General features: G+C 70.9%; 47 protein-coding genes. 22 read left to right on the top strand and 25 right to left on the bottom strand.

The genetic code is table 11. The features are described from left to right. Positions 1-136: 136 nt before the first annotated feature. Positions 137-1,903, bottom strand: a complete 1,767-nt coding sequence (locus tag AC1DSA_RS25125; protein ID WP_477893808.1) for an ABC transporter transmembrane domain-containing protein — start codon at positions 1,901-1,903, stop codon at positions 137-139. 162 nt (positions 1,904-2,065) lie between these two features. On the opposite strand from AC1DSA_RS25125, the gene AC1DSA_RS25120 reads away from it, so the two are divergent. The 6 genes from AC1DSA_RS25120 to AC1DSA_RS25095 are packed head-to-tail and all read left to right on the top strand — an operon-like array spanning position 2,066 to position 7,867. Next, positions 2,066-2,641 (top strand): hypothetical protein, encoded by a 576-nt coding sequence (locus AC1DSA_RS25120; RefSeq protein ID WP_477893806.1) that lies wholly within the window; start codon positions 2,066-2,068, stop codon positions 2,639-2,641. A gap of 59 nt (positions 2,642-2,700) precedes the next feature. Further along, positions 2,701-3,648, top strand: coding sequence for a LysR family transcriptional regulator (locus AC1DSA_RS25115; protein ID WP_477893804.1), 948 nt, complete (start codon positions 2,701-2,703; stop codon positions 3,646-3,648). A gap of 34 nt (positions 3,649-3,682) precedes the next feature. Further along, positions 3,683-4,897, top strand: a complete 1,215-nt coding sequence (locus AC1DSA_RS25110; RefSeq protein ID WP_477893802.1) for a CaiB/BaiF CoA transferase family protein — start codon at positions 3,683-3,685, stop codon at positions 4,895-4,897. Next, positions 4,894-5,835, top strand: a complete 942-nt coding sequence (locus AC1DSA_RS25105; RefSeq protein ID WP_477893800.1) for a hydroxymethylglutaryl-CoA lyase — start codon at positions 4,894-4,896, stop codon at positions 5,833-5,835. The genes AC1DSA_RS25110 and AC1DSA_RS25105 overlap by 4 nt, the downstream gene beginning before the upstream one ends. Before the next feature lie 53 nt (positions 5,836-5,888). After that, positions 5,889-6,863 carry a Bug family tripartite tricarboxylate transporter substrate binding protein gene (locus tag AC1DSA_RS25100; protein ID WP_477893798.1) on the top strand — a complete coding sequence of 325 codons (975 nt, stop codon included), beginning with the start codon at positions 5,889-5,891 and terminating at the stop codon, positions 6,861-6,863. Positions 6,864-6,889: 26 nt separating this feature from the next. Continuing rightward, on the top strand, positions 6,890-7,867 hold the full coding sequence (locus AC1DSA_RS25095; RefSeq protein ID WP_477893796.1) for a Bug family tripartite tricarboxylate transporter substrate binding protein: 978 nt from the start codon (positions 6,890-6,892) through the stop codon (positions 7,865-7,867). Here AC1DSA_RS25095 and AC1DSA_RS25090 read toward each other — a convergent pair. Then, positions 7,854-8,309, bottom strand: coding sequence for a hypothetical protein (locus AC1DSA_RS25090; RefSeq protein ID WP_477893794.1), 456 nt, complete (start codon positions 8,307-8,309; stop codon positions 7,854-7,856). The two genes, AC1DSA_RS25095 and AC1DSA_RS25090, sit on opposite strands and share 14 nt — an antisense overlap. A 168-nt stretch (positions 8,310-8,477) precedes the next feature. Here AC1DSA_RS25090 and ltnD point away from each other — a divergent pair, with 168 nt between their 5' ends. After that, on the top strand, positions 8,478-9,377 hold the full coding sequence (gene ltnD / locus AC1DSA_RS25085) for an L-threonate dehydrogenase (protein WP_477893792.1): 900 nt from the start codon (positions 8,478-8,480) through the stop codon (positions 9,375-9,377). A 32-nt stretch (positions 9,378-9,409) separates the two neighbouring features. Continuing rightward, the gene (locus AC1DSA_RS25080) at positions 9,410-9,616 is read left to right on the top strand and encodes a DUF6494 family protein (RefSeq protein ID WP_477893790.1); all 207 of its coding nucleotides are present in this window, start codon (positions 9,410-9,412) and stop codon (positions 9,614-9,616) included. Positions 9,617-9,792: 176 nt separating this feature from the next. Here AC1DSA_RS25080 and AC1DSA_RS25075 read toward each other — a convergent pair whose 3' ends face one another. After that, on the bottom strand, positions 9,793-10,908 hold the full coding sequence (locus AC1DSA_RS25075) for an NADH:flavin oxidoreductase/NADH oxidase (protein WP_477893810.1): 1,116 nt from the start codon (positions 10,906-10,908) through the stop codon (positions 9,793-9,795). 174 nt (positions 10,909-11,082) lie between these two features. Between AC1DSA_RS25075 and AC1DSA_RS25070 the strand changes: the two genes are divergently transcribed. Continuing rightward, positions 11,083-12,042, top strand: coding sequence for a tripartite tricarboxylate transporter substrate binding protein (locus tag AC1DSA_RS25070; RefSeq protein WP_477893788.1), 960 nt, complete (start codon positions 11,083-11,085; stop codon positions 12,040-12,042). Positions 12,043-12,082: 40 nt separating this feature from the next. On the opposite strand, the gene AC1DSA_RS25065 is transcribed toward AC1DSA_RS25070, so the two are convergent. The 4 genes from AC1DSA_RS25065 to AC1DSA_RS25050 all read right to left on the bottom strand — a co-directional run bounded on the left by AC1DSA_RS25065 (position 12,083) and on the right by AC1DSA_RS25050 (position 13,855). After that, entirely contained in the window at positions 12,083-12,583 is a 501-nt protein-coding gene (locus AC1DSA_RS25065) for a hypothetical protein (protein ID WP_477893786.1), read from the bottom strand. Positions 12,584-12,596: 13 nt separating this feature from the next. Then, positions 12,597-12,947, bottom strand: a complete 351-nt coding sequence (locus tag AC1DSA_RS25060; protein ID WP_477893784.1) for a DUF2845 domain-containing protein — start codon at positions 12,945-12,947, stop codon at positions 12,597-12,599. Between the two features lie 66 nt (positions 12,948-13,013). Further along, positions 13,014-13,418 (bottom strand): methylglyoxal synthase, encoded by a 405-nt coding sequence (locus tag AC1DSA_RS25055; RefSeq protein ID WP_477893782.1) that lies wholly within the window; start codon positions 13,416-13,418, stop codon positions 13,014-13,016. Positions 13,419-13,531: 113 nt separating this feature from the next. Beyond that, entirely contained in the window at positions 13,532-13,855 is a 324-nt protein-coding gene (locus AC1DSA_RS25050; RefSeq protein ID WP_477893780.1) for a hypothetical protein, read from the bottom strand. A gap of 1 nt (position 13,856) precedes the next feature. Between AC1DSA_RS25050 and AC1DSA_RS25045 the strand changes: the two genes are divergently transcribed. Beyond that, on the top strand, positions 13,857-13,979 hold the full coding sequence (locus AC1DSA_RS25045) for a hypothetical protein (RefSeq protein ID WP_477893778.1): 123 nt from the start codon (positions 13,857-13,859) through the stop codon (positions 13,977-13,979). Positions 13,980-14,117: 138 nt separating this feature from the next. Here AC1DSA_RS25045 and AC1DSA_RS25040 read toward each other — a convergent pair whose 3' ends face one another. Together AC1DSA_RS25040 and AC1DSA_RS25035 are read right to left on the bottom strand one after the other, a co-directional pair. Beyond that, positions 14,118-14,582, bottom strand: a complete 465-nt coding sequence (locus AC1DSA_RS25040) for a cupin domain-containing protein (protein ID WP_477893776.1) — start codon at positions 14,580-14,582, stop codon at positions 14,118-14,120. Positions 14,583-14,662: 80 nt separating this feature from the next. Continuing rightward, complete coding sequence (locus tag AC1DSA_RS25035; protein ID WP_477893774.1) at positions 14,663-15,883, bottom strand: MFS transporter; 1,221 nt, start codon at positions 15,881-15,883, stop codon at positions 14,663-14,665. 163 nt (positions 15,884-16,046) lie between these two features. On the opposite strand from AC1DSA_RS25035, the gene AC1DSA_RS25030 reads away from it, so the two are divergent. The 3 genes from AC1DSA_RS25030 (at position 16,047) to AC1DSA_RS25020 (ending at position 18,394) form a co-directional block, all read left to right on the top strand. Next, positions 16,047-16,406: a DUF4148 domain-containing protein gene (locus tag AC1DSA_RS25030; RefSeq protein WP_477893772.1), complete on the top strand. Its 360-nt coding sequence runs from the start codon at positions 16,047-16,049 to the stop codon at positions 16,404-16,406. A gap of 265 nt (positions 16,407-16,671) precedes the next feature. After that, complete coding sequence (locus AC1DSA_RS25025; protein WP_477893770.1) at positions 16,672-16,881, top strand: hypothetical protein; 210 nt, start codon at positions 16,672-16,674, stop codon at positions 16,879-16,881. A gap of 73 nt (positions 16,882-16,954) precedes the next feature. Further along, positions 16,955-18,394 carry an NAD-dependent succinate-semialdehyde dehydrogenase gene (locus AC1DSA_RS25020; protein WP_477893768.1) on the top strand — a complete coding sequence of 480 codons (1,440 nt, stop codon included), beginning with the start codon at positions 16,955-16,957 and terminating at the stop codon, positions 18,392-18,394. A gap of 610 nt (positions 18,395-19,004) precedes the next feature. Here the strand turns inward: AC1DSA_RS25020 and AC1DSA_RS25015 are convergent. Continuing rightward, on the bottom strand, positions 19,005-19,313 hold the full coding sequence (locus AC1DSA_RS25015) for a GNAT family N-acetyltransferase (protein WP_477893766.1): 309 nt from the start codon (positions 19,311-19,313) through the stop codon (positions 19,005-19,007). Beyond that, positions 19,310-19,750: a DUF1810 domain-containing protein gene (locus AC1DSA_RS25010; RefSeq protein ID WP_477893764.1), complete on the bottom strand. Its 441-nt coding sequence runs from the start codon at positions 19,748-19,750 to the stop codon at positions 19,310-19,312. Before AC1DSA_RS25010 ends, AC1DSA_RS25015 begins: the two co-directional genes overlap by 4 nt. 197 nt (positions 19,751-19,947) lie before the next feature. Between AC1DSA_RS25010 and AC1DSA_RS25005 the strand changes: the two genes are divergently transcribed. From AC1DSA_RS25005 to AC1DSA_RS24995, 3 genes are all read left to right on the top strand, one after another. Next, positions 19,948-21,399, top strand: a complete 1,452-nt coding sequence (locus AC1DSA_RS25005; RefSeq protein ID WP_477893762.1) for an RNB domain-containing ribonuclease — start codon at positions 19,948-19,950, stop codon at positions 21,397-21,399. A gap of 95 nt (positions 21,400-21,494) precedes the next feature. Next, positions 21,495-23,411, top strand: coding sequence for a hypothetical protein (locus AC1DSA_RS25000; protein ID WP_477893760.1), 1,917 nt, complete (start codon positions 21,495-21,497; stop codon positions 23,409-23,411). Beyond that, a complete protein-coding gene (locus tag AC1DSA_RS24995; protein WP_477893758.1) occupies positions 23,408-24,133 on the top strand; it encodes a hypothetical protein in 726 nt (241 codons plus the stop codon). Before AC1DSA_RS25000 ends, AC1DSA_RS24995 begins: the two co-directional genes overlap by 4 nt. Before the next feature lie 55 nt (positions 24,134-24,188). Here the strand turns inward: AC1DSA_RS24995 and AC1DSA_RS24990 are convergent, their stop codons facing one another. Genes AC1DSA_RS24990 through AC1DSA_RS24980 form a run of 3 tightly spaced genes read right to left on the bottom strand, consistent with a single transcriptional unit; the run spans position 24,189 to position 26,943 of the window. Beyond that, positions 24,189-25,154 (bottom strand): tripartite tricarboxylate transporter substrate binding protein, encoded by a 966-nt coding sequence (locus AC1DSA_RS24990; protein ID WP_477893756.1) that lies wholly within the window; start codon positions 25,152-25,154, stop codon positions 24,189-24,191. A gap of 23 nt (positions 25,155-25,177) precedes the next feature. Beyond that, positions 25,178-25,660: an aromatic-ring-hydroxylating dioxygenase subunit beta gene (locus tag AC1DSA_RS24985; protein ID WP_477893754.1), complete on the bottom strand. Its 483-nt coding sequence runs from the start codon at positions 25,658-25,660 to the stop codon at positions 25,178-25,180. Positions 25,661-25,662: 2 nt separating this feature from the next. Beyond that, positions 25,663-26,943, bottom strand: coding sequence for an aromatic ring-hydroxylating oxygenase subunit alpha (locus AC1DSA_RS24980; RefSeq protein ID WP_477893753.1), 1,281 nt, complete (start codon positions 26,941-26,943; stop codon positions 25,663-25,665). Between the two features lie 68 nt (positions 26,944-27,011). Between AC1DSA_RS24980 and AC1DSA_RS24975 the strand changes: the two genes are divergently transcribed. Then, the gene (locus AC1DSA_RS24975; RefSeq protein ID WP_477893752.1) at positions 27,012-27,794 is read left to right on the top strand and encodes an IclR family transcriptional regulator domain-containing protein; all 783 of its coding nucleotides are present in this window, start codon (positions 27,012-27,014) and stop codon (positions 27,792-27,794) included. 76 nt (positions 27,795-27,870) lie between these two features. Here AC1DSA_RS24975 and AC1DSA_RS24970 read toward each other — a convergent pair whose 3' ends face one another. Continuing rightward, positions 27,871-28,842 carry a Bug family tripartite tricarboxylate transporter substrate binding protein gene (locus AC1DSA_RS24970; protein ID WP_477893750.1) on the bottom strand — a complete coding sequence of 324 codons (972 nt, stop codon included), beginning with the start codon at positions 28,840-28,842 and terminating at the stop codon, positions 27,871-27,873. A 261-nt stretch (positions 28,843-29,103) separates the two neighbouring features. Between AC1DSA_RS24970 and AC1DSA_RS24965 the strand changes: the two genes are divergently transcribed. Then, entirely contained in the window at positions 29,104-31,350 is a 2,247-nt protein-coding gene (locus tag AC1DSA_RS24965) for a DUF6351 family protein (protein WP_477893749.1), read from the top strand. A 45-nt stretch (positions 31,351-31,395) separates the two neighbouring features. Here the strand turns inward: AC1DSA_RS24965 and AC1DSA_RS24960 are convergent, their stop codons facing one another. From AC1DSA_RS24960 to AC1DSA_RS24925, 8 genes are all read right to left on the bottom strand, one after another. Next, a complete protein-coding gene (locus AC1DSA_RS24960) occupies positions 31,396-31,776 on the bottom strand; it encodes a cupin domain-containing protein (RefSeq protein WP_477893747.1) in 381 nt (126 codons plus the stop codon). A gap of 76 nt (positions 31,777-31,852) precedes the next feature. After that, positions 31,853-32,839, bottom strand: a complete 987-nt coding sequence (locus AC1DSA_RS24955) for a Bug family tripartite tricarboxylate transporter substrate binding protein (RefSeq protein WP_477893745.1) — start codon at positions 32,837-32,839, stop codon at positions 31,853-31,855. 23 nt (positions 32,840-32,862) lie between these two features. Next, positions 32,863-34,593 (bottom strand): thiamine pyrophosphate-requiring protein, encoded by a 1,731-nt coding sequence (locus AC1DSA_RS24950; protein ID WP_477893743.1) that lies wholly within the window; start codon positions 34,591-34,593, stop codon positions 32,863-32,865. Between the two features lie 68 nt (positions 34,594-34,661). Then, on the bottom strand, positions 34,662-35,369 hold the full coding sequence (locus AC1DSA_RS24945) for a DUF899 family protein (RefSeq protein ID WP_477893741.1): 708 nt from the start codon (positions 35,367-35,369) through the stop codon (positions 34,662-34,664). A 45-nt stretch (positions 35,370-35,414) separates the two neighbouring features. Continuing rightward, a complete protein-coding gene (locus AC1DSA_RS24940; protein WP_477893739.1) occupies positions 35,415-35,654 on the bottom strand; it encodes a DUF1653 domain-containing protein in 240 nt (79 codons plus the stop codon). After that, entirely contained in the window at positions 35,651-36,151 is a 501-nt protein-coding gene (locus tag AC1DSA_RS24935; RefSeq protein WP_477893737.1) for a hypothetical protein, read from the bottom strand. The genes AC1DSA_RS24940 and AC1DSA_RS24935 overlap by 4 nt, the downstream gene beginning before the upstream one ends. A gap of 122 nt (positions 36,152-36,273) precedes the next feature. After that, positions 36,274-36,696, bottom strand: coding sequence for a VOC family protein (locus AC1DSA_RS24930; protein ID WP_477893735.1), 423 nt, complete (start codon positions 36,694-36,696; stop codon positions 36,274-36,276). 139 nt (positions 36,697-36,835) lie between these two features. Further along, positions 36,836-36,985: a hypothetical protein gene (locus tag AC1DSA_RS24925; RefSeq protein ID WP_477893733.1), complete on the bottom strand. Its 150-nt coding sequence runs from the start codon at positions 36,983-36,985 to the stop codon at positions 36,836-36,838. A gap of 106 nt (positions 36,986-37,091) precedes the next feature. On the opposite strand from AC1DSA_RS24925, the gene AC1DSA_RS24920 reads away from it, so the two are divergent. Continuing rightward, positions 37,092-38,774, top strand: a complete 1,683-nt coding sequence (locus tag AC1DSA_RS24920) for an acyl-CoA dehydrogenase family protein (protein ID WP_477893731.1) — start codon at positions 37,092-37,094, stop codon at positions 38,772-38,774. Further along, on the top strand, positions 38,771-39,982 hold the full coding sequence (locus AC1DSA_RS24915) for a CoA transferase (RefSeq protein ID WP_477893729.1): 1,212 nt from the start codon (positions 38,771-38,773) through the stop codon (positions 39,980-39,982). Before AC1DSA_RS24920 ends, AC1DSA_RS24915 begins: the two co-directional genes overlap by 4 nt. Positions 39,983-40,018: 36 nt before the next feature. Here AC1DSA_RS24915 and AC1DSA_RS24910 read toward each other — a convergent pair whose 3' ends face one another. Next, entirely contained in the window at positions 40,019-41,101 is a 1,083-nt protein-coding gene (locus tag AC1DSA_RS24910; protein ID WP_477893727.1) for a lipocalin-like domain-containing protein, read from the bottom strand. A gap of 126 nt (positions 41,102-41,227) precedes the next feature. Between AC1DSA_RS24910 and AC1DSA_RS24905 the strand changes: the two genes are divergently transcribed. Together AC1DSA_RS24905 and AC1DSA_RS24900 are read left to right on the top strand one after the other, a co-directional pair. Next, positions 41,228-41,635 carry a hypothetical protein gene (locus AC1DSA_RS24905; RefSeq protein ID WP_477893725.1) on the top strand — a complete coding sequence of 136 codons (408 nt, stop codon included), beginning with the start codon at positions 41,228-41,230 and terminating at the stop codon, positions 41,633-41,635. A 222-nt stretch (positions 41,636-41,857) separates the two neighbouring features. Next, complete coding sequence (locus AC1DSA_RS24900) at positions 41,858-42,256, top strand: hypothetical protein (protein WP_477893723.1); 399 nt, start codon at positions 41,858-41,860, stop codon at positions 42,254-42,256. An 86-nt stretch (positions 42,257-42,342) separates the two neighbouring features. Here the strand turns inward: AC1DSA_RS24900 and AC1DSA_RS24895 are convergent. Beyond that, the coding region (locus AC1DSA_RS24895; RefSeq protein WP_477893721.1) for an ABC transporter permease at positions 42,343-43,799 on the bottom strand (1,457 nt) is incomplete at its 5' end.

The raw sequence follows: 43,799 nt of genomic DNA, 5'->3' as shown, positions 1-43,799 counted from the left end.
CGCCCTGCCAGCGCGCCCCGGCCCGCCCGCGCGGGGCTTGGCAGCGGGGCGCAGCGCTCGCGCACCGCACGACCGCCGCGCTCGCACGCCGTTCGACACGCCCTGTCACTCATAGCGACGCGCAGCGGGAAGAACGTCAATCCATGAACTGCAACGCCGCCAGCCGCGCATACACGCCGCCATGCGCCATCAGCTCGTCGTGCCGTCCCACCTCCACGATCCGTCCGTGGTCCAGCACCACGATGCGGTCCGCCTGCTGCACGGTGGCCAGCCGGTGCGCGATCACCAGCGTCGTGCGGTCGCGCATCGCCGATTCCAGTGCGGCCTGCACCATGCGTTCGCTCTCCGCATCGAGCGCACTGGTGGCTTCGTCCAGCAACAGCAGCGGCGGATTCTTCAGCATCGCCCGCGCGATCGCGATGCGCTGCCGCTGGCCACCGGACAGCCGCACGCCACGCTCGCCCAGGAAGGTGTCGTAACCCTCGGGCAGGGCGAGGATGAAGTCGTGCGCGAACGCGCCGCGCGCGGCCGCATGCACTTCCTCCTCGCTGGCACCGGGCCGGCTGTAGCGGATGTTCTCCAGCGCCGACGCGGAGAAGATCACCGGCTCCTGCGGCACCAGGCCGATGCGCGCGCGCAGGTCCTGCAGGCGCAGTGCGTCCACCGGCGCGCCGTCGACGGCGATGCGTCCCTGCTGCGGATCGTAAAAGCGCAGCAGCAGCTGGAACACGGTGGTCTTGCCCGCGCCGCTGGGACCCACCAGCGCCACGGTTTCGCCGGGGGCGACCTCCAGCGTGAAATCGACCAAAGCCGGCGTCGCCGGCCGCGAGGGATAGTGGAACCGCACCGCTTCGAAGTGCACGCGGCTGCCGGCCGCGGGCGCGGGTGCCGACAGCGGCTCGCGGGGCGATTCGACCGGGGAGCGGCTCGCCAGCAGTTCCATCAGCCGCTCGGTGGCGCCGGCCGCGCGCAGCAGGTCGCCGTAGACCTCGCCCAGCACCGCGACCGCGCCGGCGAAGATCGCCACGTACAGCGCGGCCTGGCCCAGCTGGCCGGCGCTGATCTCGCCGCGCAGCACCGCCTGCGTGCCCTCGTACAGGCCCCACAGCATCAGGCCGGCGTTGGCGATGATCACGAAGGCGACCAGCGCGGCCCGGGCGCGCGTGCGCCGCACGCCGGTGCGGAAGGCGTTCTCGGTCGCGACGTCGAAGCGCTTCGCCTCGCGCGACTCCGCCGCATAGCTCTGCACCACGGGGATGGCATTGAGCACCTCGGCCGCGATCGCGCTGGAGTCGGCCACGCGGTCCTGGCTGGCGCGCGACAGCCGCCGCACGCGCCGGCCGAACCACATGGCCGGCAGCACGACCAGCAGCACCACGAGCAGCACCTGCGTCATCACGTAGGGATGCGTCACCACCAGCATGCTGATCGCACCGAGGCCCATCACCAGGTTGCGCATGCCCATCGAGAACGACGAACCCACCACCGTCTGCACCAGCGTCGTGTCGGTGGTCAGGCGCGACAGCACTTCGCCGGTCTGCGTGCTCTCGAAGAAGGCGGGGCTTTGCTCCAGAACGTGGGCGTACACGGCATTGCGCAGGTCGGCGGTGACGCGTTCGCCCAGCCAGCTCACCATGTAGAAGCGGAAGGCGGAGAACAGGCCCAACGCGATCGCGACGGCGAACAGCAGCAGGAACTGGCCGCGCAGCGCCATCGCGCGGGTGCCCGGCTCGGCAGCGATGCCCTGGTCGATCATCGTGCGCAGTGCGATCGGGAACACCAGCGTCGCCGCCGCCGCCAGCAGCAGGAACAGGCCCGCCAGCGCGATGCGCCCCCGGTAGGGCCGCAGGAAGGGCAGCAGCCCCGACAAAGACCTGGGGCTGCGCAGCTCAGGAGCGGCCATGGGCATCTTTTTTCATTGTTCGCCGATCGTACGGCGGGAATGTGAGCTGGCTCTTAATGCGGTGGACTGCTTTGCTGCGTCCCGCGATGTCGGCGTGCGGCTTAAGCTGGCTGACGCGATTCGGGGCCGCGCGCGGCGCCAGGCAGAAAATCGCCCGTAGCCATGGCCCTTCCACAGAGCAAGACACCCCGCCGCCGCAGCGGCGACCTCGACCGGCCCTGGGAGCCGGGCGATTCCATTCCCGCGCCGGAAGCGGAGCACCGCGACGACGAGGCGGCCTGGGCCCTGTTCAAGGACCTCGCGCACCAGCAGGATCGCCGCTTCGCCGACACCTTGCCGATGACGCGCCCCTCCGGTCTCTCCACCCAGGAGGCCGCGTGGGCGCCCACCCGGCCGCTGACCACCGTCGCCAGGGGTCTGCCGGCGGCGCCGCAGCAGCCCCTGTTCACACTGGAGGCCGCCATGCTGGTGGCCCGCCGCAACAACCGCGTCTGCCCACGTCCCGAGCGCTGGACCGCGTTCATGGCCTTGCTGCCGCCCCGCAAGACGCTGCGCGGCACGATGCACCCTTCCGTGCCGCCGCTCGGCGCGGCGTGGTCCGTGACTCCGCCGCTCACCAAGCGGCTGTACTTCCGCGAGCACATCGAGTGGGCCCAGCGCGCCGGCATGCTGGAGGACGTCATGGCCTTCATGCAGGGCCTGCCCGAGTCCGACTGGCTGCACATCGGCGAGGACTGAGTCCGGGCAGGGGCGCGTGCCGGCCCCCGGATAATCGGGCGCAGCAGCGCTAGCTCCCGATGAAACCCGCCGGCACCTCCTACAACCTCGCCCGCTTCGACCTGGTGTCGATCCGGCTGGTGGTGGACTGCGTGCAGCACGGCAGCCTGAGCGCCGCAGCGCGCGAGTCGCACCTGGCGCTGGCCGCCGCCAGCCGCCGCATCCGCGAGCTGGAAGATGCCGTGGGCGAGCCGCTGTTCGAGCGGCACGGCCGCGGCGTGCGGCCCACGGCGGCGGGCCGGGTGTTCGCGCGCCACGCGCTGGGCCTGCTGCAGTCGCTGGAGCAGATGGGCAGCGAGCTGGCCGACCTGCGCCAGGGCATCGCCAGGCACGTGCGCCTGTGCGCCAGCACCGCCGCGATCAACCAGTTCCTGCCGCCGTTGCTGGCCCGCTATGCCCGGCAGCAGGAGCAGGTGCGGGTGGACCTGGAGGAACAGGTGTCCACCGCCGTGGTGGCGACGCTGCGCGAGGGCCGTGCCGACATCGGCGTGTTCGTCGAGGGCGCCGAGACCGAGGGGCTGGACTGCCGCCTGTTCCGCCGCGACGAGCTGGTGCTGGTGCTGCCCGCGCGGCACCGGCTGGTGGGCCGCGGCGCGGTGGCCTTCGGCGAGGCGCTGGAGGAGGATTGGATCAGCCTGGCCGACGGCGCCGCGCTGCTGCAGAAGCAGCACGAGGCGGCACATGCCGCCGGCCGGCCGCTGCGCCTGCGCATGCAGGTGCGCAGCTTCGACGCGGTGTGCCACCTGGTCGCGTCGGGACTGGGCATCGCCATCCTGCCGAAGAACGCGGCGCTGCCCATCATCGGCGCGATGAAGCTGCGCTGGCGCGCGCTGTCCGATCCATGGGCGCAGCGCCGGCTGTTGCTGGCCACGCTCTCGGGTCCCCAGGATCCGGCCGTCGAAGAGCTGGCCCGCTTCCTGGTCGAGCCTTCGCAAAAGGCGAAAGCTCCGTCCCGCAACGAGCAATAGACGCCGCCGGGGCCCGGGCGCAGACTCGCGCCCCATGGAGACAAGACAAGCCCCCGGCCCGCTGGCCGGCCTGAAAGTCATCGAGATGGGCCAGCTCATCGCCGGCCCCTTCGCCGCGAAGACGCTGGCCGACTTCGGCGCCGACGTCGTCAAGATCGAGCCGCCCGGCGCCGGCGACCCGCTGCGCAACTGGCGGCTGCTCAAGAACGGCACCTCGGTGTGGTGGCAGGTGCAGTCGCGCAACAAGCGTTCGGTCGCGCTGGACCTGAAGAAACCCGAGGGCCAGGAGATCGTGCGCAAGCTCGCGGCCGAGGCCGACGTGCTGATCGAGAATTTCCGTCCCGGTGCGCTGGAAGGCTGGGGGCTGGACCCGCAGCAGCTGGTCGACGCGAACCCGAAGCTGGTCGTGCTGCGCATCAGCGGCTACGGCCAGACCGGTCCCTACCGCGACCGTCCCGGCTTCGGCGTGGTCGGTGAGGCGATGGGCGGGCTGCGCCACCTCACGGCCGAGCCAGGCCGCATCCCGGTGCGCGTGGGCGTGAGCATCGGCGACACGCTGGCGGCGTTGCACGGCGTGATCGGCATCCTGCTGGCGCTGCAGGAGCGGCAGCGCTCCGGCCAGGGCCAGGTGATCGACGTCGCGCTGTATGAGGCCGTCTTCAACTGCATGGAAAGCCTGCTGCCCGAGTTCAGCGCCTTCGGTGCGGTGCGCGGCCCCGGCGGCAGCGCCTTGCCCGGCATCGCGCCCAGCAACGCCTACCTGTGCAGCGACGGCGGCTACGCGCTGATCGCCGGCAACGGCGACAGCATCTACCGGCGGCTGATGGCCTCCATCGGCCGCGACGACCTCGGCAACGACCCGGCGCTGGCGGACAACGCCGGCCGCGTGCAGCGGGTCGCGGAGATCGACGCGGCGATCGGCGCCTGGACGCGGACGCGCACCGTCGACGAGGTGCTGGCCGTGCTGGAAGGTGCTTCCGTCCCGGCCGGCCGCATCTACACCGTGGCCGACATCGCGGCCGATCCGCACTACGCCGCGCGCGGCATGCTGCAGCAGGTCGAGCTGCCTGACGGCGACACGCTCACCGTGCCCGGCATCGTCCCCAAGCTGTCGCGCACGCCCGGCGCGCACGTGCGCAATGCGCCGGACATCGGCCAGGACACCGACGCCGTGATGCGCGAGATCGGACTCACCCCGGAACAGATCGCGGCGCTCAAGGGCCGCGGCGTCATCAAGGCCCCCCAATGAAGCCACGCATCTTCTTCAACGAGGTCGTCACCCGCGACGGCTTCCAGATCGAACCCGAATTCGTCGCCACCGACACCAAGGTGCAGCTGGTGGACGCGCTCAGCGCGTGCGGCTACGCCAAGATCGAGGTGACCTCGTTCACCTCGCCCAAGGCCATCCCCATGCTGCGCGACGCCGAGGAGGTGATGGGCCGCATCCGCCGCGCACCGGGCGTGGAGTACACGGTGCTGGTGCCCAACCTGCGCGGCGCCGAGCGCGCCATGGAGTCGCGCGCCGACGAGCTCAACCTCGTCATGTCCACCTCCGAGACGCACAACCTGGCCAACCTGCGCATGCCGCGCGAGAAGAGCTTCGCCGCGCTGGCGGACGTCGTCCGCTTCGTGGACGGCCGCACGCCGATCAACGTGTCGCTGTCCACCGCCTTCGGCTGCCCCATGGAGGGCGAGGTGCCGCAGGAGGTGGTGCTGGGCTGGGCGCAGCACTTCGCCGACCTGGGCGTGCGCGGCCTCACGATCTGCGACACCACCGGCATGGCCAACCCCGCGCAGGTGGCGCGCATGTGCGAGGCGGCGCAGCAGCGCTTTGCCGCACTGCAGCTCACGCTGCACTTCCACAACACGCGCGGCATGGGCCTGGCCAACGTGCTGGCCGCCGCACAGCAGGGCATCACGCGCTTCGACGGCTCGCTGGGCGGCCTGGGCGGCTGCCCCTATGCGCCGGGCGCCAGCGGCAACATCAGCAGCGAGGACGCGATCCACATGCTGGACGAGATGGGCTACGACACCGGCATGGACCTCGACCGCCTGCTGCAGGTCGCGCGCGCCTTGCCCGCCATCGTCGGCCACGAGGTGCCGGGCCAGGTCGCCAAGGCCGGCCCCAGCCGCCAGCTCCATCCCGTGCCCGCCGCCGTGACCGAACTGCGCGCCAACCTGTCCTGATCCCCGTTTCACCGCCAACAAGCGCCCCGCGAGGGCGCAAGAGGAGACTTTGCATGTCCGATTTCAACCGCAGGACCTTCCTGGGCGCCACCGGCGCGCTGGCTGCTTCGTTGGCGCTGCCTTCCTTCGCGCAGCTCGCCGGCAAGACGATCACGCTGATCGTGCCCTCCGCGCCCGGCGGCACCACCGACCTGTCGGCGCGCATGCTGGCCGAGCCGCTCGCCCGGGTGCTGCAAGCCAACGTGGTGGTCGACAACCGCAGCGGCGGCAACGGCAACATCGCCGGCCAGATGGTGGCCCGCGCGGCCGGCGACGGCAGCACGCTGCTGGTGCAGTACTCCGGCTACCAGTGCATCACGCCGCTGATCCAGCCGGTGTCCGGCTTCGACCCCGGCCGCGACCTGAAGCCGATCGGCCACCTGCTCGATGCCCCGCAGGTGATGGTGGTGCGGCAGAACTTTCCCGCCAACACCTTCCAGGAATTCCTGGCCTACGTGAAGGCCAACCCCGGCAAGGTGAACTACGCCTCCAGCGGCAACGGCGCGCTGCAGCACGTGACCACCGAGCTGCTGAAGGACCTGACCAGGACGTACATGACGCACATCCCGTACCGCGGCACCGGCCCCGCGCTCACGGACCTGCTGGCCGGCACGGTGGACCTGACCATCACCACGCCGCCGCCGCTGCTGCCGCACATCAAGGCCGGGCGCCTGAAGGCACTGATGGTGACGGGCAAGACGCGCCTGCCGGCCCTGCCCAACGTTCCGACGGCGACCGAGACCGGGGTTGCGCTGGTTGCGTCTTCGTGGTTCGCGGTGTACGGTCCCGCGAGCCTGTCGCCGGACCTGCAGAATCGGCTGTCGGCCGCGGTGCGGCAGGTGGTGGAGACGCCGGACTTCCACCGCCGCGCCGAAGAGCAGGGCGCCAAGGCCATCGCCATGAACCCCGCCGAGCTGCAGGCCCTGGGCAGCAACGAACGCGCCACCTGGGACCGCATCGTCAAGGTGGCCCACATCAAGGCCGACTGAACACCACGAACCACAGGAGACCCGCCATGCACCGTCGCCCCTTCCTGCGCCACGCGGCCTTCGCCGCCGCGGCGCTGATCGCCCCGGCCCTCGCCCTCGCGCAGGGCGGCTACCCGAGCAAGCCGATCACGCTGGTCGTGCCCAACCCGCCCGGCGGGCTGGTGGACACCTCCGCGCGCATCGTCTCGGATTCGCTCGGCAAGGTGCTGAACCAGACGGTGATCGTGGACAACCGCGGCGGCGGCAGCGGCAACGTGGCCTACGGCATGGTCGCGCGCGCGCCCGCCGACGGCTACACGCTGCTTACCTCGTACTCGGCCTACCACGTGGGCAACCCCTCGCTCACGCCCAAGCTGCCCTGGGCGCAGAAGGACTTCGCGCCGGTGGCGTTGGTGACGGTGGCCACCAACGTGATCGCCGCGCACCCTTCCGTGCCGGCCAACACGCTGCAGGAATTCATCGCCTACCTGAAGAAGAACCCGGGCAAGGTGAGCTACGCGTCGCAGGGCAACGGTTCGGTCTCGCACATCGGCACCGAAATGTTCAAGGCCCAGACCGGCACCAGCATGGTCCACATCCCCTACCGCGGCTCCGGCCCGGCGATCCAGGACGTGCTGTCGGGCCAGGTGCAGGTGTTCATGACCACGCCGCCCTCGGTGATGCAGCACGTGCAGTCGGGCAAGCTCAAGGCCTTCGCGGTCACCGGCGCCAAGCGCCATCCGAACCTGCCCAACGTTCCGACCACGGCGGAGGCGGGCCTCAAGGGCTTCGAGCTGGAGTCGTGGGTGGCGATCTTCGCGCCGGCGGGCACGCCGCCCGACGTGGTGACCAAGCTCACCACCGCCATCAAGCAGGCGCTGGAAACGCCGGAGGCCAAGAGCCGCGCCGACGCGGCCGGCATCGAGATCCGCTACCTGCCGCCGCAGCAGCTGGACGCGATGGTCAAGAAGGAGACCGTGTTCTGGGCCAAGACCATCAAGGACCAGGGCATCACGGCCGACTGAGGCCGGGCGGCACCGAGGGCGGCGACTTGTGCGGTCGCTGCGCCTGCGGCGGCGGGGTTTCCGGCGGCATCGGCTCGGTCGGAGGCTCCTCGCCCATTTCTTCCAGTTCGGTCATCGTCATGTGGAAGCTGGCAGCCCACAGCACGAACTCGCGCGAACCCGGCGGATAGGGATTGGGCGGCTCGGGCAAGCGCTTCTCGCTGACGTATCGCGCGGTGTCTTCCGCGTCACGGCGTATCGAATCGACATAGTCGGCCGGCAGGCTGGAGGGCGGCGAATCGCCCTCCGGGTCCTGTTCCCACTTCAGTTCGGTGGCGGGCGGCGGGATCGTGCTGCGGGCATGGCGCCGGGCGCGGCGGCTCGCGGCCGTCTGCCAGGCGAGCCAGATCACCGCGATCACCGCGGCGACGACCAGCCCCAACACCACCTGCTTCAAGCTCATGCGGAAATGATGCAGGAATCTTGCGGTTTGTTACTCATGGAGGACCCCCGATAGGCTCTTTGGTGCCTATGCGATTGGGGGAGATTTGCACCGCGAGGCAGTCGAAAGGATCCATCCGATGCCCGGCCGGACCGGCTCCGCATAATGGGCGGTCCTGGAGGAGACACCATGCGCAATGTCGGATTGATCGGCCTCGGGGCCATGGGCCTGGGCATGGCGCAGTCGCTGCGCCGCGCGGGCCATCGCGTGCACGTGTGCGACGTGCGCGCCGAGGCCGCCCGCGCTTTCGCGGCCGAGGGCGGCGTGGCCTGCGGCAGCCCCGCGGAAGTGGCGGCGCAGTGCGACGTCGTGGTCAGCGTGGTGGTGAACGCCGCGCAGACCGAGCAGGTGCTGTTCGGCGAGGGCGGAGCGGCCGCGGCGATGCTGCCCGGCAGCCTGTTCGTGATGTGTTCGACCGTGGACCCCAACTGGTCGGTCGCCCTGGAAGAGCGGCTGGAGGCGATGGGCCTCGCGTACCTGGACGCGCCGATCTCCGGTGGCGCCGCCAAGGCCGCATCGGGCCAGATGACCATGATGACGGCGGGCCGTCCCGCCGCCTACGAGAAGGCCGGCGGCCTGCTGGAGGCGATGGCCGCCAAGGTCTACCGCCTGGGCAACCGCGCGGGCAACGGCAGCAAGGTGAAGATCATCAACCAGCTGCTGGCCGGCGTGCACATTGCCGCCGCCGCCGAAGCGATGGCGCTGGGCCTGCGCGAGGGCGTGGAGGCCGACGCGCTGTACGAGGTGATCACCAACAGCGCGGGCAACAGCTGGATGTTCGAGAACCGCATGGCCCACGTGCTGGCGGGCGACTACAAGCCGCTGTCGGCGGTGGACATCTTCGTCAAGGACCTGGGGCTGGTGCTGGACACCGCGCGCGCCACCAAGTTTCCGCTGCCCCTGGCGTCCACCGCGCACCAGATGTTCATGCAGGCGTCCTCGGCCGGGCACGGGCGCGAGGACGACTCGGCGGTGATCAAGATCTTCCCGGGCATCCGGTTGCCGCACCCGGGGGGCGACCAGCAATAGCGGGCAGCCGCTGGCACACAGGAGAGACCCCCATGGACGACGAAGTCTTCAACATGAGCCTGCGCAAGTTCCTCAAGATGGTCGGCGTGAGCTCGCAGCGCGAGATCGAGCAGGCCGTGGCCAAGGCGATGGAACAGGGCGGCATCAAGGGCAGCGAGACGCTGCCCGCCACCATGACGCTGTCGGTGCCGGGCGTGAAGCTGCAGGTCAGCTTCGACGGCGAGCTGAAGCTGCAGTAGCCGCCGGCGGCCGGAGCCGGCGCGGCACTCGCGAACGCCGGGATGTGCGCGGCGCTCACGAACGCTGGGATGCGCGCGGCGCTCACGTAGGCTGGGGTGAGCGCGAAGCCGAACCCCAGCGCTGGGGTTCGCAGCGCTCACCACCAGCCTACGAGGCCCCCAGCCCGCAACGCAACCTAGCGCTGACCATAGTGCGCGTTCGCGAACAGGTCCTTCAGCTCGCGCGGCTGCGAGCGCCAGTACTGCTTGGGCGCCACCACGCTCGCGCCCAGCTGCGCGGCTGCGTGCCAGGGCCAGCGCGGGTCGTACAGCATGCCGCGCGCCAGCGCCACGGCGTCGGCCTCGCCGTTGCGGATCACAGCTTCGGCCTGCTCCGCACCCGTGATCAATCCGACCGCGATGGTGGGCAGGCCCGACTCGGCCTTCACCCGCTGAGCGAACGGCACCTGGTAGCCCGGGCCCAGCCGGATCGACTGCGCCGGTGACGCGCCGCCGCTGGACACGTGGATCGCGTCGCAGCCGCGCGCCTTCAGCGCCTGCGCGAAGGCCACCGTGTCCTCCAGCTGCCAGCCTTCCTGCACCCAGTCGGTGGCCGAGACGCGCACCCACACGGGCCTGTCGGCGGGGAAGGCCCCGCGCACCGCATCGAACACCTCCAGCGGAAAGCGCATGCGGTTTTCCAGGCTGCCGCCGTACGCGTCGGTGCGGTGGTTCGCCAGCGGCGACAGGAACTGGTGCAGCAGGTAGCCGTGGGCGGCATGCACCTCGATGCCGGCCAGTCCCAGGCGGCCGGCGCGCGTCGCGGCGAGCGCAAAGGCCGCGCGCACGCGGGCGAGGCCGTCGCCGTCCAGCGCATGGGGTGCTTCTTCGTCCTTCGCATGCGGCACGGCCGAGGGAGCCTCCGTCTGCCAGCCCCCGGGCTCGCTGCTTGGGATCTGGTTGCCCCCGTCCCAGGGCGCGCGGCTGGAGCCCTTGCGGCCGGCATGACTCAGCTGGATCGCGATCGGCATGGCCGAGTACTTGCCGATGGCGGCCAGCACGCGCGCCAGCGCGGCCTCGTTGGCGTCCGAGTACAGGCCCAGGTCCACCGGCGAGATGCGGCCGACGTCCGACACCGCAGTGGCCTCGATGATGAGCAGCCCCGCGCCCGACAGCGCCAGCTGGCCGAGGTGGATCTGGTGCCAGTCCGTGGCGCAGCCCTCCTCGGCGGAGTACTGGCACATGGGGGCGATGACGATGCGGTTGGCGAGTTGCAGGCGGTTGGCCTGCAGGGGGGAGAAGAGGGCGCTCACGGTGGCCTCGGGGTGGCGGAAGTGAAGGGCATTGTCCACGGGACGCAATCTCCCCGTTCAGACCCGGTTCGGCCCACCGTCAAGCCCGCGGCCATCGAGACTTACCCCGCTGCGCCGGCACGGCCCGCGCCGTAAGCTGCGCGAGCCTTCCCCCTCCGCACGAAAGCGAACCCCATGAAGCAACTCCCCCTCCGACTCCTCACCGGCCTGGCCTGCGCGCTGGCGCTGCCGGGCGCCGCCCTGGCCGAACCCGGCTTCCCCACCAAGCCGATCGAACTGGTGGTGCCTTACCCGGCGGGCGGCGGCACCGATGTGCTGGGCCGCGCCTTCGCGCAGACGGCGGTGAAGCACCTGCCGCAGACGATCATCGTGATGAACAAGCCGGGCGCCAGCGGCGCCATCGGCTGGGCGGACATCATCAACGGCAAGCCCGACGGCTACAAGATGGTGCTGCTGGCCACCGACCTGATGACGCAGCCCAACATGGGCTACACCAAGATCACCTACGAGGATTTCATCCCGATCGCGCGCCTGAACTACGACCCGGCCGCCATCACGGTACGCGCCGATGCGCCGTGGAACTCGGTGGAGGAATTCATCGCCGCCGCGAAGAAGGGCGACTTCAAGATCGGCAACGGCGGCAACGGTTCGACCTGGCACCTGGCGGCCGCGGCGGTCGAGGACAAGAGCGGCGCCAAGTTCAACCACATCCCGTTTGCCGGCGCGCAGCCGGCCATCCTGTCGCTGATGGGCGGCCACCTCGACGCGATCACCGTGAGTGCCGCCGAGACCTACACGTACGTGTCCGCCGGCAAGCTGAAGACGCTGGCCGTGATGTCGGACACGCGCATCAAGGGCTTCGAGCAGGTGCCCACGCTCAAGGAGCGCGGCATGGACATCTCCATCGGCACCTGGCGCGGGCTGGCCGTGAACAAGCAGACGCCGCCCGACGTGGTGGCCGTGCTGCGCGGCGCCACCGCCAAGGTCGCGAAGGAGCCGGCGCTGCTGGAAGCGCTGGACAAGCAGAACATGGGGTATGCCTACGCCGAGGGTGACCAGTTCGGCGCCGTGATGGCCAAGGACCACGCCTTCTACAAGGGCCTGATCCAGAAGCTGGGCCTCAAGGGCCAGTGAGCGGACGCGGCGTGCGCAGTCCGCGCACGCCCGCTTTCGGCTAGTCGGTGCGCTGCGCCACGTCGTAGCCCTTCTTCGTGATCTCGAAGATCTCGCCGGCGGTGCCCCGCTGCACCAGCAGGCCCTGCTTCATCAACTCCTCCAGGGCGGCCTCCCACTGCGCCAGCGCGCGGTGGTCGGCCTTGCTGGTCACCAGGCTGACGCCGTTGGTGTGCAGGTCCACGCCCGCACCGAACTTCTCGTACAGCACCAGGCCGCCGGGGTCCAGCGAGGCCTGCTTGAGCAGCGTCTTCGCCTCCTGGGACAAGGCGACCGGCGTCGCCAGGGGACCCGCGGGCGCCGACCGGAACATGGCCACGCCGAACCCCATCACGCCCAGGAACAGCAGCACGAAGATGCCGACCCGCGACTTCTCCGACGCCCTGGCGAAGAAGAAATAGGCGAGCACCGACAGCGCCACGGCGAGCAGCGCCAGGATGCCGAGGTAACTCTGCGCCGCCGCGCTGATGATGGCCGGGAGATGCTCGAAGAGCTTGTCCATCGGGGTCCCTCCTTCACTGCGGCAGGCGGTCGTAGCGGATCGATTCGACCTTGCCGTTGCGGAAGCGCACCGTGGCCATCAGGTTGCCCGGCCCGCGGTCGTACAGCCACTCTTCCACCGACTGGCAGGGCACGAACGTCCCCCAGGGGAAGGGGTAGGGCACGCCCAGGTAGTACACCGGCGCGCAGGACGCGTCCGCCAGCACGGGCTGGCCGCACTTGTAGTAGACCGAGAGCTTGGTGTCGCCTTCCGCGGCGATCGCGCCGTTGCAGCGCAGGGTGTCGGCGTGGGCAGGCGTGGGGGCGAGCTGGAACAGCAGCAGGAATGCCGAGGCGACGACGGCGCGAAGGAGAAGGAGGTTCATGCTGCGGCCCGGAAGCATGCGTCGCTTTCCATTGTGCTCCGCTGCGCCGATCGGCGGAATGGCGCGCTACGGACCGGCCATCCGCCGCGCCTCCGCCTCCAGCAGCAGGCGCGCCGTCGCCTCGTTGGTTGCACAGGGCACGTCGTGCACGTCGCATGCGCGCACCAGGGCGTTGATGTCCGGTTCGTGCGGCTGCGGCGTCATCGGGTCGCGCAGGAAGATCACCAGGTCGATCTCGCCCATCGCCAGCCGCGCGCCGATCTGCAGGTCACCGCCCAAGGGGCCGCTGAGGAGCCGTTCGATGGGCAGGCCGGTCGCCTGGGCGATCTGCAGGCCGGTGGTGCCGGTGGCGCAGAGTCGGCAATGGCGCAGCACTTCCCGGTATTCAAGGGCCAGGGCAACGATGGCTGGTTTCTTCGCGTCGTGGGCGATGAGGGCGACGCGGACTGGGGTGGGGCTTGCGGAGGGCATGCGAAAAGATGGTCTTGGGTTGTTTAGCGAGACTTTGGCATGCCAGGGGCTAGGTGAAGGGGTCCACTAAACCGATACAGGATCCGCGTCCGTGTCAAACAACCTGTTAGCCCTCATTTCCCCATCCCCAGGACTGGCATGGCCAGTGCGACCACCGACAAAAGTAGCGTTATCAGGCCGAGGCGCCGAACCATCGTTGCATTCTGGGCAATGCTTCCCGGTCGCACTCGCGCCTGTGCGGCGAGGCCGACCAGGAAGGCGGGAAAGGTAGCGACCGCTGCGCCGAACCAGACACTTTCAAACCAGTCCGGAAAACGCTGAAAGGTGAATCCCAGGGCTGCGCCAACCAATTCGGCGGCGACGACGGTCACGGCGAGTACCCGAACTGGCTTCAGGTCAGACCATGAGTACTCAAAACCGAACGGCGTCTCTTTCATGATGGCTAACAATCGCGTCTACGGCGCGTTCTTCCCCGGGAAGAAGCCGGCGGGTTCGACCGCGCAGGTGAGGAATGTGGTCGGCACCAAGGTCGAGGTCGAAGCCGTTGCCTACAGGCCGTGAGCGGGAGCCGACGACCTGGGATCGGCTTCATGGCTTGATCTCCTCGAAATCCGGCAAGGGCCACGATCCGGAAGCGCGTGACGCCCTGTACATGGCATGGATGGCCTCGCCCACGGCTCTGAGGGCTCCTGCACCCACTCATCCCGGAAGGAACTCCAGGCCGTACCGGGTGGCGATGGCCTTGGCTTCCTCCGAGGCTTGTCGCGTGGGGCTTCCCGTGTCGAGCCGGGTCACTTCGGCAATCATTGCATCGAATACGCCACCAGGCGAACTGATGATGATCTGGCGGCCCACCTCGGGACCGGTGCTGACGAAGCCATGGGCAGTCCCTCGCGGAACGAAGACCACGTCGCCGGGGCCGAGCTTCAAGACCTTGTCGTCCAGACGAAAGTCGTAGCGTCCTTCGCAGATGATGAACGTCTCGTCGTACGTCGCATGACGGTGATAGCCCGCGCCGGACTCGGGTGGTTCGATGGCCTCGCAGACGGTATAGGCATTCCAGCCCGCGGCCGCGGTTGTCTTGAACGTCATGCTCATTCGGCCGATCTGGAAAGTCTTGCCTTCTCCCGGCGGGAAGTGATGCGGCTGCGTGGTGTGGGTCATGTCGGCGTCCGATGCGATTCGAGCCTGATTGCGCTTGCAGCATGACGCGAAGAGGCCAGGAAGGTCAAGAAGATCGCCCGTCAAGTAGCGGGAGTCGCAGTCGCCACCTTCGCCCTCCGCCACAACACCACCGCACTCACCGCCAGCGGCACCGCCAGCGCCGCGAACCCCGCGCGGTAACTCCCGAACATCCCCGACAGCGCGCCGAACACCGGCGGGCCCAGCACCACGCCCAGGAAGGTGAAGAACAGGGTGCCGCCGGTGGCCAGCCCCGCCATGCCCGCCGGCGCCTGCCGCGCGACTTCGGCCAGGTACACGCCGTTCCAGCCGACCGCGCTGGCGCCGTAGACGAACAGCACCGCGATGACCACGGCCTTCGGCCACTCGGGCTGCAGCAGCGCGGTGGCCACGCTGCACACGGCCATCAGCGTGGCCAGCATGGCGAGCATGCGGCGCTCGCCGGTCCAGCGGTCGGACACCCAGCCCCACAGGACGCGGCCCATCACCGCGCCGACCTGCGAGATCGACAGCACCGCGCCCGCCGCGATCAGCCCGTAGGCCAGGCTGTCGGTGAGGTAGGTGACGAGGTACGTCGTCAGCGACAGCTGCGCGATGGAGAACAGGAAGGAGCAGCCCGCCAGCGTGCGCAGCGCCGGCTGCTCCAGCACCAGGCGCACGGGCCGCAGGAAGTTGCCCAGCGACACGCGGCCTTCGGGGTCGCTGTCGGCGTCGAAGCGCACCCGCAGCGTCTGCGACACCCCGGCGCACAGGACGCACACGGCCGCCACCAGCAGCAGGGCGGGCTGCCATCCGGTGAACTCCTGCAGGCCCGGCACGATGGCGCCCGCCAGCGCGGCGCCCAGCGGCACGCCGGTCTGCTTGACGGAGAACACCAGCGACATGCGGTGCGCGGGCGTGGTGCGCGCCAGCAGATGCGAGCTCGCCGGCGTGATCGGCCCGTAGCCGATGCCCACCAGCAGCGCGCCCACCGCGATGGCCGTCACCGACGGCGCGGCGCTGAGCGCCAGTCCCACGGCGCACATCAGCAGCCCCGCCTGGCTCACGCGGATCGCGCCCCAGCGGCCGACGGCGCCGCCCGAGGCCAGGCTGGCGATCATCGCGCCGGCATAGGCCACCGCGATGTACACGCCGATGTAGGCGGGGGAGACGCCCACGGCCTGCGCCACCTTGGGCGCCATCGCGGGGATGGTGAGCAGGGCCATCGCCACCATGGCCTGGATCGCCAGCGTGATGGCCAGCGGCATCCAGTCGTTGTTGTCGTTCCTGTCGGGTTGCGGCATGGCAGGCCGCGATCATCGCCGAAAAGGCCGGCGCTCATTTCCAGCTAAGAGAACGCTAAGCGACAGCTAAATGGCGCTTCCTACAGTGCATGCACGGCTGGCGCACGACCCGTACGGCAACCGGAACAGACGAAACCTGAACCCTGACCTGATTGGAACCCTCATGAACCGCATCGCCCTCGCCTCCATCGTCCTGGCCTCCGCCTTCGCCGGCAGCGCCTTCGCCGAATCGCCGATCTACGGCAACGACGTCTTCACCGGTGCCAAGCCGCGCGCCGACGTGAATGCTGAACTGGCTGCCTACAAGAAGGCCGGCGTGAACCCCTGGTCCACCCAGTACAACCCGCTGAAGTACTTCAAGAGCACCACGACGCGCGAAGCGGTGGTCTCCGCCTACCTGATGTCGCGTGACGAAGTGCATGCCCTGTCCAGCGAAGACAGCGGCTCGGCCTACCTGGCGCAGGCCCACACGCCCTCCGTGCCGTCCCGCACGCTGGCCGGCACGCCCGCCAACGCGCAATAAGCAGGAAACGCCGTCCCCGGTTCCGGGGACGCAGGCCCGCAGGACGGCCGGGCCACCCATGCGGTGGCTCGGCCGTTCTTCATGCGAGGCCAGCCGTGGCGCGGGTTGTCCCGCCGCGCGCGCCCCGGGAGCCGTGGCTGGCACGCCTGTTGCAAGGTCTCCCAACCGGAGGAAGTCCATCGGGGGATGCAACGGGGCTCGCCCAGCGCCACCATGCAATCGTTGCCCGCAAGGACGCTCCCGAAACCCACCAGGGGAGATCGCCATGAAAGCATCCGCATCCGAGCAGTTCCAGCTGCGCTTCCAGTCGCTGTTCGTCAGTGGCCGCGGCTTCGCCTTCCCCTGTGACGTCCAGGGCCATGTCGACCTGGACGTCATGAGCGAGCGCGCGCGCACCAACTACTTCTACGCCCGCGCCATGGTCGGCCGCGAGCTGTCGGTGCCGGCCGTCGAGCCGGCCGCCGGCCTGCACTGAATCCGCCAATGCCCCGCTGCGGCGGGGCCTCCGGGGTGCGCCGCATAATCGGGAATTCGACCCGAGGACCGACATGACCTACCCCCATACGCAGCTCTTCATCAACGGCGAATGGCAGGACGCTGCCGAAGGCCGTTCGCTCGCCGTCTTCAACCCCGCCACCGGCAAGGAAATCGGCCGCGTCGCGCAGGCCGGCAAGGCCGACCTCGACCGTGCCCTGGCCGCCGCGCAGAAGGGTTTCGAGACCTGGCGCGACATGCCCGCCGTCGACCGCGCCAAGATCATGCGCAAGGCCGCTTCGCTGATCCGCGAGCGGGCCGGCGAGATCGCTCCGCTGATCACGCAGGAGCAGGGCAAGCCGCTGGTGGAAGCCAAGGGCGAGACCCTGGCCGCCGCCGACCTGATCGACTGGTTCGCCGACGAAGGCCAGCGCGTGTACGGCCGGCTGGTGCCCTCGCGCGGCAAGCCGGAACTGCGCCAGATGGTCGTCAAGGACCCGGTGGGTCCGGTGGCCGCGTTCACGCCGTGGAACTTCCCGATCAACCAGGTGGTGCGCAAGGTCGGTCCCGCGCTCGCCGCCGGCTGCTCCATGCTGGTCAAGGCCGCGGAAGAGACGCCGGCCGGTCCCGCCGCCTTCATCAAGGCCTTCGCCGACGCAGGCATCCCGCCCGGCGTGCTGCAGCTGGTGTACGGCAACCCCGCCGAGATCTCCGGCTACCTGATCCCGCACCCGGTGATCCGCAAGATCACCTTCACCGGCTCCACGCCGGTGGGCAAGCAACTGGCCGCCATGGCCGGCCAGCACATGAAGCGCGTCACGATGGAACTGGGCGGCCACGCACCGGTGATCGTGTGCGAGGACGCCGACATCGGCCTGGCGGTCAAGGCCGCGGGCGCGGCCAAGTTCCGCAACGCCGGCCAGGTGTGCATCTCGCCCACGCGTTTCCTGGTGCACGAGAGCGTGAAGGACGCATTCGCGCAGCAGCTCGCCAAGTACGCGCAGGGCCTGAAGGTCGGCGACGGTCTCACCGACGGCGTGCAGATGGGCCCACTGGCCAACCCGCGCCGCCTGACGGCCATGGCCGAGATCCACGAGGACGCGGTGAAGAAGGGCGCCACGGTGCTGGCCGGCGGCAAGCGCATCGGCGACACCGGCAACTTCTGGGAGCCCACCGTGCTGGTGGACGTGCCGCTGGAAGCCAAGGTGTTCAACGACGAGCCCTTCGGCCCGGTGGCCGGCATCCGCAGCTTCGCCAAGCTGGAAGAAGCGATCGCCGAAGCCAATCGCCTGTCCTTCGGTCTCGCGGGCTATGCCTTCACCAGGTCGCTGAAGAACGCGGACCTGATCACGCGCCGCGTGGAAGTGGGCATGCTGTGGATCAACATGCCGGCGATGCCCAACGCCGAGATGCCCTTCGGCGGCATCAAGGACTCGGGCTACGGTTCCGAGGGCGGGCCGGAGTCGCTGGAGGCGTATCTCAATACGCGCTCGGTCGCGATCATGAACGTGTGAGCGGCAGGCGCTCCACACGAAAGGCCCGGCATCGCCGGGCCTTTTTTTGGTCAGGCGTCGGGGCGGCAAAGCTGTGCGTGGGCGGGCTGCGGCGCGATGGCTACGGCGTTCGGCTCGCCGCTTCGCGGCGCTACCGAATGCCCTGCGCTGGGCGACCCCACGACCCGGGCGCGCAATGAGTGATTCGCGGCCGTCGCGGGTCGCGGGATCACCCACCGCAGGCGCCTGTGCTTTATTCGCGCCGCAGCCCGCCCACGCACAGCTTTGCAGGGCAGGGCCGTGGTGCACCACCGCAGCGGTCACCTCACCACGAACGCCGCGCACGGCCGGGCCGCGGGGCGAATAAAGCACAGGCGCCCACGGTGGATGATCTTGCGGCCCACCCGGGTCGTCGCCAACCGCCATCTACAAGGGCCGCAAGATCGTCCAGCGTGGGGCATTCGGTAGCGACCGCGCAGCGGTCGCGCCGAACGCCGTAGCCATCGCCCCGCGGCCCGGCCGTGCGCGGCGTGCCCGCAAAGTGACGGAGCCTACGTGCTTCCCTCAGCTCCGCTGCGCTGGTGCTGGTGCTGGTGCTGGTGCTGGTGCTGGTGCTGTGCCCCACTGCGCACTACTGCACCAGCTCGCCGTACTCCTTCTCATGGCGCCGGATGTAGCTCGCCATGAATTCGCATTGGGGGTCGGCCTTCAGCCCGCGGCTCTTCACGTCGTCGAGCGCATAGGCCGCCAGGCGCGAGCCCAGGCCCTGGCCTTCGTAGGCCGAGTCGACTTCGGTGTGCGTGAAGCAGATCGTGTCGCCTTCCTTGCGGTACTGCGCGAAGGCGGCCACCTGGCCGTCGACGTGCAGTTCGTAGCGGGACTGCGCCTGGTTGTGCACCTCATCGGGCGCGCGGGTGGGGGGTTGCTGTTGCTGTTTCATGGGCCCATCGTGCCGCAAAGACCCAGGGTCCTGGCGTCGGACTGGCCCCCGTAAAAGCGGTCGAGGCAGCGGGCGAACAGCGGCTCGCCGGGTGCCGCCAAGCCGAACAACGTCACGCAGGAGCGGAACTTGAGGTCGTCGGGCGAGCCCAGGATGTCGTGGGCGCTGCGCGGCTCGGGGATCGCCAGCATGAGCTCGCAGCATTCGCGCAGCCGCGGGCCGAGCACGGGGTGCGCGAGATAGGCGCGGGCTTCCGCCAGCGACGCGATGCCGTAGTGCTGGGCGGTGCTGCTGAGGCCCAGGCCGCGCAGCTGCGGGAACACGAACCACATCCAGTGGCTCTGCTTGCGGCCGGCGCGCAGTTCGTCGCGCACGGCTTCGATCACCGGCGCCTGGGCCCGGGTGAAGCGTTCGAGGTCGAAGCCGGCGCCGTCCATGCCGCGAGTGTGGACCGCTGCAAGCTGAGCCGCACCCGTCCTACAAACGGCCGAGTCGTTTCTCGCGCACAGTCGGGGCTGAACAGGAGAGACCGCATGGCCACCCAGCCGCCGCCCGAACCCAAGCCGCCGCTCGGCCCGCAACCGCAGCCGCCTTCCGGCCCCATGCCGATGCCGGAGCCCATGCAGCGCCCGTGATGGAAGCCGCCCACCTGCACCGCATCGCGGTCGAGGCCATGCGTGCCCGCGGCCTGCAGCCCGAGTTCGCGCCGCAGGCGCTGCGCGAGGCGGAGGCGGCGCGCCGCATCGCCCCGGAGCGCAGCGGCGACATCCGCGACCTGCGCGCGCTGCCCTGGTTCTCGATCGACAACGACGACACGCGCGACCTCGACCAGCTGAGCGTGGCCGAGCCGCTGGCAGGTGGCGTGACGCGCCTGCGGGTGGCGATCGCCGACGTCGATGCGATGGTGCAGCCGGGCGGCGCGGTGGACGACCACGCGGGCCTGAACACGACCTCGGTCTACACCGCCGCCGGCGTGTTCCCCATGCTGCCGGAGGTGCTGTCGACGGACCTCACCTCTCTGCACGAAGGGCAGGAGCGGCTGGCGATGGTGGTGGACCTGCTGGTGCAGCCGGATGGCCTGGTGACGCAATGGGAGATCTACCGCGCCGCCGTTTTCAATCGCGCCAAGCTAGCGTACGACGCCGTGTCGGCGTGGCTGGACGGCACCGGTCCCGCGCCTGCCGCGGTCGCCGCGTGGCCGGTGCTCGCCGAGCAGCTGCGGCTGCACGACAGCGTCGCCACGCAGCTGCGCGAGCTGCGCCAGAGCCGCGGCGCGTTGAACGTGAAGACGGTGTCGGCCCGGCCGGTGTTCGAGGACGGCCAGCTGGTGGACCTGCGCGCCGACGAGAAGAACCGCGCCAAGGACCTGATCGCCGACCTGATGATCGCGGCCAATGCGGCGACCGCGCGGCACCTGTCCGAACGCGGCTATCCCTCGCTGCGCCGCTTCCTGCAGTCGCCGCGGCGCTGGGACCGGATCGAGGCGCTCGCCGCGCAGTACGGCGTGCAGCTGCCGAGCGAGGCCGATCCGATCGCACTCGATGCCTTCTTGCGCGCGCGCCGCGCGGCCGACCCCGAGGGCTTCGGCGACCTGTCGCTCAAGGTCGTGAAGATGCTGGGCTCCGGCGAGTACCTGGCCGCCGCGCCGGGCGCGCCCCACGTCGGCCACTTCGGGCTGGCGGTGAACGACTACGCGCATTCCACCGCGCCCAACCGACGCTACCCGGACCTGGTCACGCAGCGCCTGCTGAAGGCCTCGGTGGCGGGCGAAGAGCCGCCTTACGCGCTGGCCACCCTGGAGACGATCGCGCGCCACTGCACGCTGCAGGAGGACAACGCCAGCAAGGTGGAGCGCCAAGTGCTCAAGGCGGCGGCCGCCTTCCTGCTGCACGACCGCATCGGCGAGCGCTTCGATGCGATCGTCACCGGCGCGGCGCCCAAGGGCACCTTCGTGCGGATCGCGCGGCCGCTGGTGGAAGGCCGGCTGGTGCGCGGCGTCGAGGGCATCGACGTGGGCGATGCGCTGGGCGTGCGGCTGGTGGCCGTGGACGAGGAGCAGGGCTTCCTGGATTTCGAGCCGGCCTGAAGCGCGGCCCGGCTTTGCCTCCGGTTTGCACGCGGTTACTCCCGTGCGCCGGCGAAAAGGACTAGCCTGTCCGGTCGGACAGCACAGGAGAGCGCGTGCGACAGCCAGGCCTTGCGATCCGCCTCCAGCGCGGCCGTGCGCGGTTGGACCAGRCCGCATGCGCGCTGCTGTGCGGGCTGGTCCTGCTGGCGGCCGCGCCGGCGGCGTTGGCGGCGCCGGCCGGCTCGACCTGGCGCCAGGGTCCACCGATGAGCCAGTCGCGCGGGCTGGAGGAAGCCGCGCGCGCCGCCGAGGACCGCCGCGGCAACCGCGCCCGCATCCACGCCCTGTGGATGGGCCTGGAGCGCCTGGAGCGCGAGGGCCGCGGCGACGAGATGCTGCGCAGCGTGGACGAGATGGTGACCCTGCTCGGGCTGGACGCCAAGCTGCAGTCGCTGCGGCCCGAGGTGATGAAGGTGCGCGACGAGGTGCGGCTGGATGCCGCCGGCATCTTCGCGGGCCAGGGCCGGCACGCGGAAGCGCTGGCCGTGCTCAAGCTGGTTCCCGCCTCCGCGCAGCGCGAGGAAGCGACGGCCCGTTCGCTGTTCGCGCTGCGCCGCTTCGAGGAAGCCTTCGCCACCGTGGACGCGCTGGCGCGCATCGACGAGCGCCAGGCCATGCGGGTGCGCGGCTCCTTCTACCTGCAGCTCGGCGCGGTGCCCCTGGCTGTGGAGGCCCTGCAGCCGTTCGCCGCCGAGCCCGACACCGCGCGCGTGCTGCGCGGGCTGCAGCAAAAGGGCTTGCACCACTTCGTCCGCAGCGAGCGCGACGGCTGGACGGTGTACCAGGCAGACGCCGGCACGCGACCGGCGCGCACCGTGGCCTATTGGTTCCCGGGCACCGGCGGCCAGGTGGACGCGGTGCGCGGGGTCGAACTGGCGGTGCGCCCCGCCCCACGGCCGCTGACCTTCGGCCTGGTGCTGCGCCACCTGCTGGGGGCGCGCTGGCCTTCCTCGCTGCATCCGCGCGAGTACGAACTGGCGCTGCTGGGCGGCGGCGTGCGGCAGGTGGTCGCCATCTGGGAGTGGGAGCCCGACGACGCGGACATCGCATCGATGGCGCGGCGCGGCCAGGCCGCGGCCGAGCCGCTGCGCCAGGCGCAGGCGCTGCTGCAGGGCCATCGCAAGGAGGAGGCGCTGCGCATCGCGCTGGACCACGTGCGATCGCTGCGCTGGTGGCTGGTGTCCCAGCCGAACTACGCCGCGCTCTCGGTGGCGGTGCAGGCGGCGGCGGCGCTGGGCGACCAGAAGCGGGCCGAGGAACTGGCCGATCGCATCGAGGACTGGAACCCGATGTGGGGCTCGCTGGTGCTGGCGCGCGCCTGGGAAGAGGCCGGCCGGCCCGAGCTCGCGCGGCCGGCCTACGAAGCCGCCATCGCGGCGGCGCCGCAGCGCAGCGAGCCGTATGCGCTGCGCGCGGAGTTCGAATGGGCCGCTGCGTCGGCGGACCGCGGCACGACGCGCCCCGAGGCCTGGCTGCGCGCGCAGAAGGCCGCGCGCGCGCTGCAGCAGCACAGCGCCGTGGACGGCCTGTGGCTGCGCGCGCGCATCGCCTTCGAGCTGGAGGGCTATGCGCTGGCCGCCGCGCTGCTGCGCCAGTCGGGGCTGGGTCCCGACGCACCCGATGCGGCGCTGGAGATGCAGGCGCTGCTGGAGAGCCTGGGGCACTGGGACTTCGCCCGCGCCGGCGGGCGCGTCGCGATCGCCAACGGGATGGCCATGCAGGCCTACCGCAGCCGGCAGGGCGCGCCCGCAGATGGCGCGCTCAAGCACCACGCCGCGGAAGTCCTGGTGCTGGATGCGCAGGGCGACCTGGTGGAGACCTTCGCGATCACCAGCCAGGGCGTGCCGCCGGGAGCGGCCCGGCAGTACGTGCTGGACCGCATCAACGCCTTCGGCACGCAGCCGCTGCGCCTGTACGGGACCAAGCCGCCCGCGCTCGAACGCCTGGTCCAGGCACTGGGGGCGCTGTGAACACGCTGTCGCTGCCCCCCCAGCCAGCCGCACGCGCTGCGCACGCCGTGCTCGCGGCACTTTGCCTCGGCGTCGCGTGCTGCACGCCGCCGGCGCTGGCCCAGTGCGCGCTGACCGGCACCGCTTGCGCCAGCGACCCCTGCGTGGCCAGTCCCGACGCGGGGCCGTGCCGGGACATCGGCGCCGGCCTGGGCGCAGCCGCGCGGGTGCAGGCGCCGGAAGTGCAGCAGGCGGTGCAGGACGTGATCCTGCCCAGGTCGCCGCAGCTGAACCTGCCGGAGACCGGCAAGGCGGCGCGGCGCAACGTGCGCCGGCCCACCAACCTGCCCGCGCCGCCGGGGCTGCTGGAGGCACAGCTGCCCGCGTCCTTCGATCCGCGGCCGCTGCCCTCCGGCCTGCCCCCTGCGAGCGTCGCGCGCGAGCTGGCGCCGCAGGTGTTCGCGGGCGCGATCGCCATCACGCGCGAGCTCGACCACCTGCGGGCCCTGAACGAACTGCGCAGGAGCGACCCGCGGCTGGCCGACAGCGCCTGGCTGCGCGAGCGCATCCAGGCCAGGGCGGGGGAGGCCTTCCGGCAGTTGCAGCGCGTGGAGCAACGCTCGCAGGCGGTGCTGCAGATGCTGCCGGAGGAGGCGCGCTATGCCGACCTGCGCGATGGGCTGGCGCGCACCGCGCAGGCGCTGAAGTTCGTCGGCAGCGGGGTGCCGGTCGAGGGGCGGTGAGCGGAGCGCGGTACGGAATGGCCGGGCGCTTGCACCGACCCTCGGGGATCGCGGCTCAGTTCTTCCGCGTGCGGCTGTTGACCTCGCCGACGGTGTCGTATTCGCGCCGGATCTCCGAGGTGACGCGCGCGGCGGGCTCCCAGTCCTGCACGATGCCCAGCGGCAGCAGGCGCGCGGCGATGGCCGGGTCCTTCGCCACCTTCTGCAGCGCGGGCACGAGCGCCTGCGCCACTTCCGGCGGCGTGCCGGCGGGCAGCATCCAGGCGAACCACACGCCCAGGATGTCCTGCCGGTAACCGAGCCGGGCCAGCGTCGGCACGTTGGGCAGTTCGGGGAAGGGATTGGAGATCGCGATCGCCTTGAGCGAGCCGCTCCTGATGTGCGGGGCCACGGCGCCCAGCGCCAGGATCACGCCTTCCACCTGGCCGCCGATCACGTCGGTGACGGCGGGCGCGGCGCCCTTGTAGGGGACGGAGAGCAGGTCGGTCTCGGCCACCGAGTTGATCACCTGCACGCTCAGGTCGCCGGCGGAGCCGGGGCCGGCATTGCCGACGTGCACCTTGCCCGGGTTCTTCTTCGCGTACGCCACCAGCTCCTGGAAGGTGCCGAAGGGCGCGTCCTTGCGCACCACCAGCACCGAGGGCGTGCGGGTGGTGATGGCCAGCGGCGCCAGCTCGCGCAGCGGGTCGTAGGACGCCGCGGCGGGCTCCAGCACGCGGCGGATGGTGAGCGGGCTGTTCTGCGTGAACAGCAGCGTGTAGCCGTCCTTCTTCGCCGCGATCACCTGCTGCACGCCCAGTGCGCCGCCGGCGCCGGGCTTGTTCTGCACCAGCACCGGCGTGTCCAGTTCCTTGCCGAGCAGCTCGGACATCGCGCGCGCCGTGGTGTCGCCGCCGTCGCCCGCGGCCAGCGGCACGATCACGGTGATGGGGGCCTGGGGCCAGCCGGCCTGCGCGAGCGCGGCCAGCGGCGCCGCGGCCAGGGTGCACGCCGCGAGCAGCGCGGCGGTCCTGCGGTTCATCCTCGTCTCCTTGGTGTTCGTCGTCACAGCGGGATCACCATCAGCGTCTCGACCACGCGCGAGTCCAGCTTGAAGTGGCGTGCGCGGAACAGCGGCTCGGGCCCGGTGGCGTCCACCACATCATCGCACTGTCCGGCGGCGAACACCTTCATGTCGCCGTCCAGGTCCAGCGTGCGCACCACGAGAAAGCTGGAGCGCACCTGCAGCGTGCCGGCCTCGCCGCCGACGATCTGCACGCCCGAGACGATGTGCCGGTAGTGCTGCGGCTCGTAGATGTTGGCCAGCCGCATGGACTTGATGCGGTCGCGCAGCTGCGCGGCGGAGCGCGCGTCCATCAGCGCGTGCGGCAGGCCGCGGTCGGCGTTGAAGCGCGACTGCACCGTATAGCGGCCCTCGGGCAGCATCAGCTCGCAGATCGCCTCGACGCGGTTCTCGTCGATGCAGCGCGCCCATTCGTGCAGCAGGTTCTCGATGGGTCGGTGATGTTGTTCGTGCAGCAGCGGCATCGTCAGATCCCCATGTCTTCCCGGTAGGTGTTCCAGAAGTTGCGGATCGCCCGCTCCGACAGCTTGTTGCTGCCACCGCTTTCCAGGGTGGACCCGCCCATGTGGATGTAGCTCTCGCCGTCGGCGCCGTCGCCGATCGCGCGCTTGATCATCTCGCACACCGCCGCATCCTCCACCGACACCATGCCGGCCGAACCCGCCAGGTTCATCTGCGCCAGGCGCGCGCGGCTGGTTTCCTCGTCGTCGTCTTCGAACCCGAAGTAGGTCCACACCAGGTCGCACTGGCCGGGGCCCTTGGGCAGCAGCTGGCGGGTGGCCAGGCTGTTGGCGATCTGGTGCAGCACGAAGGACGGGTACGCGGTGAGGATCTGCACGCTGACGCCGTCGCCGAACTCGTCGCGCCACTTGAGGATGCCGGGGTCCTCCAGCTTCAGGCCCTCGTTGTGCGAGCGCAGCGCGGAGGCGGTCTCTCTGTAGTCGGCCGACTGCTTCTCGGTGCCGGCCTTGGTCCAGAAGTAGCAGTGCCGGCCGGCCGCATCCAGCACCATGCCGGACTCCTGCGACTGCCGCGACAGCCCGAAGGTGCCGTAGAACGTGTGCAGGATGTTGGCGTGGTACGAGTCGCGCGGGTTCTCGTGGTACGCCTTCCAGTTGGCGTGGATGCGCTGCGTGTCGTAGCCCAGCACCTTCAGCGGCTTCCTGCAGACGCGGCGGATGCCGTCGCCGACGTCGCCCAGCCACTCTTCCAGCGGCGGCGTGTCGTCCCGGAAGGTGGCGAACACCACGCCGGCAATGGAGGCCACGCGCAGCTTGCGCAGCCCGTGCGCCTTCATGTCGAAGTCCTTCGGCAGGCCGCCTTCGCCGCGCAGGCCGTTGCGGAAGGCGACGAAGGTGAGGTCGCCCTTCAGGTTGTAGTTCCAGGAGTGGTAGACGCAGTGCAGCTTCTCCGCCTGCCCGAACGCCTCGCGGCACACCATGTTGCCGCGGTGGGCGCAGCGATTGAGCATCGCATGCAGCGTGCCGTCCTCCGCGCGCGTGAGCAGCACGTTGGCTTCGCCGATGTAGGTGTTCTTGTACGCACCGGGCTGCGGCACCTCGGCCTCCAGCCCCAGGTAGTGCCAGGAGCGGCCGCGGAAGATCTCCTGCTGCTCGCGCGCGTACACCGCAGCGTCGTTGTAGACCCAGTAGGGCGCGCTGGTGAAGCCGCCTTGCGGCCAGGGGCGGCGGATGGCGGAGGCAGGAATTTCCTGCTCGGCCGGCGTGGAGGTGAGGGGGCAATCCATTCGCCGCAGTGTGGCGGCCGGCAGCACGCGGTTCAAGGCGCCTTTGCGCATAGCGCAAAATCGGCCTCATGGCTTCCCCTGGCACCGAGGCGCGCAACAAGGACCACATGGGCGGCTTGGCCAAGGGCTTGCGTCTGCTGGAGGCCTTCGACGCCGCGCACGCGCGCATGACGGTGAGCGAGGCGGCGCGCGCCGGAGACCTCAGCCCGGCCTCGGCCCGGCGCTGCCTGCTGACCCTGTGCGGGCTGGGCTACCTGCGCAGCGACGGCAAGCACTACTGGATGGACCATGGCGCCTTGCGCATCAGCCATGCGTACGCCTCCTCGACGCAGTTGCCGCGCCTGTTGCAGCCGGCGCTGGATGCGCTGAGCGAGCGCAGCCGCGAGTCGGCCTCGCTGGCCGTGCTGCATGGCGACCGCGTGCTGATCGCCGCGCGCTCCACCGCGCGCCGCACGCTGCGGGTGGGGCTGGCGGTGGGTTCGCGCCTGCCGCTGCACTGTTCGGCGGCGGGCCGGGCGCTGCTGTGGGGCCATGCCGATGGCGAAGTGCGTGCCTTGCTGGCCGGCGCGCCGCTGGAGCGCTTCACGCCGCGCACGCTCGGCTCGGTGCGCGACCTGCTGCGCGAACTGGCGGCCTCGCGCGAGCGCGGCTACACGGTGTGCGACGAGGAGATCGAACTGGGTGTGCGCTCGATCGCGGTGCCCATCTTCACCCGCGAAGGCGCGGTGGCGGCGGCGATGAGCATCTCCACGCGCGCCGAGCGCATGACCGTGGCCGAGATGGCGCGCAGCTACCTGCCGGCGCTGCTGCGCAACCAGGCGGGGGCGCGCGAGCTGGCGCTGCGGCCCTGAGCCTGCCTTGCTCCCTCTCCGCCTGGGAGAGGGCTGGGGTGAGGGCACGCGGCGCTCGACATCGCGCTCCCGACCCTCACTCCGACTTGATTTCGAGCCGCTTCACCACCGGCTCCCAGCGCGCGCTTTCCGCCTTCATCGCCGCTTCGGCGTCCTTCGTGCTGCTGCCGATCGCGAGCAGGTCGGACGCCTGCAGCTTCGTGCGCACCTCGGGCTTCTTCATGATCTCCATGACTGCGCGCTCCAGTTCCGCGACGATGGGCGCGGGCGTGCCCCTCGGCGCCTGCAGCACCAGCCTGAAGCTGATGTCCAGGTCGGGCTGGTTCAGCGCCTTGGCCAGCGTCGGCACCTCCGGCGCCAGCGGCGACGGCTCCGCGGACGACACGGCGAGCGCGTTGAGCTTGCCGGCCTTCACGTGCGGCAGCACGGTGGGCGTTGCCAGGAAGCCGCAGTCCGCCTCGCCGGAAAGCACCGCCAGCGTCGCCGGCGCCGGGCCCCTGTACGGGATGTGTTCCATCTTCGCGCCGGCGGTCTGCAGCAGCATTTCCGCCGCCAGGTGGCCGGGCACGCCGGGGCCGCCCGACGCATAGGTCATGCGGCCCGCCTTGGCCTTGGCCAGCAGTTCGGGGACCGTCTGCACGCCCGTCTTCGGATTGCAGACCAGCATCTGCGTGAAGGCGGCGATCACGGACACGTTGACCAGCTCGGTGCGCGCATCGAAGTTCAGCCTGGGATAGACAAGCGGATTGACCGTGACCACCGTGTCGGGGCTCAGCACCAGCGTGTAGCCATCGGGTTCGGACTTGGCCGCGACTCCGGCTGCGAGGCTGTTGCCGACGCCGGCGCGGTTCTCCACCACCACCGGCTGCCTGACGCGCTGGCTCAGTTGCTCCGCGAAGATGCGCGTGACGATGTCCGAAGGGCCGCCCGGCGGCGAGCCCACCAGGATGCGGATCGCCTTCGCTGGCCAGGCCGCCTGCGTGAAGCCGGGGGCGGGCAGCAGCAGGAAGGCGGCACCGACAACGGCGGCGAAGAAGCGAACGGGCATGGAGGACCTCCGGTGAAGCGGCCATGCTAGGGCTGCCACGCAGCGCTGCAAAGGGCGCAGACCTGCCGAGCTGCAGGGCGCGTACCTTCCTACTCAGTTTCGCGCCACCGATGCGGAGGGGACACTTATTCCCTGAAGATGCAACGATTTATTGCGTGGCGGCCGAGCAGGCCCAGCGCAACTCCGCTTCCAGAATGGCCTCCCCGTGCGTCGCAGGGTCCGTTGCGACACGGCACACGCAAGACAGAACTGGAGGCATCCATGGACATCTCGAGCTCGGTCCGGGGACGCGCGACAGCGCGCGCGCTCGGTGGAATCGGCGTTCTTTCGTTCGCCGTGGTGTTGGCGGCGTGCGGCGGCGGCTCCGGCTCCGGCGATGCGCAGTCGAAGCGCGTCGGCGACCCGGGCGGCAGCGGACCGCTGTCGCTGGCGGTCGTGTCGTCGAAGCCGGAATGGGTCAGCGGCGGTGACACGCTGCTACAAGTCTCGGGAGTCCCCGGCAGCTCCGACCCGAAGCTGCTCGTCAACGGGTCCGAGGTCGCGGCGAATTTCCTGCAGGCGAGCGAGGGCCGGTACTACGTGCTCGCCACCGGGCTCGTGAATGGCACCAACACGCTGACGGTGCAGGCGAACCGCGGGCAGAGTCCCTTCAGCTTCAGCATCTCGCAGCAGGTCACGAACTACCCGCGGCAGGGCCCGATGTTCAGCGGTCCCTGGGAGACGCCCTTCATCTGCCAGACCAGCACGTTCCGGATCTTCCCGGGCGGACCGTTCCTGCCGGCCTCCGTCGCGCCCGCGTGCGCGGTCGACACCCGCGTGGATTACGTGTACCGCAATGCCGCAGGCAACTTCGTCGCGCTGCCGTCCACGACGGCGGTGCCGGCCGACGCCGGCACGACCACCACCTCAGAAGGCCACACGGTGCCCTACATCGTGCGCATCGAGACCGGCACGCTGAACCGGTCGATCTACCAGACCGCCGTGCTGCATGACCCGACGGCCGACGCCGCTCCATCGCCGGTCGCCAAGCCGGGCGGCTGGAATGGCAAGCTGGTCTACACCTTCGGCGGCGGCTGCACCGGCGGCTGGTACCGGCAGGGCAACAGCACCGGCGGCGTGCTGGACCACAACATCCTCAAGCAAGGCTATGCCCTGGCGTCCTCGTCGCTGAACGTGTTCGGCAACAACTGCCAGGACGTCACGCCGGCGGAGTCGATGGCGATGGTGAAGGAGCGCTTCATCGAAACCTATGGCCCGCCGCGCTACACGATCGGCTGGGGCTGCTCGGGCGGCTCCTACCAGCAGTACCAGATCGGCGACAACTATCCCGGGCTGCTGGACGGCATCCTTCCCGGCTGCAGCTTCCCCGAGGTCATGTTCGCGACGGTGTACGCGATCACCGACATGCGGTTGCTGGGCAACTACTTCCGCAACACGGCGCCCGGCACGTTCACGAACGAGCAGCAGCGGCAGGTGGCCGGCATCCAGAACCTGGAGACCATGTTCACCGACACGGTCTACAACGGCGCCATGCGCATCGCCCCCAACCTGTGGACCGCGCTCGATGGCTCCACGCGCACGTTCTGCCCGTCCGTGCTGCCCGTGGCGCTGCGCTATGACCCGGTGACCAATCCGACCGGCGCCCGCTGCGACGTGTACGACCACGCGGTGAACCTGCTCGGACGCGATCCGGCCACGGGTTTCGCGCGCCGGCCGATCGACAACGTCGGCGTGCAGTACGGCCTGGCCGCCCTGCGCTCGGGCGTGATCACGGCGGACCAGTTCCTGGACCTCAACGAACGCGTCGGCGGCTACGACGTGGATGCGCACTTCCAGCCGGCCCGCACGCAGGCCGACCTGATCGCGACGCGCCACGCCTACCGCACCGGGCGGCTGGTCAACGCCGGCGGCGGGCTGCGCGGCCTGCCCATCATCGACTACCGCGCCTATGCCGATGGCAACGCCGGCGGCGACATCCACCTGCGCTACCACTCGTTCTCGATGCGCGAGCGGCTGGTGAAGGCCAATGGCGACGCGGCCAACCAGGTGATGCTGCACGAGGACTTCCGCTACGGCTACTACTCGAGCGACAGCCCGCTGCTGCTGTCCGCGCTGGCCCAGATGGACCAGTGGATCGCCGCGATCCAGGCCGACAACGCGCCCGGTACCGCGCACGAGAAGGTCGTGCGCAACAAGCCGTCGGGGCTGCGCGAAGGCTGCAACACGCGCGACGCGACGCCGACCTTCATCGCCGAGACGCAGCAGATGAATGCCGGCCAGTGCGCAACCATCTACCCGGTGCCGCCGGCGCCGCGCGCCATCGCCGGCGCGCCGGTCGCCGCCGACGTCATCAAGTGCACGCTCAAGCCGGTGGCGGCGGGCGACTACGCGGGCTTCACGCCGGCGCAATTGACGCGGCTGCAGGCGATCTACCCGGCGGGCGTGTGCAACTACGCGGTGCCGGGCGTCGAGCAACAGGGCCTCGTGGGCACCTGGCTGTCATTCTGAAGGAGAGAGTGAAGGAGCGGGCGGGGCGCGCGGCGCCCCGCTTTGTCATGCGCCGTCCGGCCGCCGGTGGCTGGAGCCACCCTGGTTGCCGGCATCGCCGCCGCGCAGCAGCAGCGTGAGCAGCAGCGCGGATTCGGTGCGCGCGCGCACCGAATGCTTTTCCTTCGCGGGCAGCACGACCACGTGGCCGGCGCGCAGGTGGCGCACGCCCGCGCCCATCACCACCTCCACCTCGCCTTCCAGGCAGTGGATGGTGCATTCGTCGTCCACGTGGTGCTGCGGCATGTCCTGGTGCGGCGCGAGCACCAGGTGCAGCAGCTGGATGCGGTCGGTCTTGATCAGGCTGGTGCTGACCGCGCCGTGCAGCCGCTCGCCCAGCGGGGCGACGCTGATCACGTCCAGGGGTTGCGCGTGGGGCAGGGCCATGGTTTCACCTCGCGTCTTTCCCGCCCATCTTGGCGGGGCGCAGGCCGACAGTATGTAGGACGGCTGCCCTGCCGCGTCAATCGGCGCGGATGTTGTTGGCGCGCGCGACGCTGGTCCACAGCGGAATCTCGCTGGCGATCAGGCGCGCGAACTCCTCGGGCGAACTGCCGGCCGGGTCGATCGCGAGCGCCTGCATGCGGGCGCGCACGTCCGGCAGCTTGACGATGCGCTGCACCTCCGCCGCGATCTTGTCGACGATCGCCTTGGGCGTGCCGGCGGGCGCCAGCAGGCCGCTCCAGAACTGGATGGTCAGGTCGATGCCCTGCTCGGCCATGGTGGGCACGTCGGGCAGGGCAGCGATGCGCTGCGGCGAAGTGACGGCCAGGCCCTTCATCAGCCCGCCCTTGATCGGGCCGACCGCGGGGCCGGAATCCACCAGCGTCAGCGTCAGCTGGCCCGAGGCCACCGCGTTGACCGACTCCATGCTGCCCTTGTACGGGATGTGTTCCGCGCGGATGCCGGTCTTGCTCTTGAGCAGTTCGGTGGCCAGCCGGAAGGACGCCGCGCTGGAGCCGTAGTTGGACTTCTCCGGGTTGGCCTTCGTGTAGGCGACGAGTTCCTGCACGTTCCGGAAGGGCGCATGGGCGCCCACCGACAGCACCAGCGGGAAGGTGCCCACGACGGACACCGGCACCAGGTCCTTCACCGGGTTGTAGGGCAGCTTGTCGTACAGCGCCGGGTTGAACACGATGGGGCCGCTGGCGCCCATCAGCAGCGTGTAGCCGTCGGGCGCCGCGTTCGCGACCGCGACGCTGCCGACGATGGCGCCGGTGCTGGGCTTGTTCTCCACCACCACCTCGCGGCCCAGGCCTTCCTGCATCTTCTGCGCGAGGATGCGCGCCAGGATGTCATTGGCGCCGCCGGGCGCATAGCCCACGACGATGCGGATCGGCTTGCTGGGATACGCCGCCGCCGGATCGGGTTGAGCCTGCGCGCCCGCGGGCAGTGCGAGCGCGACGAGCGCCGCACCGGCGAGGGACTGGACGAACTGCTTGCGCTTCATGGGGGTCTCCTGATTCGGGATGGCTAGGGCGCGGCCACCTGCACGTGCAGCACCGCCGCACGGCCGTCGTCGACCGCCTGGATGCAGCGGCGCAGCGCCGCTTCGAGTTCGCCGGGCTCGCGCGCGTGTTCGCCGTGGGCGCCGAAAGCCTGCGCCACCTGGTCGAAGCGCCGCACCTCGCCGGTCAGCTGGGCGTGGAACTGGCGCCCCTGTGCCGCCTCTCCATCGGGGTAGACGCGCAGCACCGCTTCCTTGACTGCCTGCCAGCCGCCGTTGTCCAGCACCACGGTGAGGATGGGAAGCCGGTAGCGCTGGGCCACCGCGTACACCGACGTGGGCGTGGAGAAGTGGAAGCCGCCGTCGCCCACCACCTGCACCACGCGCCGCCCGGGCCGCGCGAGCTTCGCGCCCAGCGCCATGCCGCCGCTGTAGCCGAGGCCGCCGCCCGCACATCCGAGCAGCGTGCCGGGTTGGGTGCGCAGGATCTGCGTCAGCACGGACGGCGAATTGCGGATCGCCTCGTTGACGACGATGTCGTGCTCGCCGATCGCGCGGTCGATGGCGGCGCAGACGAAGGCCGGGGCGATGGCATCGCGCGTGCCGGGTTGCGTGGCTGCGGCCGCGAGGGCTTGCGTGCGCTCGTCCCGCTCGCGCGTCCAGCCGGCGGTGCGATCGCGCACCCGCGTTCGGAAGGCCTCGTCGGCCTGCGCACGCACCGCCTGCAGGATCTGCGGCAGGGCCTGCGCGCAGTCCGCCTGCACGCGCAGGTCGGTGGCGAAGCCCCACATGGGGAAGTCCTTCTTGAGCGCGTCGACGTCGACGTGCACGAAGCGCGTGCCGGCCTCAGGCTGCAGGAACTTGGGCAGCCACGGCACGTCCACGTCCAGCAGCAGGCACAGGTCGGCGCCGGCCAGTGCCTTCGCCGGATCGAAGCCGCCGAAGCAGGGCGAGGCGCGCGACACGTTCATCGCCGTGGGCATGAACTCGTGCACGCGGATCCCGCATTCCATCGCCAGCGCCTCCAGCGCGGCGACCGCTTCCGGCTTGCGTCCCAGGTAGGAGGTGATCACCACCGGCTTGCTTGCCTGCAGCAGGGCGCGTGCGATCTCACCGGCGCTTTCCTGCGGGAGGCCGCCCGCGTGCACGGGCCCGAAGCGCGCGGCCGGAAAGCTCGCCACGCGCGCGTCCTCCCACTCCTCCGCCAGCGTCTCGCGCGGCAGCGTCAGGTACACGGGGCCGGGCGGGTCGCTGTGCATCACGCTATGCGCGCGGCGCAGCACCTCCTTGGCCACCACGCCGCTGGGCAGCGCGTATTCCCACTTCACGTAGGGCCGCACCAGGCTGCCGATGTCGAAGGGGTCCTGGACGAAGTGCACGTAGTTGTCGCGCGAGCCGGGCAGTTCGCCGCGCAGCGTGAAGGGCGACTGGCCCGCCATCAGCAGCACCGGCCAGCGCGAGCGGAACAGGTTGTGCATGCCCATCGCCGCGTTGGCGGTGCCGGCGTCCACGTGCACCAGCACGCCCTGGCCGCGGCCGGTGACGGCGGCGTAGCCCGCGGCCATGTGGATCGCGACGTTCTCGTGCGGGCACAGCACCACGTTGGGCTGCGGACGGCCTTCGCGCGTGAACTGCGCCATGGCCTCGATCAGCGACACGTGGTCGGTGCCGAGGTTGGAAAACAGGTGCTCGATGCCGGCTTCGGCGAGGCCATCGAGGAAATGGTGGGCCGTGCTGCGGCGCTGTGGATCGGGCATTGCCGCCGCAGCATAGGCGGCGGTTCGCGGCGCACCGGCTGGGGGAAACCCGCCCGGCGCCGCCAGAGTCAGCGCGGCGGGTAGTCCAGCTTGGGATACCAGGCCGTGCCGCGGCCATCCGGCGTGGTGTCCAGCAGCAGCCACAGCGGATCGAGGTCGGGCGCGCCGCGCGGGTCCTGGCCCGGATCGGCCATCTCGCCATTCATCTCGCCGCTCCAGAAGTGGCGGATCGCGCCGTCCTTGCGCGTGAACACGGTGTAGCCCGGCACGTCGGCATCCTCGGCGTTCACGTAGTCGCGGGTGAAGGCGCCGTCGCCGTCCGAGTAGACCTTCAGCTGGGTCCAGCCGCGCTCGCGCCTGGCTTCCACCAGCCGCTCGATCGGCGAGCGCGCCACGGCCGCCAGCGCCACGCGCTGTTCGATGTCCGGCACCTTGTGGTCCCAGGACGCCATCAGCGAAGTGCACATGGGGCAGGGGCGCTCGCGCTGCGGGCCGAACATGTAGCTGTAGACGATCAGCGTGTCGTGCGCCCCGAACATGTCGCGCAGCGTCACCGGCCCCTGCTCGCCCGCGAAGCGATAGTCCTTCTTCACTTCACCGCCGGGCGGCAGGGCCCGCCGCAGCGCCGACACGCGCTCCATGTGGCGGCGCAGTTCGAGCTCCTCGACCAGCAGCGCGTTGCGCGCCTGGCGGTAGGCCATGCTTTCGTTGGGGAAGTGCGCGTGGTTGCGCCGGGCCAGCTCGGCCGCAGGCACGAGGTCGGGTACGGAGGCCATGGAATCTCCTGGGGCTGCAGCGGCCAGTATGCCGCGACGGCCAGCTCAGCGAGGGGAGGACAAGGGCTGGAAACGCGCGACCTTGCGGCCGTCCACATCGACTTCGCCGAAGAACATCGCGTGCGGCCGCACCCACCAGCCGGAGTCGTTGTAGAGCGGCCGGTACACCACCAGCGGCTCCAGCGTTTCGCTGTGTCGCGCCGCGCCCAGCACCTCGTACTCGCCGCCCTTGTAGTGGCGGTAGCGGCCGGCCGGAGTCGCCGGCAGTGGCGGCAGGTCGCTCATTGCTCGGCCCAGCGCACCAGCGCTTCCAGGTCGGCGTACATCGGCGTCTTGGACGAGATGTCGAGCGCGCCCGTGTCCAGCAGGGTGATCGCCCGCATGCACGACTCCGCCTTGTGGTCGTTGCCCAGCATGTTGCGCACCACGGCGTCGCCGGGGCCCTGCACCGCGGTGCGCAGTTCGCGCACGATGGCGTCGCGCTTCTCGGGCCCGCCCGTGGCCGCGACCTCTTCCACGCGCTTGTCCATGTACTTGGCCGATGCCGCGACGTAGCGCGCATTGCGCCGCTGCCACTCGCTGACGAAAGCCTGCGGGGTTTCCATGCGGCCCACCAGCGACAGGCATTCGCGGGCGATGCGGCCGACGATGAAGTTGCCGGTGCTCACGTACAGGCTGGCGTCGTCGCGGGCCTTGGTGGCGATGGAACTGGCTTGCTGCGCCCAGCAGGCCGGCAGGGCAAGCAGGGCGAGGGCCACGACGGCGATTCGGCGGTAAGACATGGTGGGACTCCTGCCGGTGAGTCTAGCCCGGGCATTGGCTGCCGCCGTCCCGGTGCCGCAACGGGAACGCCGCCGCGTGAACTTTGGACGGCCCCGTCGCGTTTCGGTGTGGACGCCCGGCTTCAGTCCTTCGGAATCATCGCCGCGTTGAACGCCACCTCCCACAGGTGGCCGTCGGGGTCCTGGAAGTAGCCGGCATAGCCGCCCCAGAAGGTCGGGCCGGCCGGCTTGGTGACGATGGCGCCGGCGCGCCGGGCTTCCTCCATCACGGCATCGACCTCCTCGCGCGAGGCGACGTTGTGCGCGAGGCTGAACTCGGTGGGGCTGCGCGGGGTGACCGGCAGGCCGCTGTCGTGGGCCAGGCTCCGGCGCGGCCACACGGCCAGCTTCAGGCCCAGCGCGAGGTCGAAGAAGGCGACCGCGCCGTGCTCGAACTCCTGGCCGACGATGCCGGCCGTGGGCAGGCCCAGCCCATCGCGGTAGAAGCGCAGCGCCCGCTCGAGGTCGTCCACGGCGAGGGTGACCAGTGTGACGCGCGGCTTCATGGTGCTTCGCTGATTTCCATGGTGCGAGCAGTATGGCGCTGCCAGCGGCGCGCGGGGTCCAGGCGCACGCGCGAGCTGCGGCCGGGCTACTTCGTCGCCCGACCGTGCGAGCGGGCTCGTTTCGCTGCCGCGCAGGCTCCTAGACGGCGCGGTTGTAGCGCTCGACCTGGCACTCGTAGCTGCCTGGACTGGTGGCGCAGGGTGACCGCAGGTCCACCGGGCCGAAGCCGGAGCAGCCCGCCAGCCCGAGCAGCGCCAGCAAGCCGAGGGCGGTGAGGGTCTTGTGCATGCGTGCTCCTTGTCGTGCGGCTGCCTGCCCGACTGTACTCCCGCGGTCCGGAAGTGCCGGGGCACCTGCGCCCATGCCGCAAAATTGCTGCCGACCAGGAGATCCCATGCCCATCGCATTCGCGCCGCAAGGCGCCACCGCCCACAAGTCGCTAGCGACCCTGCGCCGCTGTTTCGATGAAGTGACGGCCGCTCTCGCGCAACGCTGCAGCGACGGGCAGCGCCTCAGTGGCCGCAAGCTGGACGCCGAGCAGGTGGCGTGCTTCGAACTCGCCTGGGCCGCGGCCGACCTGCTGGCGGCGCAGGCGGGACTCGCCACCATCGGACGGAACAGCAGCGAGCTGGACGCGCGGCTGGCCCTGCTGTTCGCCGTCGAAGCCGGCGCTGCCGTGCTGGGCCGGCTGGAGACGCTGTCGCTGGAACTGGGCCTGCCGCTCGCCGGACTGCGCGCCCTGCGGGACGACCCGGCCTGGGATGCGCTGCGCCAGTCCGCCGGCGGCGCGCAGGCGCTCGATGCCGCGGGACGCGCCGTGGCGGCGGCGGCCGGCGAGGTCGGCGTGGTGCCGCTGGACGAGCCGCATGCGCTGGCGCAGGAATCCTTCCGCCGCTTCTCCGCCGAGGTGGTGGCGCCGCAGGCGGAAGCGATCCACCGCGACAACCTCACCGTGCCCGAGTCGCTGCTGCAGCAACTTCGCGAGATGGGGGTGTTCGGCCTGTCGGTGCCAGAGCAGTACGGCGGCAGCGCGCCCGATGACCGCGAGGATGCGTTGCTGATGGTGCTGGTGACGGAGGCCCTGTCGGAAGGCTCGCTGGCCGCCGCCGGCAGCCTGATCACGCGGCCGGAGATCCTCACCCGGGCGCTGCTGGCCGGCGGCACGCGCGAGCAGCAGGGCCGCTGGCTGCCGCGGCTGGCCGCGGGCGACCCGCTGTGCGCGATCGCGATCACCGAGCCGGACCACGGCTCCGACGTCGCCGGCCTCACGCTGCGCGCGTCCCATGTGCCGGGCGGCTGGAAACTCAATGGCGCCAAGACCTGGTGCACCTTCGCGGGCAAGGCCGGCGTGCTGATGGTGGTGGCGCGCACGGACGCCGACCGTTCGCTGGGCCACAAGGGACTGAGCCTGCTGCTGGTGGAAAAGCCCTCGTTCGACGGCCACGAGTTCGAGGTCCGTCAGGAGGGCGGCGGCACGCTCAAGGGCCGCGCGATCCCCACCATCGGCTACCGCGGCATGCACTCCTTCGACCTCGCTTTCGAGGACTACTTCGTGCCGGAGGACAACCTGGTGGGCGGCGAGGCGGGCCTGGGCAAGGGCTTCTACTACACGATGGCGGGCATGGTGGGCGGGCGCATGCAGACGGCGGCGCGCGCCTGCGGCGTCATGCGCGCGGCGCTGCGCGCGGCGATCCGCTACTGCGAGGACCGCAAGGTGTTCGGCCAGCCGCTGGCCGACTTTCCGCTGACGCGCGCCAAGCTGGCACGCATGGGCGCGCGGCTGGCGGTGTGCCGGCAGTTCGCCTGCCGCGTGGCCGGCCTGGTCGATGCGGGAGAAGGCCGGATGGAAGCGAGCCTGGTCAAGCTGCTGGCCTGCCGCTCCGCCGAGATGGTCACGCGCGAGGCGCTGCAACTGCACGGCGGCATGGGCTACGCCGAGGAGTCGGCGGTCAGCCGTTACTTCGTGGACGCGCGGGTGCTGTCGATCTTCGAGGGGGCCGAGGAGACGCTGGCCCTGAAGGTGGTGGCGCGCAGCCTGCTGGAGCGCGCGCTGGGCGTGGAAGGGAGCGCGGCATGAGCATCCTGTCCGGCCTGCGCGTCGTCGAAGCGGCCGCCTTCGTGGCGGCGCCCCTGGGCGGCATGACGCTGGCGCAGATGGGCGCCGACGTGATCCGCATCGACACGTTGGGCGGCGGCCTCGACTACCGCCGCTGGCCCGTGACCGAGGAGGGCACCAGCCTGTTCTGGTGCGGCCTCAACAAGTCCAAGCGCTCGGTGGCGCTGGACCTGTCGTCGCCCGAGGGACGCGAGCTCGCGATGGAGCTGGTCACCGCGCCGGGCGACGACGCCGGCCTGTTCCTCACCAACTTCCCGCCGCGCGGCTGGCTGGACCCCGACAAGCTGCGCGCGCGCCGCGCCGACCTGATCCAGCTCACGCTGATGGGCGACCGCCACGGCGGCTCGGCGGTGGACTACACCGTCAACGCGCGCATGGGCGTGCCGCTGTTCACCGGCGAGCCGGGCGGCGACGAACCCGTCAACCACGTGCTGCCGGCCTGGGACCTGGTCACGGGCCAGATGGTCGCGGTGGGCCTGCTGGCGGCGGAGCGGCATCGCCGACGCACCGGCGAGGGCCAGCACGTGAAGCTCGCTCTGCAGGACGTGGGGCTGGCCGTGATGAACCACCTGGGCTTCATCGAGGAGGCCCGCCGCGGCGCGCCGCGCCAGCGCCACGGCAACGAGCTGTTCGGCGCCTTCGGGCGCGACTTCCGCACCGCCGATGGCCAGCGCGTGATGGTGGTGGGGCTGACCGCCAACCAGTGGAAGTCCCTGTGCGAAGCGCTCGCCATGCAGCCCGAGGTGGATGCGCTCGCGGCGCGCCTGGGCCTGGACCTCGGGGAGGAAGGCAACCGCTTCCGCGCGCGGCGCGAGCTCGAAGCCATCGTCGCGCCCCGGATCGCTGCGCGCACGCTGGCCGAGCTGGCGCCGGTCTTCGATCGGCTGCGCGTGTGCTGGGACCGCTACCAGGACATAGCCCAGCTGGTGCGCGACGACCCCGAGTGCTCGCCCGCCAACCCGATGTTCTCCACCATCACCCAGCCCGGGGTCGGCGAGATGCTGGCGGCGGGCCTGCCGCTGGACTTCTCCGCGCGGCAACGCGTGCCGGCCGCGCCCGCGCCGCGGCTGGGCGAGCACACCGAGCAGGTGCTGCAGGAACTGCTGGGCCTGTCGCAGTCGGAGTTCGGCCAGCTCGCCGCGCGCAAGGTGGTGGCGCCGGTGCGGTGAGCGCAGGGCGGCACGGCGGCCAGGGACGCGCCGCCGTCACATGCGCAGGCGGCCCGCGTAGCCCGTCATCTCCAGGTAGCCGCGGCCCACGCGCCGGCCCTGGCTGTCGATGAGGTCGGCCAGTCCTTCCCAGTAGATCGCGCCGGTGGAGTTGCGGCTGTCCAGCTCCTGGTTGTCGATCACCGCGCGCACCGTGTAGATGTCCGCCGGCGTGCGCACCATCCATTCCACCGGGTAGCTCGCGCCCGACAGCGCGCTGGTCCAGCGCCGCTGCGGGCGGAACTCCGTCTCGCCCGGACTGGCGACGTAGAGATCGCCTTGGGCGCTGCGGAAGGCGCCACCGTCCCACAGCGTGCTGCCGTCCTTGCGGCGGATGCGAAAGCCCATCAGCGCGCTGCCGTCGTCCAGGTTCATGCCGATCCAGTCCCAGCCCACGGCCTCGGCCGCCAGGTATTCGTCGCTCCATTCGTGGTCCATCCAGGCCTTGCCGCTGACCTGGAAGTCGCGGCCCTGCAGCGAGATCCTGCCGGCCACCGCCAGCTGGGGCAGGCTGTAGTAGTAGCTCGCCTGGTCCTCGCGCGGCCCCTTGCGCGACAGTCCCTGCCGGCCCTGCAGCAGCGCGGGCTGCGTGGCCGCGCAGCGCAGGTCCAGCGCGAAGCCCGCGGCCGGCACCACGGCGTGCCAGGCATCGCCCTCGCGCAGCAGCGACCAGTCGCGCAGGCGCAGACGCGCGTCGTCCTCAGCCGCCAGCGCGATGTCCATGCCTTCGCGGGCGATGCGGTCGTCGTGCCAGAGCTTGGCGCCCTGCACGTCGGTCACTGCCGCGTGCGCGAACAGGATCTGCTTCGCGGCGAACTTCGACTGCATGGCCTGCGTCGACTCGACCCGGCTGCGAAAGAACGTGACCTGGAATCCGAAGGTCCGGTCGCCCGCCTGCGCCTGACCGGTGATGTACCACCACTCGGTGCGCCGCTGCGGATGAGCGCCATGGTCGCGCGGGAACGTCATGCGCAGCGGCGGCAGGGACCAGGCGGCAGGCGCGAAGGCCAGCGCGGGCAGGGCGGCCAGCAGCGGACGCCGCCGCAGCAGCGGGACGGTGGGGCGGTTGGGCTGCTTCATCGAGCGCCATTCTCGCGGAGTTCGCGGCCGCGGCTGACCCTGCGCGCGGCAGGCCGTGCTAGGCTGGATTGGCACCACGGCGCGGCGGCACGGACCGTCGACGCCGACAACCACAAGGGAGCTTTCATGCGAATCCTCGGAACAATGATCCTGTCCTCGGCCTGGCTGCTCGCCAGCTGCGCGAGCGGCCCGTTCGCGCAGCAGCAGCCGGCCGGCAGTTGCGAGTCCGCGACCGTGCCGTCCGGTGCGGTGTTCGGCGTGCGCGAAGGCATGGACATCGCGACCTATCCCGGCAAGCTGCCGTCGGGCCACACCGGCTGCCAGCGCGTCTGGTACGGCGAGCGCCAGCGTCCCGAGGCGATGCAGGTGCTGGCCACCTACCAGTTCGACCGCGGCCGCGTGAGCCGCCTGACCGGGCGCGTGCCGGGCGGCGGCACGTACGACTGCCACTACCGCGATGGCGCGCTGGACACCGGCCGCTCGCAGAACGCGGCGCAATGCCCGAAGGCTTCGGAGCTGCAGCGCGCGGATTGAGCATGCCTTGTCGGCGGTTCGCTCCGACAGCCAAGGCTTGCCAAGCGGATGCGATGGGGGCGCAGGCGATTTGCGCTTCGGGGGGCGATCCCACACGCGTGCGTCTTCTTGACTGACATCGCTTCGGCCCGCAGGAGGACGCTACCGCGGCGGGACGGGTCGTATCAAAGGTGAGGACGAGCTTCCGGCTCGTCCGATCGTCAACCTCCCGAGGAGACCCAAGTGAACCCATCCGCCACGGTGCCGTCGCACACCGAACCTCGCGACCCGGACCTTGCCGAGCAGGCCCGTCCCGGCCACGGTGTTCCGTCGCAGGACCCGGACCCTGCGGCGCAGATTCCCCTGGAACCCGAGGAAGCCGAGCGCGAGGCCAAGTCCGTGCTGACGGGTGGCGGTGTGGTGGGCGGTGCGGCGGTCGGTGCCACCATCGGCGCAGTGGTGGGGGGACCGGTGGGTGTGGCGGTCGGGGGCACGCTGGGTGCCGTTGCCGGCGCCCTCGGTGGTGCTGCCGCGGGTGCTGCGATGAACCCGGGAGATGCGAGCAGCGACGAAACGGTGCCCGAGGACAGCGCGCCTGCAGACGCAGGCCACGATGCGACAGCCGGCGGCGTGAAGCCCTGACCCATCTCTCTAGTGTCCAGGCGTGATCCTGCGAAGCTTCCAACCCGTCGCTGACGCGGCGGACCCCGGCCTCGCCGCCGCGCCCTTCACCAGTCTTCCTTGACCGCGAGCACCGCATCGCGGCCGGCCGCCGCGCGTCCGGCCAGCCAGGCCGTGACGGTGCCCGCCACCACGACCGCCGCGCACAGCGCGAGCAGGCGCGCCCAGGGCAGCAGCAGGTCCATGGTCCAGTGGAAGCTTTGCGGATTGACCACGTGCACCAGCACCACGGCCACGCCCAGCCCCAGCGCCAGTCCCGCCAGTGCGCCGATGAAGGTCCACGCCGCGCCTTCGCCGGCCACGACGGTCAGGATCTGCCGGCGCGTCAGGCCCAGGTGCGCGAGCAGCCCGAATTCCTTGCGGCGCGCCAGCACCTGCGCGCTGAAGCTGGCCGCCACGCCGAACAGGCCGATCGCGATCGCCACGGCCTGCAGCCAGTAGGTGACGGCGAAGCTGCGGTCGAAGATGCGCAGCGAGATCGCGCGCACCTGCCCGGCCGAGGCGAACTCCACCAGGTCCGGCTGCCCCGCCTCCTGCTGCACCAGCGCGCGCACCCGGGCCTGCACATCCTCCAGGGACGCGCCTGGCACGAGCCACAGCTGCGCGTCGTTGACGCGCGTGTCGCCGGTCAGGCGCAGGTAGTCGCGCTGGTCGAGGATCACGGCACCGCTTTGCCGCACGTAGTCGCGCCAGACGCCGGCGACCACGAAGTTGCCGGGGGCCAGCGCGGACTCCAGCACGCGCAGCCGCTCCCCGCGCCGGGCGCCGTACAGGTCGACCATCGCCTCGCTCACGTAGACCGGGATGGCGCCCGCGGGCACCGTCACCGTGTCGCCCACCAGTGGCAGCGACTGGCGCGCATCGTCCAGCGGCCGTGCCAGCAGGGTCACGGGCGGCCGTGCGGGGTCGAGCAGCAGGCTGCGCACGCGCTGGGTCGCGACCCGCGCGACGCCCGGCAGCCGCGCGAGGCCCTGCACCAACGGAGGCGTGAGGAAGGCGGTGTCGCTGGATGCGGTGCTGTTGCTGGTGCGAACGTACAGGTCGGCGGGCAGCAGCACGTCCAGCCAATTGGCGACCGATTGCCGAAAGCTGGCCACCATCACGGTGAGCGCGACCGCCAGGCTGAGCGCGGCGACCACGCCGCTGACGGCGACCGCCGCGCTCTCGCGCACGCGGCGCGCGCGCTCCACCGCCAGCAGCGGCAGCAGCCGGTGCGCCACCAGCGGTGCCAGCCGGTCGTACAGCGCGCCCACGGCGCCCGGCAGCACGGCGATGCCGCCCACCAGCAGCAAGCCGACCGACAGGTAGGCCGCAAGCGGGATGCCGCCCACCGGCGGCAGCAGCGCGAGCAGCAGCGCAGCGGCCAGCGTGAGCCAGCCAAGCCCGTGCTGCCGGCCGCGCGGCAGCGCGGTGCCCAGGCCCTTGAGCGTCTGCGCCAGCGGCAGGCGCGCGGCGCTGCGCGCCGGCAGCCAGCCGCCTGCCATCGCGGCGGCGACGCCCAGCG

The organism is Ramlibacter sp. P4_H7, from assembly GCF_056400765.1.
This window is presented reverse-complemented; position numbering and strand designations above follow the sequence as displayed.

Coding starts and splice junctions, on each gene's coding strand:
- AC1DSA_RS25065 (WP_477893786.1), bottom strand. CDS start 12,583: ATGGACAAGCTCTTCGAGCATCTCCCGGCCATCATCAGCGCGGCGGCG.
- AC1DSA_RS24945 (WP_477893741.1), bottom strand. CDS start 35,369: ATGGCCTCCGTACCCGACCTCGTGCCTGCGGCCGAGCTGGCCCGGCGC.
- AC1DSA_RS24930 (WP_477893735.1), bottom strand. CDS start 36,696: ATGAAGCCGCGCGTCACACTGGTCACCCTCGCCGTGGACGACCTCGAG.
- AC1DSA_RS24960 (WP_477893747.1), bottom strand. CDS start 31,776: ATGGCCCTGCCCCACGCGCAACCCCTGGACGTGATCAGCGTCGCCCCG.
- AC1DSA_RS24915 (WP_477893729.1), top strand. CDS start 38,771: ATGAGCATCCTGTCCGGCCTGCGCGTCGTCGAAGCGGCCGCCTTCGTG.
- AC1DSA_RS24905 (WP_477893725.1), top strand. CDS start 41,228: ATGCGAATCCTCGGAACAATGATCCTGTCCTCGGCCTGGCTGCTCGCC.
- AC1DSA_RS24985 (WP_477893754.1), bottom strand. CDS start 25,660: ATGCCGCTGCTGCACGAACAACATCACCGACCCATCGAGAACCTGCTG.
- AC1DSA_RS24925 (WP_477893733.1), bottom strand. CDS start 36,985: ATGCACAAGACCCTCACCGCCCTCGGCTTGCTGGCGCTGCTCGGGCTG.
- AC1DSA_RS24955 (WP_477893745.1), bottom strand. CDS start 32,839: ATGAAGCGCAAGCAGTTCGTCCAGTCCCTCGCCGGTGCGGCGCTCGTC.
- AC1DSA_RS25045 (WP_477893778.1), top strand. CDS start 13,857: ATGGCTAACAATCGCGTCTACGGCGCGTTCTTCCCCGGGAAGAAGCCG.
- AC1DSA_RS24975 (WP_477893752.1), top strand. CDS start 27,012: ATGGCTTCCCCTGGCACCGAGGCGCGCAACAAGGACCACATGGGCGGC.
- AC1DSA_RS24970 (WP_477893750.1), bottom strand. CDS start 28,842: ATGCCCGTTCGCTTCTTCGCCGCCGTTGTCGGTGCCGCCTTCCTGCTG.
- AC1DSA_RS24935 (WP_477893737.1), bottom strand. CDS start 36,151: ATGTCTTACCGCCGAATCGCCGTCGTGGCCCTCGCCCTGCTTGCCCTG.
- AC1DSA_RS25110 (WP_477893802.1), top strand. CDS start 3,683: ATGGAGACAAGACAAGCCCCCGGCCCGCTGGCCGGCCTGAAAGTCATC.
- AC1DSA_RS24980 (WP_477893753.1), bottom strand. CDS start 26,943: ATGGATTGCCCCCTCACCTCCACGCCGGCCGAGCAGGAAATTCCTGCC.
- AC1DSA_RS25105 (WP_477893800.1), top strand. CDS start 4,894: ATGAAGCCACGCATCTTCTTCAACGAGGTCGTCACCCGCGACGGCTTC.
- AC1DSA_RS25005 (WP_477893762.1), top strand. CDS start 19,948: ATGGAAGCCGCCCACCTGCACCGCATCGCGGTCGAGGCCATGCGTGCC.
- AC1DSA_RS24965 (WP_477893749.1), top strand. CDS start 29,104: ATGGACATCTCGAGCTCGGTCCGGGGACGCGCGACAGCGCGCGCGCTC.
- AC1DSA_RS24990 (WP_477893756.1), bottom strand. CDS start 25,154: ATGAACCGCAGGACCGCCGCGCTGCTCGCGGCGTGCACCCTGGCCGCG.
- AC1DSA_RS25100 (WP_477893798.1), top strand. CDS start 5,889: ATGTCCGATTTCAACCGCAGGACCTTCCTGGGCGCCACCGGCGCGCTG.
- AC1DSA_RS24940 (WP_477893739.1), bottom strand. CDS start 35,654: ATGAGCGACCTGCCGCCACTGCCGGCGACTCCGGCCGGCCGCTACCGC.
- AC1DSA_RS25115 (WP_477893804.1), top strand. CDS start 2,701: ATGAAACCCGCCGGCACCTCCTACAACCTCGCCCGCTTCGACCTGGTG.
- AC1DSA_RS25055 (WP_477893782.1), bottom strand. CDS start 13,418: ATGCCCTCCGCAAGCCCCACCCCAGTCCGCGTCGCCCTCATCGCCCAC.
- AC1DSA_RS24920 (WP_477893731.1), top strand. CDS start 37,092: ATGCCCATCGCATTCGCGCCGCAAGGCGCCACCGCCCACAAGTCGCTA.
- AC1DSA_RS25030 (WP_477893772.1), top strand. CDS start 16,047: ATGAACCGCATCGCCCTCGCCTCCATCGTCCTGGCCTCCGCCTTCGCC.
- AC1DSA_RS25040 (WP_477893776.1), bottom strand. CDS start 14,582: ATGACCCACACCACGCAGCCGCATCACTTCCCGCCGGGAGAAGGCAAG.
- ltnD (WP_477893792.1), top strand. CDS start 8,478: ATGCGCAATGTCGGATTGATCGGCCTCGGGGCCATGGGCCTGGGCATG.
- AC1DSA_RS25095 (WP_477893796.1), top strand. CDS start 6,890: ATGCACCGTCGCCCCTTCCTGCGCCACGCGGCCTTCGCCGCCGCGGCG.
- AC1DSA_RS25125 (WP_477893808.1), bottom strand. CDS start 1,903: ATGGCCGCTCCTGAGCTGCGCAGCCCCAGGTCTTTGTCGGGGCTGCTG.
- AC1DSA_RS25090 (WP_477893794.1), bottom strand. CDS start 8,309: ATGAGCTTGAAGCAGGTGGTGTTGGGGCTGGTCGTCGCCGCGGTGATC.
- AC1DSA_RS25010 (WP_477893764.1), bottom strand. CDS start 19,750: ATGGACGGCGCCGGCTTCGACCTCGAACGCTTCACCCGGGCCCAGGCG.
- AC1DSA_RS25035 (WP_477893774.1), bottom strand. CDS start 15,883: ATGCCGCAACCCGACAGGAACGACAACAACGACTGGATGCCGCTGGCC.
- AC1DSA_RS24950 (WP_477893743.1), bottom strand. CDS start 34,593: ATGCCCGATCCACAGCGCCGCAGCACGGCCCACCATTTCCTCGATGGC.
- AC1DSA_RS24910 (WP_477893727.1), bottom strand. CDS start 41,101: ATGAAGCAGCCCAACCGCCCCACCGTCCCGCTGCTGCGGCGGCGTCCG.
- AC1DSA_RS25020 (WP_477893768.1), top strand. CDS start 16,955: ATGACCTACCCCCATACGCAGCTCTTCATCAACGGCGAATGGCAGGAC.
- AC1DSA_RS25050 (WP_477893780.1), bottom strand. CDS start 13,855: ATGAAAGAGACGCCGTTCGGTTTTGAGTACTCATGGTCTGACCTGAAG.
- AC1DSA_RS25060 (WP_477893784.1), bottom strand. CDS start 12,947: ATGAACCTCCTTCTCCTTCGCGCCGTCGTCGCCTCGGCATTCCTGCTG.
- AC1DSA_RS25070 (WP_477893788.1), top strand. CDS start 11,083: ATGAAGCAACTCCCCCTCCGACTCCTCACCGGCCTGGCCTGCGCGCTG.
- AC1DSA_RS25015 (WP_477893766.1), bottom strand. CDS start 19,313: ATGAAACAGCAACAGCAACCCCCCACCCGCGCGCCCGATGAGGTGCAC.
- AC1DSA_RS25120 (WP_477893806.1), top strand. CDS start 2,066: ATGGCCCTTCCACAGAGCAAGACACCCCGCCGCCGCAGCGGCGACCTC.
- AC1DSA_RS25025 (WP_477893770.1), top strand. CDS start 16,672: ATGAAAGCATCCGCATCCGAGCAGTTCCAGCTGCGCTTCCAGTCGCTG.
- AC1DSA_RS25080 (WP_477893790.1), top strand. CDS start 9,410: ATGGACGACGAAGTCTTCAACATGAGCCTGCGCAAGTTCCTCAAGATG.